Annotated in this window: 54 protein-coding genes, 1 tRNA gene and 1 pseudogene (1 of these 56 running past the window's edge); 28 read left to right on the forward strand and 28 right to left on the reverse strand. The window is 46.1% G+C overall.

The window, feature by feature from the left end:
- Positions 1–165 precede the first annotated feature (165 nt).
- Positions 166–738 carry a DUF2808 domain-containing protein gene (locus tag C7Y66_RS00005; RefSeq protein ID WP_106544018.1) on the forward strand — a complete coding sequence of 191 codons (573 nt, stop codon included), beginning with the start codon at positions 166–168 and terminating at the stop codon, positions 736–738.
- Between the two features lie 135 nt (positions 739–873).
- On the opposite strand, the gene C7Y66_RS00010 is transcribed toward C7Y66_RS00005, so the two are convergent.
- Positions 874–1,683 carry a metal ABC transporter ATP-binding protein gene (locus C7Y66_RS00010; protein ID WP_106544019.1) on the reverse strand — a complete coding sequence of 270 codons (810 nt, stop codon included), beginning with the start codon at positions 1,681–1,683 and terminating at the stop codon, positions 874–876.
- 6 nt (positions 1,684–1,689) lie between these two features.
- Positions 1,690–2,682: a metal ABC transporter substrate-binding protein gene (locus tag C7Y66_RS00015; protein ID WP_106544020.1), complete on the reverse strand. Its 993-nt coding sequence runs from the start codon at positions 2,680–2,682 to the stop codon at positions 1,690–1,692.
- 356 nt (positions 2,683–3,038) lie between these two features.
- Here C7Y66_RS00015 and C7Y66_RS00020 point away from each other — a divergent pair, with 356 nt between their 5' ends.
- Positions 3,039–4,664, forward strand: a complete 1,626-nt coding sequence (locus tag C7Y66_RS00020) for an iron uptake porin (RefSeq protein ID WP_106544021.1) — start codon at positions 3,039–3,041, stop codon at positions 4,662–4,664.
- 112 nt (positions 4,665–4,776) lie between these two features.
- On the opposite strand, the gene hemB is transcribed toward C7Y66_RS00020, so the two are convergent.
- The 3 genes from hemB to C7Y66_RS00035 all read right to left on the reverse strand — a co-directional run bounded on the left by hemB (position 4,777) and on the right by C7Y66_RS00035 (position 7,293).
- The gene (gene hemB / locus C7Y66_RS00025) at positions 4,777–5,757 is read right to left on the reverse strand and encodes a porphobilinogen synthase (protein ID WP_106544022.1); all 981 of its coding nucleotides are present in this window, start codon (positions 5,755–5,757) and stop codon (positions 4,777–4,779) included.
- A gap of 123 nt (positions 5,758–5,880) precedes the next feature.
- Complete coding sequence (locus C7Y66_RS00030) at positions 5,881–6,849, reverse strand: hypothetical protein (RefSeq protein ID WP_106544023.1); 969 nt, start codon at positions 6,847–6,849, stop codon at positions 5,881–5,883.
- A gap of 102 nt (positions 6,850–6,951) precedes the next feature.
- Positions 6,952–7,293 (reverse strand): DUF4870 domain-containing protein, encoded by a 342-nt coding sequence (locus tag C7Y66_RS00035; protein ID WP_015152510.1) that lies wholly within the window; start codon positions 7,291–7,293, stop codon positions 6,952–6,954.
- A gap of 104 nt (positions 7,294–7,397) precedes the next feature.
- Here C7Y66_RS00035 and prfC point away from each other — a divergent pair, with 104 nt between their 5' ends.
- Both prfC and C7Y66_RS30745 read left to right on the forward strand, forming a co-directional pair.
- Positions 7,398–9,026: a peptide chain release factor 3 gene (gene prfC / locus C7Y66_RS00040; protein WP_106544024.1), complete on the forward strand. Its 1,629-nt coding sequence runs from the start codon at positions 7,398–7,400 to the stop codon at positions 9,024–9,026.
- Positions 9,027–9,128: 102 nt separating this feature from the next.
- Positions 9,129–9,266: a hypothetical protein gene (locus C7Y66_RS30745; RefSeq protein WP_158265830.1), complete on the forward strand. Its 138-nt coding sequence runs from the start codon at positions 9,129–9,131 to the stop codon at positions 9,264–9,266.
- A gap of 52 nt (positions 9,267–9,318) precedes the next feature.
- On the opposite strand, the gene C7Y66_RS00045 is transcribed toward C7Y66_RS30745, so the two are convergent.
- On the reverse strand, positions 9,319–10,311 hold the full coding sequence (locus C7Y66_RS00045; RefSeq protein WP_106544025.1) for an aldo/keto reductase: 993 nt from the start codon (positions 10,309–10,311) through the stop codon (positions 9,319–9,321).
- A 114-nt stretch (positions 10,312–10,425) separates the two neighbouring features.
- Here C7Y66_RS00045 and mnmH point away from each other — a divergent pair, with 114 nt between their 5' ends.
- Positions 10,426–11,508 (forward strand): tRNA 2-selenouridine(34) synthase MnmH, encoded by a 1,083-nt coding sequence (gene mnmH / locus C7Y66_RS00050; RefSeq protein WP_106544026.1) that lies wholly within the window; start codon positions 10,426–10,428, stop codon positions 11,506–11,508.
- Between the two features lie 145 nt (positions 11,509–11,653).
- On the opposite strand, the gene C7Y66_RS00055 is transcribed toward mnmH, so the two are convergent.
- On the reverse strand, positions 11,654–14,806 hold the full coding sequence (locus C7Y66_RS00055) for a hypothetical protein (protein ID WP_106544027.1): 3,153 nt from the start codon (positions 14,804–14,806) through the stop codon (positions 11,654–11,656).
- Between the two features lie 416 nt (positions 14,807–15,222).
- Here C7Y66_RS00055 and C7Y66_RS00060 point away from each other — a divergent pair, with 416 nt between their 5' ends.
- A complete protein-coding gene (locus C7Y66_RS00060) occupies positions 15,223–15,435 on the forward strand; it encodes a chlorophyll a/b-binding protein (RefSeq protein ID WP_015152516.1) in 213 nt (70 codons plus the stop codon).
- A gap of 352 nt (positions 15,436–15,787) precedes the next feature.
- On the opposite strand, the gene C7Y66_RS00065 is transcribed toward C7Y66_RS00060, so the two are convergent.
- The 4 genes from C7Y66_RS00065 to C7Y66_RS00080 are packed head-to-tail and all read right to left on the reverse strand — an operon-like array spanning position 15,788 to position 20,338.
- A complete protein-coding gene (locus tag C7Y66_RS00065) occupies positions 15,788–16,894 on the reverse strand; it encodes a sensor histidine kinase KdpD (RefSeq protein WP_106544028.1) in 1,107 nt (368 codons plus the stop codon).
- Positions 16,891–17,910, reverse strand: coding sequence for an adenylate/guanylate cyclase domain-containing protein (locus C7Y66_RS00070; RefSeq protein WP_106544029.1), 1,020 nt, complete (start codon positions 17,908–17,910; stop codon positions 16,891–16,893). Before C7Y66_RS00070 ends, C7Y66_RS00065 begins: the two co-directional genes overlap by 4 nt.
- On the reverse strand, positions 17,894–18,409 hold the full coding sequence (locus tag C7Y66_RS00075) for a Rab family GTPase (protein WP_015152519.1): 516 nt from the start codon (positions 18,407–18,409) through the stop codon (positions 17,894–17,896). The genes C7Y66_RS00070 and C7Y66_RS00075 overlap by 17 nt, the downstream gene beginning before the upstream one ends.
- Positions 18,410–18,430: 21 nt before the next feature.
- Positions 18,431–20,338: an OmpA family protein gene (locus C7Y66_RS00080; protein ID WP_106544030.1), complete on the reverse strand. Its 1,908-nt coding sequence runs from the start codon at positions 20,336–20,338 to the stop codon at positions 18,431–18,433.
- Positions 20,339–20,461: 123 nt separating this feature from the next.
- Between C7Y66_RS00080 and C7Y66_RS00085 the strand changes: the two genes are divergently transcribed.
- Positions 20,462–20,788 (forward strand): heavy metal-binding domain-containing protein, encoded by a 327-nt coding sequence (locus C7Y66_RS00085; protein WP_106544031.1) that lies wholly within the window; start codon positions 20,462–20,464, stop codon positions 20,786–20,788.
- A 24-nt stretch (positions 20,789–20,812) separates the two neighbouring features.
- Here C7Y66_RS00085 and C7Y66_RS00090 read toward each other — a convergent pair.
- The 3 genes from C7Y66_RS00090 to hisF form a co-directional block, all read right to left on the reverse strand.
- A tRNA-Ala gene (locus C7Y66_RS00090) sits at positions 20,813–20,885 on the reverse strand.
- A gap of 73 nt (positions 20,886–20,958) precedes the next feature.
- Positions 20,959–21,150 (reverse strand): hypothetical protein, encoded by a 192-nt coding sequence (locus C7Y66_RS00095; RefSeq protein ID WP_106544032.1) that lies wholly within the window; start codon positions 21,148–21,150, stop codon positions 20,959–20,961.
- Between the two features lie 121 nt (positions 21,151–21,271).
- A complete protein-coding gene (hisF, locus tag C7Y66_RS00100; RefSeq protein WP_015152523.1) occupies positions 21,272–22,042 on the reverse strand; it encodes an imidazole glycerol phosphate synthase subunit HisF in 771 nt (256 codons plus the stop codon).
- Between the two features lie 190 nt (positions 22,043–22,232).
- On the opposite strand from hisF, the gene ruvB reads away from it, so the two are divergent.
- The 4 genes from ruvB to C7Y66_RS00120 all read left to right on the forward strand — a co-directional run bounded on the left by ruvB (position 22,233) and on the right by C7Y66_RS00120 (position 25,014).
- The gene (gene ruvB, locus C7Y66_RS00105; RefSeq protein WP_015152524.1) at positions 22,233–23,348 is read left to right on the forward strand and encodes a Holliday junction branch migration DNA helicase RuvB; all 1,116 of its coding nucleotides are present in this window, start codon (positions 22,233–22,235) and stop codon (positions 23,346–23,348) included.
- Positions 23,345–24,217: a tetratricopeptide repeat protein gene (locus C7Y66_RS00110; RefSeq protein ID WP_199197169.1), complete on the forward strand. Its 873-nt coding sequence runs from the start codon at positions 23,345–23,347 to the stop codon at positions 24,215–24,217. Before ruvB ends, C7Y66_RS00110 begins: the two co-directional genes overlap by 4 nt.
- A 219-nt stretch (positions 24,218–24,436) precedes the next feature.
- Entirely contained in the window at positions 24,437–24,691 is a 255-nt protein-coding gene (locus C7Y66_RS00115; RefSeq protein WP_015152526.1) for a hypothetical protein, read from the forward strand.
- The gene (locus C7Y66_RS00120) at positions 24,688–25,014 is read left to right on the forward strand and encodes a type II toxin-antitoxin system RelE/ParE family toxin (protein WP_106544033.1); all 327 of its coding nucleotides are present in this window, start codon (positions 24,688–24,690) and stop codon (positions 25,012–25,014) included. The genes C7Y66_RS00115 and C7Y66_RS00120 overlap by 4 nt, the downstream gene beginning before the upstream one ends.
- 55 nt (positions 25,015–25,069) lie before the next feature.
- Here the strand turns inward: C7Y66_RS00120 and C7Y66_RS00125 are convergent, their stop codons facing one another.
- Both C7Y66_RS00125 and C7Y66_RS00130 read right to left on the reverse strand, forming a co-directional pair.
- Positions 25,070–26,845 carry an ABC transporter permease gene (locus tag C7Y66_RS00125; protein WP_106544034.1) on the reverse strand — a complete coding sequence of 592 codons (1,776 nt, stop codon included), beginning with the start codon at positions 26,843–26,845 and terminating at the stop codon, positions 25,070–25,072.
- 66 nt (positions 26,846–26,911) lie between these two features.
- Positions 26,912–27,859, reverse strand: coding sequence for an ABC transporter ATP-binding protein (locus tag C7Y66_RS00130; RefSeq protein ID WP_015152528.1), 948 nt, complete (start codon positions 27,857–27,859; stop codon positions 26,912–26,914).
- Between the two features lie 353 nt (positions 27,860–28,212).
- Here C7Y66_RS00130 and C7Y66_RS32750 point away from each other — a divergent pair, with 353 nt between their 5' ends.
- The gene (locus C7Y66_RS32750; RefSeq protein ID WP_015152529.1) at positions 28,213–28,347 is read left to right on the forward strand and encodes a hypothetical protein; all 135 of its coding nucleotides are present in this window, start codon (positions 28,213–28,215) and stop codon (positions 28,345–28,347) included.
- A 148-nt stretch (positions 28,348–28,495) separates the two neighbouring features.
- On the opposite strand, the gene C7Y66_RS00135 is transcribed toward C7Y66_RS32750, so the two are convergent.
- The 5 genes and pseudogenes from C7Y66_RS00135 to C7Y66_RS00155 all read right to left on the reverse strand — a co-directional run bounded on the left by C7Y66_RS00135 (position 28,496) and on the right by C7Y66_RS00155 (position 34,100).
- Positions 28,496–28,915, reverse strand: coding sequence for a type II toxin-antitoxin system VapC family toxin (locus C7Y66_RS00135; protein WP_015152530.1), 420 nt, complete (start codon positions 28,913–28,915; stop codon positions 28,496–28,498).
- Positions 28,903–29,123: pseudogene (locus C7Y66_RS00140) on the reverse strand (hypothetical protein). The gene C7Y66_RS00135 and the pseudogene C7Y66_RS00140 overlap by 13 nt, the downstream one beginning before the upstream one ends.
- A 306-nt stretch (positions 29,124–29,429) precedes the next feature.
- Positions 29,430–30,422 carry an ABC transporter substrate-binding protein gene (locus C7Y66_RS00145; protein ID WP_106544036.1) on the reverse strand — a complete coding sequence of 331 codons (993 nt, stop codon included), beginning with the start codon at positions 30,420–30,422 and terminating at the stop codon, positions 29,430–29,432.
- A 12-nt stretch (positions 30,423–30,434) separates the two neighbouring features.
- A complete protein-coding gene (locus C7Y66_RS00150; protein WP_106544037.1) occupies positions 30,435–33,005 on the reverse strand; it encodes a TonB-dependent siderophore receptor in 2,571 nt (856 codons plus the stop codon).
- A gap of 105 nt (positions 33,006–33,110) precedes the next feature.
- Entirely contained in the window at positions 33,111–34,100 is a 990-nt protein-coding gene (locus C7Y66_RS00155) for a helix-turn-helix domain-containing protein (protein ID WP_106544038.1), read from the reverse strand.
- A 172-nt stretch (positions 34,101–34,272) separates the two neighbouring features.
- Here C7Y66_RS00155 and leuB point away from each other — a divergent pair, with 172 nt between their 5' ends.
- The 3 genes from leuB (at position 34,273) to C7Y66_RS00170 (ending at position 36,693) form a co-directional block, all read left to right on the forward strand.
- Positions 34,273–35,364, forward strand: coding sequence for a 3-isopropylmalate dehydrogenase (leuB, locus tag C7Y66_RS00160; RefSeq protein WP_106544039.1), 1,092 nt, complete (start codon positions 34,273–34,275; stop codon positions 35,362–35,364).
- 160 nt (positions 35,365–35,524) lie between these two features.
- Entirely contained in the window at positions 35,525–35,788 is a 264-nt protein-coding gene (locus C7Y66_RS00165) for a hypothetical protein (protein ID WP_015152535.1), read from the forward strand.
- Positions 35,789–35,874: 86 nt separating this feature from the next.
- Positions 35,875–36,693: an A24 family peptidase gene (locus tag C7Y66_RS00170; RefSeq protein ID WP_015152536.1), complete on the forward strand. Its 819-nt coding sequence runs from the start codon at positions 35,875–35,877 to the stop codon at positions 36,691–36,693.
- Here C7Y66_RS00170 and C7Y66_RS30755 read toward each other — a convergent pair.
- Positions 36,663–36,824 carry a hypothetical protein gene (locus C7Y66_RS30755; RefSeq protein ID WP_158265832.1) on the reverse strand — a complete coding sequence of 54 codons (162 nt, stop codon included), beginning with the start codon at positions 36,822–36,824 and terminating at the stop codon, positions 36,663–36,665. The two genes, C7Y66_RS00170 and C7Y66_RS30755, sit on opposite strands and share 31 nt — an antisense overlap.
- A gap of 6 nt (positions 36,825–36,830) precedes the next feature.
- Between C7Y66_RS30755 and C7Y66_RS00175 the strand changes: the two genes are divergently transcribed.
- From C7Y66_RS00175 to psbV2, 5 genes are all read left to right on the forward strand, one after another.
- Positions 36,831–37,037 (forward strand): DUF2007 domain-containing protein, encoded by a 207-nt coding sequence (locus C7Y66_RS00175; protein WP_041462322.1) that lies wholly within the window; start codon positions 36,831–36,833, stop codon positions 37,035–37,037.
- A gap of 156 nt (positions 37,038–37,193) precedes the next feature.
- Positions 37,194–38,144, forward strand: a complete 951-nt coding sequence (accD, locus tag C7Y66_RS00180) for an acetyl-CoA carboxylase, carboxyltransferase subunit beta (RefSeq protein WP_106544040.1) — start codon at positions 37,194–37,196, stop codon at positions 38,142–38,144.
- A 296-nt stretch (positions 38,145–38,440) separates the two neighbouring features.
- Positions 38,441–38,638, forward strand: a complete 198-nt coding sequence (locus tag C7Y66_RS00185; RefSeq protein ID WP_015152539.1) for a hypothetical protein — start codon at positions 38,441–38,443, stop codon at positions 38,636–38,638.
- Positions 38,639–38,704: 66 nt separating this feature from the next.
- Positions 38,705–39,196: a photosystem II cytochrome c-550 gene (gene psbV / locus C7Y66_RS00190; protein WP_015152540.1), complete on the forward strand. Its 492-nt coding sequence runs from the start codon at positions 38,705–38,707 to the stop codon at positions 39,194–39,196.
- Positions 39,197–39,270: 74 nt separating this feature from the next.
- Positions 39,271–39,759 (forward strand): photosystem II cytochrome PsbV2, encoded by a 489-nt coding sequence (gene psbV2, locus C7Y66_RS00195; protein WP_106544041.1) that lies wholly within the window; start codon positions 39,271–39,273, stop codon positions 39,757–39,759.
- 132 nt (positions 39,760–39,891) lie between these two features.
- Here psbV2 and C7Y66_RS00200 read toward each other — a convergent pair whose 3' ends face one another.
- From C7Y66_RS00200 to hisD, 4 genes are all read right to left on the reverse strand, one after another.
- On the reverse strand, positions 39,892–40,935 hold the full coding sequence (locus C7Y66_RS00200; RefSeq protein ID WP_106544042.1) for a cyclase family protein: 1,044 nt from the start codon (positions 40,933–40,935) through the stop codon (positions 39,892–39,894).
- Between the two features lie 166 nt (positions 40,936–41,101).
- Positions 41,102–42,004, reverse strand: coding sequence for a tRNA pseudouridine(55) synthase TruB (gene truB / locus C7Y66_RS00205; protein WP_015152543.1), 903 nt, complete (start codon positions 42,002–42,004; stop codon positions 41,102–41,104).
- Positions 42,005–42,050: 46 nt separating this feature from the next.
- Complete coding sequence (locus tag C7Y66_RS00210; RefSeq protein WP_015152544.1) at positions 42,051–42,479, reverse strand: universal stress protein; 429 nt, start codon at positions 42,477–42,479, stop codon at positions 42,051–42,053.
- Between the two features lie 116 nt (positions 42,480–42,595).
- Positions 42,596–43,939, reverse strand: a complete 1,344-nt coding sequence (gene hisD / locus C7Y66_RS00215) for a histidinol dehydrogenase (protein ID WP_015152545.1) — start codon at positions 43,937–43,939, stop codon at positions 42,596–42,598.
- Between the two features lie 196 nt (positions 43,940–44,135).
- Here hisD and rpsT point away from each other — a divergent pair, with 196 nt between their 5' ends.
- The 7 genes from rpsT to C7Y66_RS00240 all read left to right on the forward strand — a co-directional run bounded on the left by rpsT (position 44,136) and on the right by C7Y66_RS00240 (position 55,532).
- Positions 44,136–44,438, forward strand: a complete 303-nt coding sequence (gene rpsT / locus C7Y66_RS00220) for a 30S ribosomal protein S20 (protein WP_015152546.1) — start codon at positions 44,136–44,138, stop codon at positions 44,436–44,438.
- A 69-nt stretch (positions 44,439–44,507) separates the two neighbouring features.
- Entirely contained in the window at positions 44,508–45,293 is a 786-nt protein-coding gene (locus tag C7Y66_RS00225; protein WP_106544043.1) for a TatD family hydrolase, read from the forward strand.
- A gap of 313 nt (positions 45,294–45,606) precedes the next feature.
- Positions 45,607–45,732 carry a hypothetical protein gene (locus tag C7Y66_RS32755; RefSeq protein WP_255409909.1) on the forward strand — a complete coding sequence of 42 codons (126 nt, stop codon included), beginning with the start codon at positions 45,607–45,609 and terminating at the stop codon, positions 45,730–45,732.
- A gap of 222 nt (positions 45,733–45,954) precedes the next feature.
- Positions 45,955–49,257, forward strand: a complete 3,303-nt coding sequence (gene rpoB / locus C7Y66_RS00230) for a DNA-directed RNA polymerase subunit beta (RefSeq protein ID WP_015152548.1) — start codon at positions 45,955–45,957, stop codon at positions 49,255–49,257.
- Between the two features lie 20 nt (positions 49,258–49,277).
- Entirely contained in the window at positions 49,278–49,430 is a 153-nt protein-coding gene (locus tag C7Y66_RS32240) for a hypothetical protein (protein ID WP_158265833.1), read from the forward strand.
- Complete coding sequence (locus tag C7Y66_RS00235) at positions 49,427–51,304, forward strand: DNA-directed RNA polymerase subunit gamma (RefSeq protein ID WP_041462323.1); 1,878 nt, start codon at positions 49,427–49,429, stop codon at positions 51,302–51,304. The genes C7Y66_RS32240 and C7Y66_RS00235 overlap by 4 nt, the downstream gene beginning before the upstream one ends.
- Positions 51,305–51,485: 181 nt before the next feature.
- Positions 51,486–55,532 (forward strand): DNA-directed RNA polymerase subunit beta', encoded by a 4,047-nt coding sequence (locus C7Y66_RS00240; protein WP_015152550.1) that lies wholly within the window; start codon positions 51,486–51,488, stop codon positions 55,530–55,532.
- Positions 55,533–55,612: 80 nt separating this feature from the next.
- Here C7Y66_RS00240 and C7Y66_RS00245 read toward each other — a convergent pair whose 3' ends face one another.
- The gene (locus C7Y66_RS00245) at positions 55,613–56,821 is read right to left on the reverse strand and encodes an HhoA/HhoB/HtrA family serine endopeptidase (protein ID WP_015152551.1); all 1,209 of its coding nucleotides are present in this window, start codon (positions 56,819–56,821) and stop codon (positions 55,613–55,615) included.
- A 265-nt stretch (positions 56,822–57,086) separates the two neighbouring features.
- Between C7Y66_RS00245 and C7Y66_RS00250 the strand changes: the two genes are divergently transcribed.
- Positions 57,087–57,488, forward strand: coding sequence for a metal-sensitive transcriptional regulator (locus C7Y66_RS00250; RefSeq protein WP_015152552.1), 402 nt, complete (start codon positions 57,087–57,089; stop codon positions 57,486–57,488).
- A gap of 106 nt (positions 57,489–57,594) precedes the next feature.
- Here the strand turns inward: C7Y66_RS00250 and C7Y66_RS00255 are convergent, their stop codons facing one another.
- Positions 57,595–57,671, reverse strand: the end of a protein-coding gene (locus C7Y66_RS00255; protein ID WP_015152553.1) for a class I SAM-dependent methyltransferase. The gene runs 658 nt beyond the window's last position; 77 of the gene's 735 nt are visible here — the last part of the coding sequence; its start codon lies off the right edge, out of view; the stop codon is at positions 57,595–57,597.

A 57,671-nucleotide genomic window follows, 5' to 3' on the forward strand; every position in this document is an offset into this window, starting at 1 on the left:
TGGTAATGGGTGATGGGTAATGGGTAACGGGTAATTGGTTGTTCACCCTCAGCTCTCTTCTCGCGACTTTTGTACGAGCGGGTTTTGAACGTGGATTTATTGCCATAACTCGTAAATCTGTTGCTAAACCCGCCCCTACGACTCCCCGATCTACAGGTAGATAATATGGTGAGACAAATTATCAGATTGTTGGGAACTGCGATCGCAGTAGGTTTGGGTTTAGGTGGAGTAATTCCCTCAACCGTACAAGCCGTGCAGCTAGGAGACGGTTCAGTTGCTTTCGTACAACCGCCAGATCTATTAGAAGCAACAACCACTTTTGATAGCGTCAGCGTCTGGGGCGCAACTTACTACTTCACGATCGCCATTCCCAAAGCAGCAAGCGAACCCTTACAACGGGTAACGATTCATCAAAAGGAAGGCGCAGACAATATTCGCTATAGGCTCGATGATACCCGCGCATTTGTTGGCACGCGCCGCGATCGCGGTGACAAAATTCAATTAGGCGAAGTTACCCACGATCGAGAAACGCGAACGGTGACAGTCAATTTCGATCCGCCAATTCCCCCAGGTAGAGCCATTACAATCGGGCTCAGACCGAGAGCGAATCCCACAACTTCTGGAGTTTATCTATTTGGTGTCACCGCTTTTCCGCCAGGGGAAAAAGTCCGCAGTCAATTCATGGGCTTCGGTCGGTTACATTTCTACAACAACGGTGGGAGTAGAGACATTTTTTGAATCAGTTATCAGTTATCAGTTATCAGTTATCAGCGAAGAGTGGTAGTTGGTAATTGGTAATTGGTAGTTGTTTTCTCTCTCAGCTCAAGAGTAACTCCCTCCATTTTGACTTCTGACTTTTGACTTTTGACTTTTCTAATGCCGATGATGGTAGCGGCTGAAGTTGGGACCGTAAGTTGCTAGTAAGTTTTGTGGAGATAGGGCAATTTCGGGCGTACCCGTGCAAATTAGGCTTTGGTTGAGACAGAGAACGCGATCGCAGTGATGGTTGACCATATCTAAATCGTGAGAGATCTGCAATACCGTCCAATTTTCCTGCTGTTTGAGTTCGTTTAATAAGTTGTAAAAATCGGCTGCCCCTTGCGCGTCAACACCTGCAAAAGCTTCATCCAAGATTAACAGCTGCCGTGGCATTACCAAACAATACGCTAGCAGCACCCGTTTTAATTCACCTCCACTGAGGCTACCAATTGCCTGTCGGCGCAGATGATAGCCGTTAACTCGTTTTAATGCTCGGTCGATCGCCTCTTTTTTTCTCTCCGGTCGAGGATGCATTGAATTTATTATAGGGACGCATAGCTGTGCGCCCCTACCCTGTTGTCTCTCCACGTATCCCAACCCAACTAATTCGCTGACAGAAATCGGAAAACTGCGATCGAAGATAAAATTTTGCGGCATGTAGCCGATCTGATGGCACAATCTCCCCAAGCGTTCTAGGGGGCGATCGAAAATTTCAATTTTGCCCGCAGCATAGGGAATTATTCCCAATAATGCTTGTACGAGGGTGCTTTTCCCCGCGCCGTTGGGACCGACAATCGCTGTATCCGTCCCTGAAATCAGTTCAAAGGAAACATCGCGGACAGCGAGATAGTTACCTTGATAAACTGTTAAGTCTTCTACCTTCAGAATCGGGTATTTGTTACTAGTTATTGCTGAATGATTCACAATTATTTACTGACAAGCCGATTCTAATGATTTGAGGTTGGCTTTCATTGCCGTGAAATAATATTGGGGATTCGTCTCTCCTGTTTCCAGAGGATCGAGAGGTCTGAAAGTCAAGTTTAAATCTTGCGAAAGATTTTTTAGTAACCTGTTATCTGTCCCTGGTTCGCCAAACACCGCTTTGACATTATATTTTTTCACCGCCGCGATCGCCCTTTGAATATCCTGGGGCGATAATTGGTCTTCGGGAATTTCTACTACTGCTACTTGTTTGAGTTTGTAACGTTGTGCCAAATAAGGATAGGCATCGTGGAAGGTGACAAACGTGCAGTTAGGATATTTTTGTAACCTTTGCCTAAACTCGCGATCGAGTGCCTGCAACTGTTGGATGTAGTTGGCGGCGTTAGTGGTGTAAGTCGCTTTATTTTGCGGATCGGCAGCAATTAAGCCATCTCGAATGTTATCGACTTGTTTTTGCGCCAAGACGGGATCGAGCCAGACATGGGGATTACCCTCAGCGTGTTCGTGTCCGTGTCCGTGTTCTTCTTCTGAAGTGGTTTCTTCCACTGGGGAGATTTCTGTTACAGGTTTTATTCCTTGACTTGCTTCGACTTGTTTCAACTTGGAGTTACCCGCATTTTTTACCGTATCTTCCAGAAATTCCTCCAAGCCCAAACCGTTTTTGACTAAAACATCAGCCGTGGCGATCGCCTGCACGTTAGCTGGTGTTGCTTGGTATTCGTGGACTTCCGTACCAGGCGGGACTAAAATTTCTACTTGCGCCGCCTCTCCTGCTACTGCTTTGGTAAACCAGTACATCGGTAAAAATGTCGTCACTACCTTTGACCGATCCGACGGCGAAGCAACTGTCTCAACTTGAGGCGCAGGTGGCGGCGAACTCGCTTGGTTATTGCAGCCTGTAACAATTGATGACAGTAGGAGTGACATCAAGGGTAGGCTGAGTTGCCATCCAGCCCAATATCTCAAGTAGCAGCGGCTCACAATTTTTCTCCTGGCATTAGTTAAAGGGTTGCGTTTGAACCAGAAGTCTATTTTACAACTACAATGAGAATCAATATCACCTTATTCTCCAATCGCAGGAATGAGTCACTACCTTTGGTATATGTTGCGACTACGTATCAATTATGAGTAGTAATGGCAACCCCCCTAAGATAGGAAATTTAAATAAAAAATTGTTGAAAAAATACAGCTAAAGTCGCTTGTTTTCTGTCAAACTATTGAGAAAAGTTGCACGCTCTTGCTATCAGATGTAGTCACGACTTCATAGTTGCTACAACACAGTTGCTATGACTTCATAGAAGCGAGAGAGCAACATCTTGGTGTGAGGAAAGTAAATCATGAATAAAAGCTTGTGGCGATCGCTTTTGGCTAGTCCGGTAGTTTTTGCAACTATATTAGCTTGCAGCCCGTGGTTCCCTGCCGCAGCGAATCCAAAGACTAGCAATACTATGGCGCAGGTGACTTCAGTTTCCCAGTTATCAGACGTGCAACCAACTGACTGGGCTTTTCAGGCATTGCAATCTTTGGTCGAACGTTACGGTTGTATCGCAGGTTATCCTGATGGTACGTATCGCGGTAATCGAGCCTTAACAAGATATGAGTTCGCGGCGGGATTAAATGCTTGTTTGGATCGAGTCAACGAGTTGATTGCTACGGCAACAACAGACTTAGTGACCAAAGAAGACTTGGCTACCCTACAAAAGTTACAAGAAGAGTTTGGCACAGAACTTGCTACCTTGCGCGGTCGAGTTGATAGCTTAGAAGCAGCAACCGCTGAGTTAGAAGCAAATCAGTTTTCTACCACCACGAAACTAAGTGGAGTTGTTGTTGCCGCAGTCTCGGATGTTTTCGGCGGCGACAATGCCGAAACTGGTGAGGAAGTAGAAGACAATACTATTTTTACAGACAGAGCCAGACTAGAATTCAGTACTAGCTTTACCGGAAAAGATTTACTGTACACGCTCATCTCGGCGGGCAACTTTAGGGGGTATGCTGGGATTACAGGCACGGCAGAAGGAGATTTAGCTTTCACCCGCGCCCAAGATGAAGAAGAACCAGATAACGATGTTGGTCTAGAAACTCTAGAGTACACTTTCCCCCTTGGTGAGAGTACAGAAGTTACCCTAGCTGCGGCTGGTGCGGCGTTCTATGATTTTACTGATACAGTAACGCTATTCGATGGGGATGGTGATTCAGGCGCATTATCTCTGTATGGCACGCGCAACCCCATCTACAACTTAGGCGATGGTGCGGGCTTAGGCATTAAACATCAATTAGGCGATCTAATTGAGATCAGTTTAGGTTACTTAGCAGCAGAGGGGAGCGATCCAGCTGATAGTAGTGGCTTATTTAACGGTCCCTATGCGGCGATCGGACAAGTCTTATTTAAGCCAAGCGATCGCATAAAGTTAGGCTTGACTTACGTTCATTCATACCGCGCTGACGATACAGGTACGGGTAGCAGAAATGCCACTTTTAATCAGTTCGATGCCGATTACTTTGCTAGCAGACAAATCATCGGACAAGGGGACGACGCACCAGATGTTCCGACTTCCAGCAATGCTTATGGCGTACAACTATCTTGGCAATTGAGTGACGGCATTGTCGTTGGTGGTTGGGCTGGCTACACGAGAACGACTTTGCTTTCTACAGTGAATGGCGCATTCGATCGCGGCGATTTAGAAATCTGGAACTACGCCGTTACTTTAGGCTTTCCAGATTTCGGTAAAGAGGGCAGTCTCCTTGGTTTTGTCTTTGGTATGGAACCAAAAGTGGAAGATTCTACTGTTGCTGAAGTTACGGAGGACGAAGATACTTCCTTCCATATTGAAGGATTCTATCAATATCAACTCACGGATAACATTGCCATTACTCCAGGCGTAATTTGGATTACTGCACCTGGATTTAATAACGACAACGATGATGCCATCATCGGCGCACTGCGGACGACATTTAGTTTCTAAACATGTAGGGACAAAATGTAGGGGCGCACAGCTGTGCGCCCCTACAAATGTGTTGCAAACATTCGATCGCAAAATGTAGAGACGTTACATGTAACGTCTCTACAAACGAAAATTAATCAATCCAACGCGCAGCATCTTTCGCGTGATATGTCAATATCATATCTGACCCCGCCCGTTTAAAGCTTGTCAGAGTCTCCATGACGACCCGCTGTTCGTCGATCCAGCCATTGAGGGCAGCGGCTTTCACCATCGAATACTCGCCAGAGACATTGTAGGCAGCTACAGGTAAATTGGTCGCTTCCTTCACCCGCCAGATAATGTCCATATATGCCAAAGCAGGTTTCACCATCAGCATATCTGCGCCTTCAGCAATATCGAGTTCGACTTCTTTAATTGCTTCACGGGCGTTCCCCGGGTCCATTTGATACGTGCGGCGATCGCCAAATTGGGGTGTAGAATCGGCAGCATCGCGGAAGGGTCCGTAATAAGCTGAAGCGTACTTCGCCGCATAAGATAAAATCGGCGTATCTTGGAATCCTGCTGCATCTAACCCTTCGCGGATCGCTTGCACGAATCCGTCCATCATTCCCGAAGGTGCGATGATATCTGCCCCAGCTTTCGCTTGAGACACTGCTGTTTTCTTGAGTAATTCTAAAGTCGGATCGTTCAGAACTCGACCCATCAGATCGCCTGTTTGCAAATAGCCGCAGTGACCGTGACTGGTATACTCGCACAAGCAAGTGTCGGCAATGACAATTAAATCTGGTACTGCTTCTTTGACAGCAGTTGCAGCTTTCTGGACGATCCCGCAATCGTGCCAAGCTCCGGTTGCATCGGTATCTTTATCTTCAGGAATGCCAAATAGAATAATCGACGGGATACCCAGATCGTAAACTTCTTTGGCTTCCTCCACAATTTTGTCTACCGATAACTGGTAGACTCCTGGCATCGATTTAACTTCTTTGGCAAATGCTTCACCAGGGACGGCAAATAGAGGATAAATTAAATCGTTTTTAGATAAAACCGTTTCCCGCACCATCCGGCGCAGTTGGGGATGAGTTCTTAAGCGGCGAGGGCGATGAATTGGAAACATGACGTTGTATTATGACAGCTTGAGAAGATGTAGCGCTCAGATCTTGAAGTATATTACGCGGCGATCGCCCTACTGACAGAACGGGCAACTGTTGTTAAAAATATTAAGGATATTAAACGAACTCTAAGCGATCGCACATTGTTTTACCCGATTAGAAGCGATCGCGCTACTCATTTTTTGCACCACATCTCGACAGCGCCAATAACTAGCATGAGCATCGCCACCATTAATTAACAAAGATACAGGAGTTTGGCGAAAAGGTAACATCAGCAAATCAGTAAAATCGGTATCTCTGGTAATGACATCTTCAATTTCAACTAAACCGCTACCTACCACCTCCTGCATCACCTCTTTCAGCGTCCAAGCAAACGGATCGCTGGGGTGAATGAAATTGTACCAAGGTAAAGGCTGCTGTCTGCGCTCTCGATACAAGGTTTGCAGTAGCTCTTGTAAATTCTTGGCAATATCGTAAGTATCACCGAGTCCCGTCGTCGCATCAGGTACGAGATCGATCAGATTGAATAAAGCAATGGGAGAACCCAGCGTGTGAATGCTAGCAAGGCGGATACCCCGTTCGCGTTCCGGTGCTACACCAAAAATTCGCTGGCGAATCGTGCGGACGCGATCGCCACCTGGTACATTAGGAAGATCCCAACGTCCTGCAAACAGAATATCGAATAAAATTACCGTCCCCCAACTATGACCTACTATATGCAAGCGATCGTCTGGCTGGGGTTGTGAGGGTAAATTTACTTCTATTTGCCGTGCCAATTCCTCAACAACTTTAGCACCAACATGACGGTTGATATACAATGTTGCATCCCCAATAAACTGCATCAGTTGTGTGGAGCGGAAATTGCGAAACCACAGACGCTTCCACTGGCTAGAGGCGCGGAACTTATCCAGACGTTTTTGTTGTTCGTCAAATAGAGTGTCACCCCAGTAAAGCGGAATGTATTTAGGATTGAGCGTCGGTGCATGGGACGCGATCGCCCGATCGAGCAATTTAATCAAATCGTTGGCATAGCTTGGCTGTGCCTGCTGTTCGCGAGTATTAACGCCATGAATGAACAGAATATAGTCAGTAGCCATTGACGCACCTATTTTACTTGAAGCTCTCTGACTATTGCTTCAGGCGCTGTGCTGCAAATTCAGGAAAAGAAAGATTTTTGGCAATTAATCTTTGTCAAAAATTTATAACAATCGCACGATAAAAGGGTAGCGGAAAGACTCGTCAGGATGACTCAAGACTTTGACGATCGCCAGAATAGTTAATCCCCAGTGAATTAAAAATCCCAGTCCAGCTAAAGGAAATAATAAACCAAAGCTGATCGTCACCAGCACGCCAATAACTAATGCCCAAAACCAGACATTTAAGTGAAAATTAATCGCTTCTTTGGCGTTTTCCTTGACGATTGGATCGTCGGAGACAAATAAAACCGCGATGGGGATACCAACAGATACCAGAGTGGTACTGAAAAAGATTGCTCCGTGGCTAATCGCCGATAGCAGTTTCCGCTTGTCAGGGTCGTACATACAAACACATTCCTCAGTTGCAGATTGTTATCCTAAATAAAGGTAAATTAGATTCTGCTAGACTCTGGTTTTTACTTCCTGTTACATCCTACAGCTAAGCTTCAATGATCTCCAACGACCTACAAGCAGATTTACAAACAGAGGTGGAGCGGCGACGCAATTTCGCCATCATCTCCCACCCAGACGCAGGTAAAACTACACTAACAGAAAAGTTATTGCTGTACGGGGGAGCAATTCACGAAGCAGGAGCTGTCAAAGCGAGACGAGCGCAGCGCAAGGCAACTTCTGACTGGATGGCAATGGAACAGCAGCGGGGAATTTCCATTACCTCAACAGTCTTGCAGTTTGAATATCACAACGCTCAGATCAACTTGCTAGATACGCCAGGACACCAAGATTTTAGCGAAGACACCTATCGTACCCTAGCAGCGGCAGATAATGCGGTGATGTTGATTGACGCTGCAAAAGGCTTGGAACCGCAGACGCGCAAATTATTTGAAGTCTGTAAACTGCGATCGCTGCCCATTTTTACATTTGTGAATAAACTCGACCGTCCTGGGAGAGAACCGCTATCGCTGTTGGATGAAATTGAGAAAGAATTAGGGTTGCAGACTTACGCGGTCAATTGGCCGATCGGTATGGGCGATCGCTTTAAGGGAGTTTTCGACCGTCGTACGCAGGAGATCCACTTATTTGAACGGACGGCTCACGGTAGCAAAGCAGCGGCGGATACGATCGTTAATTTGGGCGATCCGCGCATCGAGCAGTTGTTGGAACAAGACCTTTACTACCAACTGAAAGAGGATATAGAACTTTTAGAAGAAGCGGGATCGGAACTAGATTTAGATCTCGTCCACCAAGGCAAAATGACTCCGGTATTCTTTGGTAGCGCCATGACAAATTTTGGCGTGGAGTTGTTTTTAAATGCCTTTTTGGACTACGCCCTCAAACCCTATGCCCGTGTTAGCAGTATGGGTGAAATCGCTCCTTCCTATCCAGAATTTTCGGGTTTCGTGTTCAAACTTCAGGCAAATATGGACCCGAAACACCGCGATCGCGTCGCATTTATTCGCGTCTGTACGGGTAAATTTGAAAAAGACATGACGGTGAACCATGCCCGCACTGGTAAAACGATCCGTTTGTCAAGACCCCAAAAATTATTTGCTCAAGACCGCGAATCAATTGATGTAGCCTATCCCGGCGATGTAATTGGTTTAAATAATCCAGGCATGTTTGCGATCGGCGACACGATTTATACAGGACAAAAGCTAGAGTACGAAGGTATTCCTTCTTTCTCTCCCGAACTGTATGCCGTGATGAGAAACCCCAACCCTTCTAAATTTAAGCAATTTCAAAAAGGCGTGTCCGAGTTGCGAGAAGAAGGCGCAGTCCAGATTATGTATTCAGTGGATGAATCCAAGCGCGACCCAATTTTAGCAGCAGTAGGACAATTACAATTTGAAGTGGTACAGTTCCGCTTGCAAAACGAATATGGAGTCGAGACGCTACTAGATTTATTGCCTTACACTGTCACTCGTTGGGTAGTTGATGGTTGGGAAGCTTTAGAAAAAGTGGGGCGGATCTTTAACACCATGACAGTGAAAGATTCTTTAAATCGTCCCGTGTTGTTATTCCGTAACGAGTGGAATTGTCAGCAACTCGAAGCAGACCACCCAGATTTGAAGTTGAGTAAAATTGCTCCCTTAACTTCTGTGAGTGCAAATAGCATTTAATGTAGAGACGTTACATGTAACGTCTCGACTGCATAGCGATCGCCTATCCTCCCTATAGAAAGATTGTTGTCCAATTCAATCTTTTTTTAAGGAAGTTTAACTATGAAAGCGATCGCAACTTTCCAAACCGCAGTTCAACCAACCCAACGACAATTCAATCCTACTCAACAGAAAGGTAAATTAGTCGCTCAATGGTTTCCCATCGATGGCAAATTAGTTTGTAAATGGTGCAAAATTTAACAATTACAACTTTCTTCTTAATTCCGAATTCCGAACTCCGAATTCCGAATTCTTACGTCCATGCTCGAAAGAAGGTATTATCTTCCCAAATAGCAGCAGTGCGTTGCTCGATCGCTGCTAATTCTTGCTGAGATAGAGGTTGAAAAGCTTGAGCTACGTTAACATTCTCTTCTAATTGCGCGATCGTTTCTGCTGCCACAACACAACAATGCACTCCTGGTTGAGACATAGCATATCCTAATGCTTGATTCATCCCATCTAACCCACCAGGTTTGAATAAGCGACCGTAAGCCGGAACTTTCATGGCAATTACACCAACATTTTTCTCCCTTGCAACTGGTAGAACCACAGGAAGAAAGGGACGTGGATGGTGTTTATCTGCTGCGTTGACGGGAATTAGAGTCGCGTCAAATGAATAGCGGCGCAAACCTTCAGCAATAATATTAGGATCGTGGTGTCCGGTAATTCCCGCAAAGCGAATGAGTTTTTGGGCTTTTGCTTCTTCGACAGCTTGAATTGCTCCATTTTTGCCGAAAATAGTCTCTAAATCTTCAGTAAAAGAGACATGGTGCATTTGCCATAAATCTAATCGATCTGTATTGAGACGTTTGAGCGATCGCTCCAATTCACGCCATGCACCATCTCGATCTCTGGCATCAGTTTTACTAGCAAGAAATATATTTTTTCGGTGAGATGGCAAGACTTTACCAAAATAATCTTCACTCGGACCGTAATTTGCCGCAGTATCAAAATAACGAATACCTAATGCGATCGCTTTTTCAATTATTGCGACTGCATCCCCTTCTTTTCCCTGCCAAGATAGAGGCGTTTGTCCTGCTCCGCCTAAGCCGAAAATTGGAACTTTAACCTCTGTGCGTCCCAGTACCCTTTCTGGCATCTTTCCCGTCGATTTAGCCGCTGTATTTTGTGCCGTAGACTGAGCGCTATCAGTTTGATTTTGTTGTAGCGCCGTGCTACCAATAATTCCACCTGCTACAGCCGCACCAGTAAGCAAAAAATTGCGCCGAGTGGTCTTATCTGTCATTATTAGCTCCTTAAATTTTCAGCAAGACACTGAGGGCAACGAATATCTCTTCGTATGGTAGCAAAGTAAAACTTCTAAAAATGGCACAATCAAAATAGATAAAATTTGACTGGAATGCCACCTTCTCCGATTTATACCCAGCAACCCTGGACAGAAACCTACAGCGAAATTATTGATGTTCGTTCCCCGAGCGAATATGCAGAAGATCGCATCCCTGGTGCTATTAATCTTCCAGTACTAGATGATACCGAACGTGCTGAAGTGGGGACGATTTATAAACAAATCAATCCTTTCAAGGCGCGTAAAATTGGTGCAGCACTAGTAGCTAAAAATATTTCTCAGCATCTCCAACAGCATTTTGCAGATAAAGGCAAAGATTACCGTCCGTTAGTCTATTGCTGGCGCGGCGGACAACGTTCTAATAGTATGGCTGCGGTGCTAGCACAAATTGGTTGGCGAGTTACCGTCTTGGAAGGTGGGTATAAAACTTATCGCGCCTACGTGCGGCAACAGTTAGAGCAACTCCCAACTCAATTTACCTATAAAGTTTTATGCGGTTTTACAGGTAGCGGTAAAACGCTGATTTTACGTAGGTTACAACAGCGCGGCATCCAGGTTTTAGATTTAGAGGCGATCGCCAACCATCGCGGTTCTTTACTCGGTGAAGAATGGCAACTACAACCGACTCCTCAACCCTCACAGAAGTACTTTGAATCATTGCTCTTACAGCAATTATATAAATTCAATCGCGATCGAGTTGTATGGATAGAATCAGAAAGTAACAAAATTGGAAAAATTTATTTACCTCTACCTCTATGGCAAAAAATGAAGCAATCTCAGTGTATAGAAATTCAGCTGCCTATAGATAGTAGAGTTGCATTTCTTTTAAGAGAATACCCATATTTAGAAACTCACTCTGAGTTCTTAAAAACTAAACTAGCAAAATTGAAGTCTAGATATGGGAAACAAAAATTAAACTATTGGTTTCAGCTAATCGATGCTGGAAAAAGAGAAGATATCGTTAAAGAACTACTCCTTTTTCACTACGATCCAACCTATTCTTGCTCTATACAAAGAGACTATGCCAATGTAGAAAAGTCTTTGTTTATGTCAGATGTATCCGATCTCAATATTGAGCATGTTCTAAATAAGTTGCTCTCACTGTCTGAAGACTCATCTTTTTACTCCATTTCATAGCAATTCTCGATTGCGTGCGTGACATTTGTAGGGGCGCTTTCTCTGTGCGCCCCTACAGATCTGTGGTTTACTCAAGATGCGCGCTTTCAGCACTGATAAAAAAACCCCTCACCGGAGTGAGAGGCTCAACCATAACCTAAACAATTTAAATCGCTACAGCGATCGCACCCGCTAAAGCAGCAAAGAATGCCGAAACTGTTGCCGTACCAAACAACCACCAAGCAGCTGAAGCCGCCGCCTTGCGCGTCTCTTCCGCTTGCTTTTCTGCCTGTTCTTTTACTTGCTCCAATCGCTTCTGTGCTTCGTGCTGAATGCGTTCTGCTCTTTGCAGCACGTTGTTACGCGCCGACTCAATTCGATCGATAATTCGATTCGCATCCGCCTCCGAAATATCCTCGCGAGAACTCAAAATCGCTACATAAGTATCTCGATTAAACGAAGATAGCCGTCCGCGCAAAGCATCAAACCCAGCTTGCGGGTCGTCAAATAACTTGCGCATATCCCGCTGAATGCTGTCGTAATTCAACTCTGGGCGATCGAGCGAATTGAGATAGCTGCGAATGCGCTCGAATACGCTGTCGATCGCATCTTGAATCCGCCGTTGAATGGCTCGTACCTGATCGACAAAATTATCGCGTACAGCTAATACCTGATCGACAGTTCTAGCTGCTTCCGCATCGGACATATCACCCCGCATCTTCAACAAGTCAATTAACGTCTCGCGATCGAAGTGAGACAAGCGATCGCTCAAACTCTCAATTCCCACTTTCGGATCGCGTAACAACAAAGACAAATCCCGCTTAATGCCTTCTGGATTGAGTTCGTCTTTACCTGTATGACGTAAATACTCTTCCAAATAAGTTTGGAAACTCTGAACTCTTTGTTGCGTGCGAGTTGCCAGACGACGGGGCGCTTTGATAATATCCCGAATCGAAGTTTGCATTTGATCGACAATTTGGTTGACTTGCTCCTCGCTCAAATCGCGCCGCTGGCTCAATAACTTCACCAGGGTTTCTCGATCTACGTGAGACAAGCGCCTTCTGAGGGCTGCCGATCCCTCTTTCGGATTGGCAAACAAGCGCTGAAAGTCGCGCTGAATTCCTTCTGGATTCAACTCTTCTCTACCAGTGTTGCGCAGGTAATCGGCGATCGCATTCGTCACCGAGTCGTATTGTTCCTTTGCTTTACCCACCAAAACTTGCGGTGCAACCCGCACGTTGTGCCAAGACCCCTCAACTTGGTTAATAACTTGGTTGATCTGTTCTTCGCTCAAGTCTTGGCGCTGATTTAACAGTTGTACCAGGGTTTCGCGATCGAAGCGAGACAACCGCGCCCTTAGTGCTGCCATCCCCGCTTGCGGATCTTCTAGTAAAGTCTTCAGTTCAGCCTCAATTGCGTAGGGATTCAATTCATCTCTGCCAGTGTTGCGCAGGTAAGATTCCAAGTTCAGCCACAGGGTTTCAGCTTGATATTTTGCCTGGTCTGCCAGTCCTTTAGACTCAACTAAGACTTTTTCGCGCTGTGCCTCCAACCGATCTAAAATTGGCTCTATCTCTTCTGGGGTAATATCGTTACGTTGCAATAGGACTTGTCGCAACGAGTCCCGATCCCACCTAGCTAGACGCAAACCAAGAGTTTCGTAATCGACATCCGAGTCTTCTAATAAAGGTTTGAAGTTACGCTCAATTCCTTCTGGAGTTAAGTCTGCTTTACTCGTTGTCAGTAGATAACTCTCTACACGGTGCTGGAGTTCTTGGACGGCTTCCCTTTCTTCAATACCTCTTACTGTGGTCAAGACATCTTGACGAATCAGTTCCAAGCGATCGGCTATAGTTTGAATTTGAGCTTGGGTCAGCATTCCCTTTTGTTGCAACAAGCGGGCAAAATCGTTGCGAGACAGTTGCTCGATCTGTTGCCTGACTGCTTGTGGATCGGCTGCCGGATCGTAGAGAATGTCGCGAAATTCCCGATCCATCCTGTCTTGACTTAATTGCCAAGTATAAGTGTTGAGCAGGTAGTTTTCTACATCCGCCCTAATGGTCGTGTAGGGAACTTCAGCAGATTTCATTCCTGTTTGAGTGGCAACCTTGTCTACTCCCTCGGTGACTTTATCTCTAGCCGTGAGGAGCGATCGCAAGATCTTCTCCACATCTAAATCTGATAGATCGGCACGTCCCATCACCATTCCCATCAGGGTGTTGATTCCCGTTTGCAGCGTTTGCTGTACTGGACCTGCGGTGGCTTTGTCGGCTTGGTCTGCTTGTCTTTGGTCAGTTTGCTTAGACGATCGCATTTCTTCTGTGAGTCGATCGATCTTGGCGTTCAACTCGTCCGTCCTAGTTTGTCCCGGCTGCACGGACTTGAGGTATTCGATCAACTCATCCATGCGATCGCGTTTGGGTTGTTGGTTCGCCACCACATCCCGCCAGACGCTTTCTAACTGATCGGCAATTTTATTGACTTCACGTTTTGATAAATCGGTACGGCTGCTGACGAGATCGATAAACTTTTGGCGATCGATATTCCGCAAGTCATCGGTTCCGGCAAGATCTGCCAGTTGCGGATCGCGTAAAATTGTCTCAAATTCTCTTCTAATTTTTGTCGTGTCCATCTCTGGCGGACGCAGCATGTCTATATAATCTTCCAGGTTCTCGCGAATTGTGGTCGGGTCGATCGCGCTACCTAATTCTCGCCGCACCGCCGCAGCTGCCGCTTCTGCTGTCTGTACGACTTGCTGATTGACAGCTTTTGCTCCGATCGCAGCAGTAGCCGTTCCCATAATTGCTTGAAAACCCGAGGTTGCCGTATTCACGACAGAACCAACCAAGGAACCGACTGTGGTGGAACTAACCCACACCAGCAGTAAAAAGTAAGCTCCCCAAATCACTAGACCGAGAACTGCTCCCAGTCCTACATCTACGCTCAGCAGGCTTAAACTAACGGCAAGAAAGCTAGCGATGAATAAAGCAATGCTGACAGTTATTAACGTCCAAATACCTACTGCCGTACCAATTTTACGGATCGTTCCCCCCACACTCCCAGATTCGCTGCTACCTGAATCTGAGTCTGATTGCCGTCCTAAATAGGAAATCCCAGCAGCCACAGAGAGGTTTGTTAATACAAGTTGTACGGCAAAGGCAAGAATCACTCCTGATATTAAAGCAACAAAAAATCTCGGACCCGAAAATACAAACGCTGCCTCTGCTGGTGTCGTCACACCCCCATCTGGTGGAGTTAACTGTGCCAGCCAGGAGAAAGGTTTATATAGTCCCAGTAAAATTTCTGGATTCTGAAACATGGTTTTTCCTTCTTTTGTGCTGTGCTGAGCGTCTAAATACAATGTGAGGAGGAAATATAGGAGCTAAAAATACTATTTAACCCCGTAGCTTAAAAATGCTGCATTTAACAGCGTCAAACATCCACCCCAAGTCTGAAAGCTCTGCCTGTAGTGGGATGAATTCAGATTTACTTCTGAGGCGAGTAAATGTATTCAGCAGCGTTTATGTACGTCAAGATACTAATTACAAGTTGTTAACAATACCAAGCGATCGCTTCATCGCGATTTACACCGTCTATTGATAGAATTCCTCCTGAAAAATTCACTTTATATTAGTCCTAGAGAAGTGCTGCTAGTTTGTACCTCTAGACAGAAAGCAAGAATTAAATTCCCCTTTAAATTAAAGATATGTGAAGCGGATTTATTAGGAGCAAAAAATGGAAACTCGTGAAACTCGTCCAGCTACAGATGTACCACCAGTTGCTAAAGCGTACAATGGCGTAGACAGAAACGCATTCATCTTTGGGTTGAATCCTCAAGCCGAGTTATGGAACGGACGTTTGGCAATGATTGGATTTCTCGCCTATTTGATTTGGGACTTAGCAGGCTTTAGCGTTCTGCGCGACGTATTACATCTGATCGGTTACTAGATAAATCAAACCTCCCTTTTACAGGGGGTTTGGTCTAGAAATCTTACATTTTTTCAAAGATTCAATCTAACAGTCTCTCTTGAAACGTATTTAGGTGAGACTGTTATGTTTTTTACAAAACACTTTTAGTACCAAAATTGAGCGAATAGAATTCGCGTATACATAGACAAAGTTCACCTGTGCGGACTGATGAATAATTAATAGTAATAATTCTCGATTGTGTGCGTGACATTTGTAGGGGCGCACAGCTGTGCGCCCCTACAGAGCATGTATTTTACCCAATTGAAACCGCTATAAATTTAATGCTATCGAGCCTGTGTCGGCAGATTTCGTTTGTGTAGTTCCACGAATTCTATTTGCCAACTACTTTTGGTAAGCGAAACCAGAACTGCGCTCCCCCTTGAGAATTGGTTTTATAGCCGATACTTCCACCCCACTGCTCTACTGTAATTCTACAGAAATATAGCCCTAAGCCAATTCTTCCCGGTCTATTTTTGCCTTGGGAAAACTTTTGAAATAAAGTTGTAGCGATTTCTGGTTCTATGCCAGAACCCATATCGTCAACTGCGATCGTCATGAAATCTCCCTCTTCTGCGATCTCAATTGTCACCGCAGAGTTTGGTGGACTGTGCCTGTAGGCGTTTTCTACCAAGTTCGTTATCGTTCGCTCCAGACGTGACTTTTCTCCTACAACTTTCCATTCTCTGGTTTTATCAACATCGATTTGTAGCCGTAAATCGATCTGATTGAGAAAGAAAACTGGTGATAAAGCATTCACAACTTCTAAAACGCAAGCTAACGCATCTGGTGCTTGTTGTGGATCGTTTCCCACCCCTTCCAAAATCTCAATTTCAGCTGCAAAAGCATCTAAAATTTCTCGAATTAATGTCTCTTGTTTTTGACACTGCTTTTTACCAATATTTAAGTATTCTTGCGCTTTAGAATTAAGGTTTTGGAGGGAGAGTAGCTCGAAACAATACTTGATTCCCGTTAACTGTCCGGCTAGATCGTGAACGATACAATGAATTAATACTTCTTTTTTTTGAATTTCTTTTAACAAATTGTAGTAATTTAAACTGTTTTCTCTAGCTTTTTGGAGTAAAAACTGATGCTCTTTATAATTAGAAGCAATTAATAATATTTTTTTCTCATTTAGACAAACTGCTGAAGCCTCTAAATAAAATTCTTGTCCTGATAAGTCCGTTTCCGTCCACAGTCCAGATTTAATTCTTCCCGATTGATGTTTCTGCCAAAAGGCTTCTGCATCGATCAAAAAATTATCGAGTACGGGAAATTTATGTCCCGGCATCAACTGTTGTTGTAAGTCAGTATCTCCATAAAATTGTACGAACCAAATAGGTGCAGTACCGATGAGCTTGAATGAACCATACTCCAATCGTTCTAGAACAACGACATTTAGTGCCGCAAATAGCTCATCTATGATGCTTTCCTCGCTCATGCTACTAAAAACGTAAAGATAGGGATTGGTTCGCTAGCAATGTCTTTAGATATAGTATGACTTCTCCTGAAGCGAGTTTGCATCTCACCGATGCGATCGTATGTGTTGCGATCGATCGCGATCGCGTTAGGAGTTGCTTGAAATCCTAGCTGTTCTATAATTGCCATGCGATCGCCAACAGCAATCAAAGTTTTTTGATTCTGACTACCAGTAATACCCACAATCAGGGAACCAGAAACAATACTGATGCCGACACTAAATGCAATGCATTTATCGACTTGCCGCACCTGACTCATCTCTCGTACTATTTCTACAACTCGGATCGCTGCTTCAATCGCACGCACCGCAGGCGAACCAGTCACTGGAAGTATGCCAAACAAACTTGTCACAGCATCCCCAAAACCTTTACTTACTATCCCACCTCGATCTAGTAACGGTTGCACGATCGTGGAAATATATGAGTTGAGAGTGGCGATCGTTTCTGCTGGTGGGTAATCTTCAATCGAGGAGTTGAGGCTGCAAATCTTAGCTAATAAAACAGTCACATCTCGGCGATCGCCTTTCTCTAATACCGCTACTAATTCCTCAGATAAGTTGGCTGCAACGCGATCGTGTAGGCTTTGTTCTAACAAGCGAGAGTGATGTTGGCGAATTAAACTCAAATCGTTGCCTTGTTGCTGAAGGATGCTGTATTGATGTTCGTATCGACTTGCATCCAGTAATAGTATCCAGTCACCTTCATCTGTAGAGAAAATGTGAACCTCGGCAGCAACTCCCGACTCCATTTTTATGCAAGGTAAGATAATTGGCAAGTTCCGAAAGGGTAGCAATCCCGCTAAAAATAAAATCTTTTTTTCAACAATTTCTCCTCGTTCGAGATGATGCAATCCATACAATGATAATTGACCTCCCCAGCTCACTAAACAGCCATCCTGCACTAAAAAGTAAGCCGGACAACGACTTTCAAAAATTGACTCTTGAAAGTACTTGGCTATGGATCTAGGGAGGTGAGACATCCATTGCCTCCAGCATTTGTTGTGTGAGTTTGGCGAAGGCTTCTTCTACACCTGTAGCCGTTTTAGCACTAGTCTCGATCGCCGTCCAGTTTTTCTGTATAAGACTATCCACTACTGAATCCTCTATTTCCCAATCACCTGTTAAATCTGATTTATTCAATACCAATATAAAAGGAACTTTACCAATAGTTTCTTCTACCCTTTGTTGTAAAGATAAGGCTTTATCTAAAGTATAACGACGGGTTCCATCCACGACTAAAAAATAACCAGATGCACCTCTTAAATAAGACATTTGCAATTTCTGAAACTCGTCTTCGCCGTGGATATCCCACAAAATTAGATTGACCTCCCTATCGCCAATTTTAACTAGTTTCTTATCAATTTTCACTCCTACGGTAGAATGGTATACTTCTGAGTAAATACTTTTAACGAATTGCGCTACTAAACTCGTTTTTCCCGTAGCAAACGCACCGACCATACATATTTTTTTTTGAATCATATCTCAAACAGCAAATTTTTTCTAGGGTGCATCCGTTAAAAATACCTTAAAAGAAACGCGACGATTCATTTCTCGATTGTTTTGGCTAGCTTTTTGTTGCCAAGGTTCTTGCGCTCCCACGCCAATTGTCGTTAAATCAGAAGCTCTGATTCCTTGCGAAACCAAGGTTGATAAAATTTGCTTTGCTCTAGCTTGACTGAGAGACATATTATGCTCGGTCGAACCATCGCTATCTGCGTGTCCTTTAATTTCAATGCGTACATCCTTATTCACAATTGGAGCTATCTTTGTGAGTTTTTGAATAGCTGCAACGACCTTTTCTAATTTCTGTTGCTGATTTGGTAAAAGCTGCGGGCGATCGTTAACAAATAAGAGAATTTCTCGTTCTAATTCAGTTTTAGTTTTGAGCAATTCTTGAAGTTCAGCTTCAGTCAGATGCTCTGTCTGTAACTGCGTCACTCCAGGGAGATTAGGCGCAACTTTTTTTGCTTGCGCAATCCACTGTCGCGGTGCAATACCAGTCATATAAAGAACGCCATTGCGATCGACTTTCAAACTCGTGGTTTTTGGTGGCTGTAATAATTTTTCCGCTCTTTTCGTAACAAATTGCGGCTCTAGAGAGATGTAAGGTTGCCAACGACTGACAACATTTTTAGGATCGATCTCTGCATCTGAGATTAATTGAATGGGGTCAGCAGCCAACGGATCGCGCAATCCCGATATATAGTATTTGCCAAAATGACTGTCAGCACTGACGACAACTATTCCTGCTTGCAAGTTTAATGTATTTAAATATGCCTGCCACTTTTGTCGAGCTTGAAAAGACATAAAACTCCACCATCCCAGCGTACACAAGAGTCCGCCGATCAATAATAATAAAAGCGGTGAAGGTTTATCTGAATTTGTTTGATACTGGGATTGAAGACAATTTTCTAAATAAGATTTACTGGCTTCAAATGGAGTATCGTCGCCGCGAAAATTCAAAAGTGGCTGGTAAAATTTCTTATGAATTGTTTCTAGGGTAGCTTGAAAGTTTTCTCTTAATTCTTTAGGCGCATGACCGCGAATTATGCCTGCTAAAATTGCTTGGGGACCTTGCTCGATCCAAATCGTCAATTCACCAAATTCTAGTGCGTCTAACCGATCTTGTTGCTTAACCTTAAACGAGTCTTGCACGAAATCTTGAATTGCTTTTAACATAGCTGCAACCAGATCTGCATCTTGTGTAGCAGTCGGATCTACTGCCAAGCTATGTAACAACAGTCCAGTCTGACGATGAATCAAAAAAACTTCTTCTACCCGATAAACTAGCGTTCGCAGCAAGACAACTTCGGCAAAAGACTTACCAGTTTGCATTGCTTCTAAGCGCCAGCGAAAACTCCTTGGGGTTAAGCTATGATCGAGTGCTTGATTAAAGGTGGCAACAAAAGTTTTCAGTGCTGCCATTGCAGCTTTGCGGCTAGCAGGTCCGATGATGGGAAACAAAGCATCGGACAGCGTATTCAAGTCTCTTCTAACAGAGGTTTGAATTGCTTGTTCTACAGTTGGGACGGCGGCTTGAGTCAGTTGGTCGTCCTGTAATGACCTGAGAATAATCGCCTCTGGCAAAACCCGACTCACATCTTCGACTCGGAGTTGCGATTTATCGAGTTTTGCTTGGAGTTCGGGACCGAAAAGTAAATCCCGTAATTCGGCGATCGCTTCCTCTTCGGTAGTAAAATTCTTTTGGGGCGGTGGTTGCGATCGCGCTGTTGGTGTCTGTGGCTGTTGCTCCAACACTATCTGACGCAATTGAGCTAAGACTTCTACTTCAGCAGCAGTGAGATGGGTGTCTTGCGATCGATCCAACAGACTTTCTAGCTCAGTCAGTGCCTCAGCTTCAGAGCTTGAAGTTCTGTCAGTAGATTGGCGACGAGAAGAGTCAGTCATTTGCCGAGCGTTTCCTAATATCCCCCATACTCACATTGAATTGTATAGCCACCTGTAGTCAAGAGGACACGAAACACCGACAAATCTTATACAACTATTTAAAGCAAGTATTAAAGGAGTCATATGATTTTAACCACAGCCAGCTTAGTTGGCGACAAGCGCGTCGTCCAGCATCTCGGTATTGTTAGTGGCGAAGCGATCCTCGGGGCAAATATTTTTCGCGATTTCTTTGCCGGAATTCGGGATATTGTCGGTGGTCGCTCGGCTGGTTACGAGCGATCGCTCAGAGAAGCAAAAGATACTGCCATGCGCGAGATGATTCAGCAAGCGACAGCTCTCGGTGCTAATGCGGTAATTGGCATTGACATTGATTACGAAACCATTGGTGTTGGCAATGGCGGTAGTATGTTGATGGTGGCAGTCAGCGGTACTGCTGTCGTGTGCCAGTAATCATGTCGATCCCTCTACTTCAAATGGAGCTAAGCGGATTCGAACCGCTGACCCCCTCAATGCCATTGAGGTGCTCTACCAACTGAGCTATAACCCCGCACAAACGCGTTTTTTATTATGCCTTAAATCTCTCTTTGCTGTCAATGCGCACTATTCAATCATTTTAAGCATTAATATCCGCGTGCTAAGTAGCTCATGCAGTTTCCCATCAAAAAGTAGACAACTAACATGGCTGCGGCACTAGCTGCCACTAACACCCCTGCCAGCATCATCGAAAATTCCTTACTCGCAAACGCCTCTTCCATCAGGTGCAGCGACCAAGCTACTAAAGCTACGTCAAAAATGAGAATAACTGTCAGCATTTTTTAAGAGATTTTAAAACATATTTCATATATCTTAACTAATTCTCAGGAACCTGGTCTTAATTAGAGGTTAAGTTTTTCTTGCTACAGAAATTTGGCAAATTTATAATACCAATTAGATCTAATTAAGACGTATGGGACAATTGCGATCGCTCAAATAAGATTTGATTTGTCCTACACTCAGTTGACCGTAATGCAGCAACGAAGCTAATAAAGCAGCTTCAGCTCTTCCCTCAGTCAAAGCAGTGTAAATATGCTCGCAGTTCCCCGCACCACCAGAGGCGATAACTGGGATTTCTACAGATGAGGCGATCGCGCCTGTTAATTCTATGTCATACCCTGCTTGAGTGCCATCGGCATCCATGCTCGTTACCAACAACTCCCCAGCACCCCGTTGGGCGACTTCCTGCGCCCATTGCAGAGCATCTATACCAGTGTTCTCCCGCCCACCACGAACGTAAACGTCCCAGCCAGGATTATTGACATCCTGCCGTCGCCGTGCATCAATAGCCACTACTATACACTGATTGCCAAAGCGATCGCTGGCACGATTAATTAGGTCTGGGTCTTTAACTGCGGCGGAGTTGATGCTAACCTTATCTGCTCCCGCTCTTAACAAATTTTTAATTTGTTCTAAGGATTGGATGCCCCCGCCGACAGTGAGAGGAATAAACACTTGCTCGGCAGTGCGATAAACTACATCAAAAATAATGTCACGGTCTTCGTGGGTGGCAGTAATATCCAGAAATACCAACTCATCCGCCCCAGCTTCGTTATAAACTTTAGCCAACTCCACCGGATCGCCTGCATCTTGGAGATTGACAAAGTTTACCCCCTTCACAACCCGCCCCGCCTTCACATCCAAGCAAGGCAAAATTCTTTTAGCTAACATAGTTCGCCCTTCCAATGACTCCAGAGATTATACATATATAAATGGTGATGGGTAATTGGTCATTGGTAATTAGTGGTTGTTGGTTGATAGTAGACGTTACACTGACCAGTGACTAGTTATCAGTTATCAGTAGCTTCGCGACTCTCTCTTCTTCCCCTAGCCTCTAGCCCCTAGCCTCTAGCCCCTAGTTATGGCAATTATCTCCTCTAAACAACCGTCAGAACCTTCTAAGCCTGCAAAAAAGCAACAGAAGAAACCTCAACCTCAGCCTGTCATAGAGGATTTGTTGCAACCGCAGGCAACTGTGGAGGAACAAGGCAAACAAGAACAAAGCTTGCGCCCCCATACCTTTGCCGATTACATCGGGCAGAAAGACTTGAAGGAGGTGCTATCAATTGCGATTCAAGCCGCTAAAGCAAGAGGAGAAACTCTAGATCATTTATTGTTATATGGTCCGCCTGGATTGGGTAAAACTACGATGGCGCTAATTTTGGCGGGAGAAATGGGAGTAGACTGCAAGATTACCAGCGCCCCAGCTTTAGAAAGACCTAGAGATATTATGGGTTTGCTGGTGAGTCTCAAACCAGGAGATATTCTATTTATTGATGAGATTCATCGCCTGTCGCGGATGGCAGAGGAAATTTTGTATCCGGCGATGGAAGATTATCGTTTGGATATTACGATCGGTAAAGGAGCGAGTGCCAAGACTCGCAGTATTACGCTACCTAAATATACCTTAGTAGGAGCGACAACCCGCGCTGGGGCGCTATCTTCGCCATTACGCGATCGCTTCGGTTCGGTGCAGCGGTTGCGGTTCTACGAACCAGAGGAGTTACGTAAAATTGTCTTGCGGACGGCTGAGTTATTGCAAACACCAATTAGCGATGACGGGGCGTTGGAACTTGCCAAGCGATCGCGAGGTACGCCACGTATTGCCAACCGCCTGCTAAAACGAGTGCGAGACTATGCCGAAGTCAAGGCAGCAGGTACAATTACGCAAAATGTAGCCGCAACAGCTCTAGAATTATATCAGGTAGACCCTTGCGGTCTAGATTGGACAGACCGAAAAATGCTTAGCGTGACGATCGAACAATTTAATGGTGGACCCGTGGGTATAGAAACCCTAGCGGCGGCGACGGGCGAAGACATCCAAACAATTGAGGAAGTCTACGAACCTTATCTGATGCAAATTGGTTACTTACAACGGACTCCTAGAGGTCGCGTCGCCACTCCTGCGGCGTACAAGCATTTAGGTTTGAAACTACCCAACGAACAACTATCGTTACTGTCGCGGTCAGATTTATGATTTACAACCCCAGTTGGACGCGCTTCAATACGGACAAGATTGAATTTGTCAGTGCCAATCTGCGCGTCTGCGTGCTGACACTTTTACTCAGTGCGCTATTCATAGTAGGGTGGGTAGAACCAGCTGTTGCCCAATCACCACCGCCAAATCTGAGTGCAGAACAGTTACAAAATCTAGAGAAATTAGCGAACGAGGCTTTTACTCTGACTGAAAAAGGTAACTTTCCCCAAGCTGAAACTTATTGGACGCAAATTATCGAAGAATTTCCCACCAATGCGGCAGCTTGGAGTAACAGAGGCAATTCTAGAGTTAGTCAAAATAAATTAAATGAAGCGATCGCCGATTATAACAAAGCAATCGAACTTGCCCCAGGCGTGACCGATCCTTTCTTAAATCGGGGTGCGGCTTTGGAAGGTTTGGGAAAATGGGAAGATGCGATCGTCGATTATAATCATATTTTAGAAATCGATCCTAACGATGCAATGGCATATAACAATCGCGGGAATGCTGAAGCAGGTTTGGGACAATGGGAAAAGGCGATCGCCGATTACAAAAAATCTGCCGATACTGCCCCGAATTTTGCTTTTGCCCGTGCCAATTATGCCCTAGCTTTATATCAAGATGGTCAAAAAGATAAAGCCCTGCGCGAACTGCGAAATATAATTCGCAAATATCCTCAATTTGCCGATGTTCGTGCTGCTTTGACTGCTGTACTTTGGGAACAGGGAAATAAGGGAGAAGCAGAAAGTAACTGGGTTGCTGCTGTAGGCTTAGACCCTCGTTATAAAGACATTAACTGGGTCACAAAGATTCGCCGTTGGCCCCCCACTATGGTTGCAGCTTTAGAAAAGTTTCAACAGCTTAAGTAATAATATAGGTTGTCTTTTTCTTGACCTGTTTTTTGTTTATGTCTAAAAGCTTTAGAGACTATATACTTCTTGAAGTGTGCAACAAAAACTAAAGCTTTACCTGAGTTTGCACGATAGCAGCCTTTAGCACGTAAATAATGACATGACTCTAATTGCGCGAAAACTTAGCTAATTTGTTAAAATGACACGTAGAGGCTCGATATTCAAAAAACAGAGTTTATGTCAATTGTCATTTCTCTGAGTCCAGAAGTAGAAGCGCAACTGCGGGAAAAAGCAGCACAACAAGGACAAGATGTAAGTATTGTTGCGGCTGAATTGATAACTGACATTTTAAAGTGGGAGTTGCAAGACTCTGAGGAAGCTATTGCAGGTATTCAGCGTGGATTAGATGATTTTGAAGCGGGACGTTCCCGTTCGTTTCAAGAATTTGCTGAGGAACAGCGCCTTAAATACAACCTGTCAACTGATTTGTGAGTTATCGTATCGAAATTTCTAGTGTGGCAGAGGGAGAAGTAGATAGTGCATTTCTACGAATATCTCAAATAGCATCATTTGAGAAAGCAAGACAGTGGTATGAAGGGTTACTAAGGGCAATTGAATCTTTGTCACAAATGCCCAAGCGTTGTCCGCTTGCAAGAGAAGATCGATATTTTAGTCAAGAAATTCGTCAACTTATCTACGGTAAAGGTCGTAATTCGTACCGTATTCTTTTCACTATTATTGAGAATAATGAAGTGGCTACAGTTCGCATTCTCCACATCCGACATGCTGCACAACAGACTTTAGGAGAAGGTTAAAAATATATAAGGGCGCACAGATGTACGCCCCTACGAATGTATTGTAGATCGATGCTTATCCTACAGGTAAAGAAGGGCGATCGCTCATTAAAGCTTTAGTACTCGATTCACCCGCACGTTGGATCTGGCGCGTCATGCGAATCGTACAGAGAGTGACTGCACTCCACTGTCCTAATAGCGCCAAAAAGATAGTTGTATTGCTGGCTTTTTCCAATGCAAACCAAGCAAAAGGTGTAAACAACCACAAACCAGGAATTTGGTATGGCGAGATTGATAGTACGGTAAGAATGGCTGTGGGTAATAAAATGACCGCACCCAAAGCCCCAGCAATCCACAAACCTTGCTTTTGCGCCCGCATAAATGTTAAAAGTTGGGCGATCGCAGCACAGAGCAGTAACAAATTACCACCAATAACCATACTCAAGAAAGCAGGCTGTTTGTCAATCGGTTGTAAGACAAAGGTAATCCAAAGAGTTAAAGTCGTAGCAGCAATAGCTAAGTTTAGTGCGATCGCGACTATAGCTGGGCTTTTTTCTCCCCACGTCAAATCTTTGACTAGCAAAGAACTCAAGAACTTTTGACGATTGCTAACTCTTTCCCGTCGATATCTTGCCCAATCTTGTAAGGTTTGACGCTGCGGCGTGAGAGTTACAATCAAACAGATAAACAATACCAAGTTGTAGACAAGCAATTCTTGAAAGTTATGCCCGAGATTGGTTGAATATCGATATTTAGGTGTTGTAGCAGCAAATGCAACCAAGATTGCCTCCAAACTTGCCACCATCAAATAACTTTGGCTCTTGCTAAAAATGGTTTTACTAGGATTATGGAACCGACGCTGCAAAGCTTGCCAAATCCAGTACGTCCCAACCCCAAAGTTGAGAACTGCCAAACCCAATGTTGCCCACAATGCATCGCCTATAGGCAGATAGAATAGTTCTAAATCTGCCGTGCTAAGCAGCGACAAACTATAGTTTTCTAGTTCAGTTGCCTTAGCGATTTGCTCAAAAATCAAAAATGGTGAAAACAAATTTAGCCAGTCTGACGGTGTATGAAGTACAGGTTTGGCAGTGGCAATAAATAGACACACAAATGCTGCACCGCTACCTAACCAAGCTTGAAATCCACCTAGCCAAGCACTCACTAAACCAAATAGTAAAGCAGCACTGAAAAAGAAAATACAGCTAGCAACTACTAGTCCGTAAAAGCTGAAAATTAAACTTAGAGGAACGTGCGCCCCAATCCCGGCGATTAAATGCAGTGGTACAGCTAGAGCTACTACAATGTACAGTAAACTTGGTACACCCAATAGTTTGCCAATTAAAATACTTTTAGCCGATTGAGGGCTGAGGCGAATAAAATTGAGCGTGTCTCGACGTTCTTCATTAGCTAAGTCACTAATCAGCGTGTAAGTGCCTGCTAAAATGAGGGCAAAAACACCAAACTTACTGACAGTGTAAAATACATCCCACCACCACATCTGCCAATTAATCAAAAGATTTCCCGCAGCATCTGTGAGACATTCAGGTATGGAATATTCCCACTGGTCGCCAGTACATAAAGGATGACGAGTTGGCATTGACCAACCTTGACTAGCAGATGGTAATTTTGCTTGAAATATGCGAAATAAGAAAAATTGTCCCAGTAAAGAAATAACTGTCGAAATAACTAAATTGCGCGGTTTAAATCTCCCTTTAATCTCCCGCAACAACTGAGGGTTTTTATCCCCCAATTTGTCTATCCAACTTAATCTCATAAGAATAAATCTCCCGTTCTGGTAATTGGTAATTGGTAGTTGGTAATTGGTAGTTGGTCCTTTATTAGCTGTCACTTCTGAGTTTTAGCTTTTGACTTTTGACTTACCCCTAACCCCTACCCCCTAACTCCTAACCCATAGTTAAGACGCTTGCTGGTGTCCTAGTTTGAGGAAAATTGTTTCTAAGTCTTCCTGAGTACAATGAAATTCAGATAAAGGAACGCCAGCTGCAATTAGCGATCGCAATAAATCCGCACAGTCTTCCTGATTTCCAGTAAAATCTATCTGCACCCGTCCTCCTGGTAACACCTCCCATCCCGCTACGAGGGCGTGATTATTCAATTCTGCTGTTAATCTGTCGATTTCTCCCAAGGTTGTTAAGAAAATTTGCTGGCGAGCCAGCCGTTGGTATAACTGACTTAATGTTGTACTCTCCACTAGAAAGCCCAACTCCATAATTCCCACAGAAGTGCATAACTCTGCTAAGTCGCTTAAAACGTGGGATGAAATCAAAATGGTCATTCCCGCTTCTTGCAAAACCCTAATAATTTCCCGAAATTGCCTTCGGGCGATTGGGTCAAGTCCCGAAACGGGTTCGTCTAATAGTAATACAATCGGTTCGTGGATGATTGTTCTTGCCAAACTCAGGCGTTGCTTCATCCCCCGCGACAGGGTAGCAATTAAGCTGCGACGTTTTTGACTCAATTGGACGAGTTCTAAGACTTCTCGCAAGCGTTGACTGCGGCGCGGTTCTTTCAACTTGTACAGCCGCGCAAAATAGTCTAGGTAGTCCCAAACGGTGAGATCGTCGTAGAGGGGAAAATCGTCGGGTAAATAACCCAGGCGTTGTTTGAGAGTAGAATTGTCGCGATCGCCTACCAAGCGATCGCCATTGATGTATATTTCTCCCTTAGTTGGTTCCTCGGCTGCTGCTAACATCCGAATTAGCGTTGTTTTACCTGCACCGTTCGGTCCAATTAAGCCGTAGACTTCCCCAGCCTGAACTTGTAAATCGACGTCGTTCACCGCAATGTGGCGATCGAATTGTTTCGTCAGCCCACAAGTGCGAATTGCCAGTTCGTTGAGCATGGGTGCTAAGTTTGGGAGACAAAAGGGTGAGTCAGCGTCATGAACGCAACTTCACTATCGGATAGCTTAGCTTGCTTGGATCTATTTTGTCAGTAGGGTTAAATGCCGATTGTGACAAAAAAAGCCGGAAGTCGTAAGGGCGGTTTTTTTGAAGATCCCTGAAACAACAAATAATTATTCTGATAAACCCGCCCGTATAGAAGTCGAAAGTCGGAGGGTGCTGGAATTTTACATATCTAGTACAACTGCTGTATCGGATTTATCGCAGATTGCAAGAAATAGATTAACTCAGAATTTTTCATGCGACGAGATTCGATATTCAACAAACTTTTTCAACAATCTCCTACTTTGCTATGGCATTTTACTACGACCATCGAGAAGAAATCGATCTGCGGATCGCTGAAGCAGAAGCTATAGCAAAAGCAGAACGAAGTAAAAATCCTTCGCTGTTGCAAGCAAAGCTTGATGCGGCGAGAAATTATGTCTGAGTGCATTTGGTTCCATCTGGATGAAAATGTCGCTTGATTTACTACCAACCGATCGAGCCAATAATTGTAAAAGGTTCACCCCTTTGAAGTCTTAATCTTCCATCGTCGCATCAACTTCATGCTATTGAGATTGGGATGCTATTTGTGCTCAGGTCAATCTTTCAGTCGATCTCATCAATTGTGTATCGAGTTCTGAATACTGAGAAAACAAGCTGTCAATACTGGCTAGCTTCGCTTTATAAACTAGTGCTGTAGCAATAATTAAACGATCGAAGGGGTCTTTGTGAACAGGCGATCGGCTAACAGCTTGGTAAGCGATTTCGGCAGTCAGTGGAAACAAGGTAATACCTGTTGGTTCCAAAGCATCCTCAAGCCAGCGATCGACGCTACAAGGCAATTCTAGCCGCCTCCTTTGCTGTGCTAAAGCGACCTCATAGCAGGATACAGGTGAAACACCTACTTGGTCAGCAGTTTCGATCGCCTCTCGCCAGTGAGATGGAAATAGCTCGAATTCCTGGGTGACAAACCAAATCCAAATATGAGTATCTAGAACAATTACTTGAGACATTCCCAGTCTTGTTCTTCAATCACAGGACTAATCAAATCACCCAAGGTTTTACCTTTACCTGCGATTGAAGCAGGAGGAGTCCGACGCTTTACTGATGGCGTGGTATCTTCTAAAATCGTCACAATTACACGGGCAGATGATGGTTTCGGCTCGTCTGTTAACCATTTTAGTTGACCATTTTCAATCATCGCTAGTAACTTTTAAGCATTGTTATGTCAATATCTTACAAAAATTATTTTATGACCTTACGATTGAGTCTACTGACTTTATGAACTATGCTTAATATGCAAACTATCTGGTAGTTTTTCTGGTAGCGATCGCCAACGAAAAGTCAAAAGTTAAAAGTTAAAAGTCAAAACGTCTTCGATTCGCAATGGCGATCGCTGTTTGAGCGAAGCAGAAGCGGAACGGCAACGGGCAGAACAGCTAGCCCAACGACTGCGGCAGCTAGGAGAGGAGTTGTAGGGGCGATCGGCTAGATCGAGCTAGTTGAATTTGTTGTTTAGGTGTGCAGTTAAGGTTTCTTAACTAAGTACTTCTCGATATCATCCAATACGGCATGAGATGCAAAAAAATCAAAGCCGTACCAAGTATGGAAATCAACAAGATACACTCGATCGCGTTGAACAGCCTTAATCTTTGACCATAGGGGTTTGCGTTGAAAATACTCAAGGGTAGAGCGATCGTTTTCTCTGTATGTTCCAATAAAAAGAACATCGCTATCAATTTCGGCTAAACTTTCCTCAGAAATTGGTAATGCTAGCTGATTAGACACTTTAGGAGACAATAACCCAATATCGTTCAATATTGTGCCAGAAAAAGAATCTTTAAGATTAAGATATAATCCATTACTAACATGGACAAATGATGCATGAAATGGCTGACTGTAGTTTTTTTGTGGAGCGTCGTGCAAAGTCCCTAATGCCTGTTTCAGTTTTTCCACTCTTTGGTAGTAGCCTTTCAAGAGTTTGTCAGCTACTTCTGCTTTCCCAAAAACCTTTGCAGTTTCTTTCAAGTGTTGTTTCCAATCTCGTGAAATTTCTGCCCAGGGAACTAATACAGTAGGAGCAATTTGTGACAGTTGCTGGTAAATTCCTCGCATTGAAGGATCGGAAACACTAATAATAAAGTCGGGCTTAATCAGCAGAATTTTCTCTAAATTGGGCTGGCTAGAAAAACTATGTAAAGCAATGCCTTCGATTTTGTCTGCTAAATGCGGAGTAGGTTCTAGAATACCCTCTCTAGGGGACCATATTCCTGCGGCGATCGGCTCGATCCCTAAAGCAACGGTGTTAGCAAGACTCAGAACATCTAAAGCAAAAATTCGTTGAGGATTGAGCGGAACGCAGGTTTCTCCCATTGGATGTTGTACAATGCGACAATTTTCTGCTGAAGATGTTGGAGATGTGGCATCTTGGTAGCTACTTTGACTACAGGCGCAAATCAGCACAAATGTCACAATTCCCAAACATAGTAGATAGGTAAGATGGTATAGAAACCTCTTCATGAAAACCCTAACTCAAAACTCCCAGGAAATTGTTCCTTGCACGGTGAACGGCACACCAGGATGAACGCGCAAGTCATTGAAAGCACTTTCAAAATAATCAATGTCGAAGAGGTTGTTGAAATTGAGGGCAGCACGGAATACGTTTCGCTTGTAGAAGATGGCAGCATTTGTGATTAAGTAGCTAGGGACTTCAAATGTATTCTCTCTATCTCCGGCGCGATCGCCTACATAGAAAAGTCCTAAACCAAAACCCAAACCTTGCAAGTCTCCTTGTTGAATTTCATAAGTTGTCCACAAGCTAGCAGCATGAGGAGTTGATTGTTCTACACGGTTGCCTACTGGAATGACGTTATCTTCTGTGACTTCTGCATCGTTGTAAGCATAACCAGCAAAAATCTTCCACCCTGGTAAAATTTCACCTGCAAGATTAAGTTCGACGCCTCGGCTGCGCTGTTCCCCTGTTTGAACCTCGAAGCCTATATTATCGGGATCTTCGGTTGTAACGTTCGATTGGGTGATGTTATACAACGCCAATGTAGTCGAAAGCCTGTCGTTTAAATCTGCTTTAACTCCGATTTCAAACTGAGTCCCTCTAGTCGGCTCAAATTCGCTACCATCAAAGGCTTGACCGATGGATGGCTCGAACGAGCGACTGTAGTTAGCGTAGAGGGAAATAGGCGGAATTGGCTGATATAAAATACCCAAACGGGGACTAAAAGCATCTCCCGATTGATTTGTTTCTGTATCGGCGATCGAGTCTGTGTCAGTTTGCTCAAAGATATCGAATCGACCGCCTAAGAGTAGCTTTAAATTGTTTGCGATCGTCACCTGGTCTTGCAATATTAAACCAAGTTCTTCTGTCTCGTTCTTGTTATCATATTCAGACCCAGGTATGACTGCTCCAGGTGGTTGTCCGTAAATTGGATCGAATAGATCGAGGGGAGCGATTTCTCTACTTTGACCGCGAAACTCGCCACTTATTCTACCCAAATCCAAGCTAAACAATAACTGATGTTGGATTGAACCCGTTGCGAAATTACCAACAACATCGGTCGAAAGCCTATAATCGCTCTGCTCAGAACGTTCATAGAAATATTCTCTTTCCAATGTCCGATTATCAGGTAAAAGCGCAGTTTGGATAGTTCCTGCATCATCACCGAAGTAACCAGAAAAGTATCTAGTATATTGAAAAGCATTTCTGAACGACCAATTCCGATTAAATTTATGCTCTAACGTGTATCCAATTCTGGTACTTTCAGCATCAAGAGTACCTTCATTGACGTTGCGATCGCGGGGTATTTCTCCATTGGGATTAGAACGTATAGTTCCAATCAGAGGCAAACCAAAGGTGATTGAGTCAAATTTGACATCTGCGTAGCGACCTTCAAGGGTTAATTTTGTATTTTCTGTGAACGCAAAACTCACTGCCGGAGCAATTACTAGACTTGTGGTGTTGGTCAAGTCAGTGAAAAAGCCTTGATCTCGGTAAGACGCATTCAATCGATACAGGACATTCTTAGATTCGTCTAATGGTCCAGATAAATCCACTTCACCACGATAAAAATCAAAATTACCAATAGTTGCCTCGACGAAGTAGTAAGGATCGCGCAGTGGCTGTTTTGTCACCAAGTTGACTGTACCCCCTGGCGCTGATGAACCAAATAAAATCGAGTTGGGACCCAGAAGGACTTCGATTCTGTCATATCCTGTCAGGTCAGAGCCAATGCTAGAAGAATTTAATGAGTCCTTGAAACCATTCACCGTTAATGAGGGAAAAAATCCCCGAACTTGCAACCGCAATGAGTCAAAGTTAGTAGGTGCTGAGTTACGGACGCTTGGGGCATTGAGGAGCGCACTAGTAAGGTCGGCGCGTTGGTCGCGTAGCACTTCTTGGGGAATGACTTGAATCGACTGGGGAATCTCCCGCAAGGGTGTGTCGGTTCGAGTTGCAGTTGATGTATTAGGTACGTTGTACCCTGTTTCTTGTTCCCCTGTAACAACAATTTCTTTTTCCTCGTCTTCCCCTACCACTGGTTTATCAGTTTCGCCCGACGGTGCTTGAGGTTTTTGCCGCTGTGGTGTAGGAGATGCTGCACTGGCAACGCCGAAAATTAAACCCTCCGTCGGACTGTCATACAACTGAATTGCTGGTAAACCCGTCGCACCTGTCACTGTCACCCGAATATTGTTACCAGCAGTCTGAGTTACGCTGACACGAGTAATCCCACTAGCTGGGTTATCTTGACGAAACTCTTGTTTCTGGGGTAGAGCTAATACGGCATCGGGAATGTTAGCAATATATGACTTTCCTAAAGCGATCGCCCTTGGCTGGAGTGCTTTACCTTGCGGAGTCTCTAATATTACCTCAATTCCAGTTTCAGTAGGGTTGAGTCTCACACCCGTGACTTGAATCGGAGACTGGGCGAGTTGTCGATCCCCCCAACCCCCCTTAATAAGGGGGGCAATAGATCTCTCTTTTTCTTCTTTTATCCCACTGCCTATCTCTTCTGCCCCAGCAGGCTGAGCAACTAAGCATAAAACTACACTAGCCATCAACAGCGATCGCCACAGATGATTTAACATCACACCACACTAAAATTAAGAATCTTTTGCAATAGTAAGAGACTACCGAAGTCGTGGCGATCGCAAAAGATACATTGGTGGGATAGCGGGAACTTTTTTGGTGGGCTATACGGAGCATTTATGTCGCATGAGAAACTCTCTAGGGCTCACTCCAAACTGCTTGCGGAAAGCAGCAGCAAAGTGGTGGCGATCGCTAAATCCCACCGCTTTCATCACTTCTGATACTGCCATTTGTCCTGTTGTTAGCAATTGACGCGCCTGCTCCAATCTATATTTATGCAGATAGGCAAATACAGTTGTACCAAAAACCTGCCGAAATCCGCGCTTGAGCGTGTATTCATTCAGCTGTGCCTGCCTCGCTAAATCAGGTAGGGAAGGCGGCTGGTGTAGGTTTTGTAACAGCAGCGTTCTGGCGTAGTGAATCCGCTCCAAAGTTCCTGCATTTAGTGGCTTAATAGTTCGTTCTCCCTGCTGAATTTCGCTTTCTTGCCCCAAAACTAGACTGACTAACTCTAGTGCTTTGCTCTCCAGATACATTCGCTTCATAATTCCCTGAAACGGACACTGCAAGATTTGCCACATTACGCTTTCCATTGAGGGGGTAATCTTAGCAACACGGGTGTAGCGTTCGCGCTCATTAGGTCTAATGAGTTGCTGAAGTCCCACAGGCAATTGTCCGTTGGAATTACCAACAAACGATCGCAGCGTTTCGGGCTGCATGTAAACCGTCACCTCCAACGCCTTTTGCCTTGGACCATCGTTCAATTCTTTCGGCGCAAGTCCGCTACCGTAAAGCGCAAATTCTCTGTCACCAACGCTTGTCAGTTTGTCCTCATGCTGTCCAGACAGATGACAGTGAAATTTTAATCGGCTTGGGAGTTCGGGGCAATCGAGAATCAGGCGATCGCACAAACGGAAATTTGTAATTTCTAACTCTAACCCTTGACGCAGCTCGATCCACCGCATGTATCCATATCCGACTAGTTGAGGAAGTTGCCAAGTAACATCTAACGGGTCGAAAGGATCGTATTGGACAGTTTCGTTTACTTCTTGTTGCAGATCTTCCCATGCTTGCAGCGAGATGGTGATGGTCATTATATTGCTTGAGCAAGTGATATTTGCAAATCAATAGCAGATTTTTCTTAATAAGAAACTTTATTATTTAATGAGTCAGAATAGCAAGTGGAGCAGAGTATAATCCAGAATTTGCGCTCCGTTTCCCTGCTACGATAGTTAACCCGATAAGTCTTTATCCAAATCACCCAATATGTCACAGCAGCAATACCGAATCGCGCTTTTACCTGGGGATGGCATTGGTCCCGAAATCATCCAAGTAGCGGTAGAGGTGCTAAAGCTGGTGGGAGAACAACTAAATATTGGATTTACGTTTCAAGAAGCCTTAATTGGTGGTGCAGCCATTGACGCTACAGGCGAACCCTTACCAGAGAAAACATTGGAGATTTGTCGTAACAGCGATGCGGTATTATTAGCCGCGATCGGCGGTTACAAATGGGATAACTTACCGCGCCACCAGCGCCCTGAAACGGGGTTATTAGGACTGCGGGCGGGTTTAGGTCTATTTGCCAATTTGCGCCCCGCCAAGATTCTGCCACAGCTAATTGATGCCTCTTCCCTGAAACGAGAAGTCGTAGAAGGGGTAGATATTATGGTGGTGCGAGAACTGACAGGGGGAATTTACTTCGGACAACCCAAGGGCATTTTTTCCAGCGAAACGGGAGAAAAGCGGGGAGTCAATACGATGGCTTACGCCGAGTCAGAAATCGATCGCATTGGACGAGTTGCATTTGAAACAGCTCAAAAACGCAGGAACAAACTCTGTTCTGTCGATAAAGCGAACGTGTTGGAAGTTTCTCAACTGTGGCGCGATCGCATCACTGCCCTTGCCTCAGAATATCCCGATGTCGAACTCACCCACATGTATGTCGATAACGCTGCCATGCAGCTAGTTCGCAACCCGAAACAATTCGACACAATAGTTACAGGCAACCTTTTCGGTGATATTCTCTCAGACGAAGCAGCTATGCTGACAGGTAGTATCGGGATGTTACCCTCCGCTAGTCTAGGTGCTAGTGGTGCAGGAGTTTACGAACCCGTCCACGGTTCCGCCCCCGATATTGCCGGACAAGACAAAGCAAATCCTCTAGCACAAGTTCTCAGTGCTGCTATGATGTTACGCTACGGCTTAAACCAACCAGAGGCAGCCGATCGCATCGAGCAAGCAGTATTAAGAGTTTTAGACAGAGGCGATCGCACGGGCGATATCATGTCCCCTGGTATGAATTTACTGGGCTGTCGGGCAATGGGTAAAGCACTGATTGAGGAATTAACCAAAGGATGATAGGTAATTGGTTATTTGTCATTGGTCATTGGTCATTGGTCATTAGTCATTGGTAGTGATTCTTCATTGATAACTGACAACTGACAACCAAAAAGGGTGACAAACCTAGATGCACCAGCTATAACTTAAGAATAATTTTAGATAGAGATGGAGCAATTTTGTGGTATATGCTGGATCGCGGAGAACTGAAGACCCCTCTCATCCCCTAAATTACCCTGTGTTGATCGACCCTACAATCTTGAAAGTAGCTCGTCAAATTTACCGCGACTACTGCGAAACTCACGCCTCAAATGCCAAGCGCCCATCAGGAGTTGTTGTCAATCAATTAACTTATCAGGGTAAGGTTCTCTTTTCCACTCAACCGATCTTGTTACCCCAAGAACGCTTCATCCCCATCGCCCAAATCGAAGCAGAAAACCCATAAGTTAAGTCGTAAGTTGTAAGTCGTAAGTCGTAAGTCAGAACTTACTGCACTCTTACCCCTTACCCTTGATTCCTTACCCCTCATAAATGGATACTCTCCTTGCCATACCAGTTGCAGTTATAGTTTTTGCTCTTGGAGCGTCTATTGGTAGCTTCATCAATGTTGTAGTTTATCGCGTACCAGCAGGGTTATCCGTTCTCTATCCGCCTTCTCGCTGCCCTCATTGCTTGCATCGGCTAGGAAAAGAAAATTTACCAGTGCTAGGGTGGCTGTTACTGCAAGGGCGCTGTAAGTACTGTAGAAATCCAATTTCCATTCGCTATCCACTTATTGAAGCAGTCACGGGACTGCTATTTCTATCAATTTTTTGGACGTTTGATATTTCAGCTCAAACCCTCGGTTATTGGGCTTTTGCCAGTTGGTTGCTGGCACTATCGCTGATCGATCTAGATACGATGACATTGCCCAACCCCCTAACACAATCGGGATTAGTTCTGGGTTTGATATTTCAACTAGCTATGGGTTATTTAGTTCAAGGCACTTGGGCAGGAGCAATTCATCAACTCATGGCTGGTGCGATTGGAACTGTATTGGGAATTTGGTTGTTTGATGCCATTATCATCGTGAGTTCCATCTGTCTCGGACAAACCGCAATGGGTGGAGGGGATGCGAAATTAGCCGCCATGATGGGTGCTTGGTTGGGCTGGAAATACTTACTCTTATCGGGTTTTCTGGCTTGTGCTTTGGGTGCATTTGTCGGCGGAGGCGCGATCGCCCTTGGGATACTCCATCGCCGCCAACCAATGCCTTTCGGTCCCTTTCTCGCCCTCGGCGCAGTCATCACCGTGTTTGCTGGTGAAGCCATTCTTTCGACTTACTTCCGGTTGATGTTTCCTACTATGTAGGGAGTTGGTAATGGGTAATTGGTAATTGGTAATTGGTAATCGCTCACCTGCACGCAAAGCTCACTTGCCCCTAGCCTCCTCAGCTGCCGATCGTGAGAGCGATCGCTCCTAGCCCCTGATTCTGGTAACATGATCTTGTGAACTGGATGACGCTAAGGACGACGAGTTGGCGCTGGGAAGCAGAACTGATGCAACAGCTCTTAGAGGCGCATGGCATTCCAACACGGATATTAGATTTGGGTAGTACAAGCTATTTTGGTGCAGGCAGTCCTGCCGCTTTGCAAGTCTATGCAAAGGATCGGTGGACTGCCTTACTGCTATTGAGTCCAATTGAAGAGGAGTAAAGTAGCACTAAAAAATGTCAGAATATCTAAGTTTAAGTTTAATAACACGAGAGTAACTAAAGTAACCAAAATAAGGTATCGAAGTTACAGAAACTAGAAGTGTAGGGCATAAACGCTGTTTACAAATTTCATAACTGGTAGAAGATCGAGATAAACATGGCTACTAACGACGAATCTCGCGGTTTAATGTCTTTACTTGACTGGTTTGCCAATCGCCGCAAATCTGGTTCTATTAGTCAAGAACGGCACGAGCGTGACATTGCTGATGGATTGTGGAATAAATGCCCTGAATGCGGGGTTCTGGCTTACAACAAGGATTTGATGGCAAATCAAATGGTTTGTTTGGAATGTGGGCATCATATGCGGGTAGATAGCAACGAACGTATCCGCCAGTTGATCGATGCCAACACCTGGAAGCCAATTGATGAGAATTTGCGTCCCGCCGATCCACTACAATTTCGCGATCGCAAAGCCTATAGCGATCGCCTGCGGGAATATCAAGAAAAAACTGGTTTAAATGATGCCGTGCAAACAGGTTTCGGTAAAATTGACGGTTTACCAGCAGCCCTTGGCGTGATGGATTTTCGCTTTCTCGGCGGTAGTATGGGTTCGGTGGTAGGTGAAAAACTCACCCGTTTAATTGAACAAGCAACCCAGAAGCGATATCCTGTAGTAATTGTCTGTGCCTCTGGTGGTGCGAGAATGCAAGAGGCAATGCTCAGCTTGATGCAGATGGCAAAAATTTCCGCCGCCTTAGAACGTCATCGCGCTGCCCAATTGCTATATATTCCAGTATTAACCAATCCAACGACTGGCGGCGTCACAGCGAGTTTTGCCATGTTAGGCGACATCATCTTGGCAGAACCAAAAGCAACAATCGGTTTTGCCGGACGACGGGTGATCGAGCAAACCCTGCGTCAAAAACTCCCAGATAATTTCCAAACGGCTGAAGACGTACTAGAACACGGTTTCGTCGATGCGATCGTTCCCCGCACCCAACTTAAGAAAACTTTGGCTCAGTCGATCGCCCTACATCAACCACTTACTACTGCTCCAAATCTGGTACATCTAGAAGGCATAGCTCTTAGTTCGAGTATTTCTGGCTGAAATAGGAGCGAGGAGCGAGGAGTGAGGGCAGGGGAAATCGCTCCTCTCTATCTCTTCAATACCAATCGTTGCCATACTGAATGTGGCATGAGTGTATACTGCAACCCAGTAAGTTTACAATTTTTTACATAAAATTCATAAACTAGCCCTTTCCTTCGTCCCTCGCTCCTCACTCCTCGCTCCTCGCCCCTCCTATCTCTTCAAGGTTTAGGAAACAAATTGTGCAGTGACATGGTATTCATACATAATTAGAGCGTCTGTCTCAATCTCTAATTGTTTCTAAACAATCGTTCATTATGGGTTTTGCCGATTTGTCCATTGCAGAAATCGCAGCGGACTATAACCTTCCCGCAGTGGAGGTCATGGTTTTGTGCGATCGCTTGGGAATAGCTTATAAAAATCCTCAGACCCGTCTAGCTTTGGAAGATGCTAAGGCAGTTATCAGTCAAATTTTGTCTCAAAGGCAAAGCTCTGAGGCTAGCGATCGTCAGTGAAATCGAACTAGAGATTGAGCAAACCGGAACAAGTGCTGTGTTGAGCGTCCAAATTTTAGGAGAACCATGTTCAAAAGATTAATCGGGCTAGTAATGGCGACTGTGATGTTAGCATTTGGGCTAGTTGTTGGCAGCGCCGCCGCAGTTGAGATGAGCGAAGCTATCCGTACAGTGCCACTGAATGACAGTGGTGACACTACAGTACTGAGCCTCAAACAGGTGCAGGAAGGCAAACGCCTATTTAACTACGCCTGCGCTCAGTGTCACGTTGGTGGTGTAACCAAGACTAACCAAAACGTCGGGCTAGACCCGGAAAGTCTAGCCGGAGCTTCTCCATCCCGCAACAACATTGAAGGGTTGGTGGATTATATGAAAAATCCTACTACCTATGACGGAGAGGAGGAAATCGCCGAAATCCATCCCAGTATCAAGAGTGCGGATATTTACCCAGCGATGAGAAATTTACGGGATGAGGACTTAACAGCGATCGCCGGACATGTTCTGCTTCAACCAAAGATTTTGGGTGACAAGTGGGGAGGCGGCAAAATTTATTATTAAGTTGTTTGTCATTTGTCGCGTGTTGTTTGCCATAAACTGGTGACTCATGACTGTTAACCATTGACTATGAACCAATGACCTATCGTTTGTTTGGCTGTCTGTTTTTTTCTCTCATAGTTTGCCTGGGAGTGCTACTGCTGCCAAGTACTCCTGCTCAAGCTGCGATTGACTCCTACGTGGCTCGGTATTTACATGTCACTGAGCCAATCGATTTGGAAGTGAGCGATCGCGAGACTCGTTCGTTTTCACCAGAAGAAATATCCCAAGGGAAGCAGTCTTTTTCACAAAGCTGCCAGACTTGTCACGTCGGTGGTAGCACCATATCATTTCCAGAAGTTTCACTCTCTTTGGAAAAGCTGAAAGGAGCCATGCCATCGCGGGACAAGATTAACGGTTTAGTTGCTTATATGCGTAAACCAATGACTTACGACGGCAGCGAGGAAACTTACTGGTGTCGCGAAGTCCCTGAAAGCTGGTTGACACAAGCACAAGTGGAAAATCTAGCAGCTTTTATTTTGACAGCAGCCAAAAAAGCTCCTGGCTGGGGTACAGAAACCTTCTAATTTTGTAGAAGTCAGGAGACAGAAGACAGGAAAAATTTAAACATAGGCAGTATAAGGGGTGTTGTGTCCGCTTTACAGTAGCGGTGCAATGCCCCTTATTGTTGGAATCAGCAGATTGTCAATATAAACTGCTTAACGCGGTAGTATTGCAAACGAATTAACTGCAGCTCCTGTCGCACCTCTGATTCTAGGTGGATTCAGGACTAAAGGAAACTCGTAAACGCCCTCTTGAGCCAATGCTTGTGATAACTCTTCTAGATTTAAATTTTCTACAATGTAGATTCCGTTATCTGCAATTAGCGTGCGATGCACTGGAAAGACCGTTCCTGTGGCGGGAAGCACCTCAAAGACTAACTGATCGTCCCCTACCAGAAAAACTTTCTTCTTCGCCAGCCAACGAGCCGCTGCTTCGCCTGGACCTGGAAGAGGTTCTGAAAACTTTGTCGGTTCGGTGTTGAAAAACTTCCCATAGCCAGTCCTAATTAATACTGAGTCACCCGATTGAATTTCAACTCCTTCCGCTCGCGCCGTTGCTTCTAGGTCTGCGACAGTAATCTCCTGTCCCGCTGCAAGTGTCTCCACTCCTTTGAAACGGGCAACATCCAGTAAAACTGCTCGGTTGACAAACTGCTCTTTCGGGTAGGCTTCGACTCCTAGCTTTGTCAGTCCTAGATCGCTTTCGCTAGTTACAGCATCTATGTCCCCAAATAGCTTGAGATTATTTGAAATATGACCGATCGCATCGATAGTGGGTGCGCCATGTTGTCCGCTAAAATCCATCTTATCTGTGGCAAAGCCAATCCCACCCGAAACCGTACCAAAAGTCTGAGTGTGTCTCGCTAATAGACTAATTGAGTAAGGGGTATTTGTCGGAAACAACGGCGAATTAGTATCCCAAGTGAAATTCAGTTCAATTATTCTAGCTGCACTCACCGATTCAATCAGTCTATCGAAAGCTTTTCGACGATTTTTCGCCCGACTCTCTTGTTTTGTCAAAACAGGCAGAGAGGCAAAAAAGTTGTTTTCATTGTTTACCCCTTCATCAAGGGCAATGCGATCGCTTGTCACAGAACTGACTCGTTGTGGCTGAGTTGTAGCGGCTACCACGAACGAGTGAGTCAGAATTACGCCAGCAGAAAGAATCAATATCCCAATCAAAAACAGATATCGCTTCATAAAAATTAGCTGATTTAGATAACGCAGTAACTCTGTATTAGAGTAGCTAGATTATTCCATATATCTTGAAAAAATACCGTGTTTCTAAAAGTAGTTCTCAATCTCCTCATAGAGATATCTAAAGTTTAAGCCCAGGGTAGACTGATAACTGATAATCGATCGCCGACTATGAGGGAACAAAAACTATTTGGGGAGCTAACAAACATACATCATCCGTTTGAACTAAACGCCCGATACCCAAAAAGCGATCGCCCTCATCTTCAACTCGTAAACAAGTATCGTTTGTCATGGTAACGGGAACTTCTGGGTAGGGAATTTTTTGACCCAAGCACCACTTACGCGCAACTGGCTCAGATAAATTAACGCTAGGAAGATGCTGTAAAGCTTTAGCAGGAGGAATAGGCTCGAATGTGCCTTGCTCTATCTGTGTGGCTAATTCATCTAAACTGAGACTTGCAGCAATTTCAAAACCGCTGCTACGAGTACGAGTTAATGCTGCTAGCGTTCCACCAGTACCTAACGCCGCACCTAAGTCCCGCGCGATCGCCCGAATATACGTTCCCGCACCACAAGCGATCGCTACTTCTAATTTGGGAAAATCTCCGGCTTGCCAATCTAAAATTTCGATCTTATATACCTCTACCGTGCGCTCTGGCACGTCTACTTCCTCTCCTGCTCGTGCTAGGTCATACAACCGCTTTCCCCCTACCTGGATGGCGCTGTATTTGGGTGGTATTTGGACGATTTTGCCTTGAAATTGTTTTAATCTTGGAACGATCTGCTCTAGGCTTAGATCTGTTGCTGGCTGGGAAGTCAGGATCTCTCCTTCTAAATCGTCAGTTGTGGTTGTGATGCCAAGTTGAATCGTAGCTCGATAAGCTTTATCTTGAGGCAAAAACTGTAATAACCGCGTAGCTTTGCCAACTGCGATCGGCAAAACGCCACTAGCCGCAGGATCTAGCGTACCTCCATGCCCTACCCGCGACGTATGCAACAATCGCCTGACCCGCGCCACGCAATCATGAGAAGTCCATCCTAGCGGTTTGTTTAAATTAATAAATCCTTGCACGAATTAGTTGTCAGTTATTTTAGTGACTTACGACTTACGACTGCTCTTACCTAGCAGGTTTGACTACTAATACAGAACAAGGAGCATTTTCCACAACTTGACTGCTGACAGAACCTTGGATAATTCTCTTTACTCCAGTTAAGCCGCGACTGCCGATCGCAATTAGGTCAGCTTGATAAATGTTTGCTAACCGAATAATTTCTTCAGCCGGATCGCCCGTAACGATCTCGATGATGCTTTCTCCTGGTATTTTTGCTTGGTAAGATTGCAGTTGCTTTTCTATTTGTAAATAGGGTAGTCCTTCCGCTACGGCTTGGGGGCGATCGCTGACAACTTCTTGACTTAACTCGACCGCAGGGACGACATGCGCGAGAACCACCTTTGTCGTCTGCTGGAGTTGCAGTTCTTCCAAACTCTGAATCACTCGTTCCTGAATTTCCGAACCGTCAAGAGCCACTAAAATCGTCTTTAGCACCGCCAAACCTCCCATACTACAGTTACCAGTTATCAGGTATCAATTCTCAGTTCGCAGTTCTCAGTAAATCGTGGTGCGCGGTCACTGGTGACTGTTTACTGGTCACTGTTCGCTGGTCACTGTCCATCCTTTTCACCAGTTCCGATTTGCCAATCTCCCGCCTGCAAATCTTGCATTCGCAACCGCACAGAATCAGCGTGAGAAGGCAGTCCTTCGGTTGTTGCGAGGGTATCAATTGCCCCTGCAACTTTTTGGAGTGCTTCCGGCGTGTACTGAATCACACTAGAGTGTTTGAGGAAAGTTTCTACCCCCAAAGCGGAAGCATAACGAGCAGCACCAGAAGTAGGTAACGTGTGGTTGGGACCGGCTAAGTAGTCTCCTACAGCTTCAGGGGTAGAATTACCCAAGAAAATCGCTCCTGCATGGCGGATCTGCTCTAACAGCGCCCAAGGATCGGCTACTTCTAATTCTAGGTGTTCGGGGGCAAACTCGTTCGATAGTTGAGCCGCAGTATTGAGCGAGTCCACGACTGCGATCGAACCATAGTGGGCGATCGCTTTTTCCGTCAGCGTCCGGCGCGGGTGATTGACTAACTGGCGCTCGACTTCTGTTTGAACTTGCTTAGCCAAACTCGCATCTGTCGTTAACAATATTGCCGCTGCCATTGGGTCGTGTTCTGCCTGGGCTAACAAGTCGGCAGCAACGTGGACGGGGTTAGCCTGTTCGTCGGCAATAATTAGGACTTCCGAAGGTCCGGCTAAAGAATCGATTCCCACCGTACCGTAGACGAGTTTTTTCGCTAGCGTCACGTAAATATTACCAGGTCCCGTAATCACATCGACTTTCGGCAGTGTTTCCGTACCGTATGCCAAAGCCGCGATCGCCTGCGCTCCCCCGACGCGATAAATTTCTTCAATTCCTGCCTCCTGAGCCGCCACTAGCACCGCCGGATTCATGGTTTTTCCCATCCCTGGCGGAGTGACGATGACACAGCGCTTCACCCCAGCCACTTTTGCTGGAATTGCGTTCATCAACACCGTACTGGGGTAGGCAGCTCGCCCTCCAGGGACATACAGCCCCGCGCTATCCACTGGGGTGTATCGCTTACCTAATACCACCCCGTCCTCGTCGAAATGTACCCAAGATTTAGGGACGCGCTGGCGGTGAAATGCCTCGATCCGCCGACAGGCGAGCTGGATAGCGCTGAGTAATTCTTGAGACACCTGTTGGTAAGCCGCATCCAGTTCCGAGCCGCTCACGCGCAGGTCTTCTGGTTTCAGCGTTTGTTGGTCAAATTCTTCAGTGTAGTGAATTAAGGCGCGGTCTCCTTGGCGCTTCACGGTCTGAAGCACCTCCCGAACCGTCGCTTCCTTATGAGCCACTTGTTCGTCGTGGGTGCGATCGCAGATCCGCTGGAGTTCGGCTCTTACCTCAGCCTGCTGAGTGATGATTCGCAGCATGGAGTTCGGGATGCTAATCTAGGAATTGCCTGCTGGGGAACAAAACTATACTATATCCGCCTGACGGCGATTATGGTTTATTTGTTCTTGCTTCTCTAGCTTAACCTGGATTTTTAGTAGAATCGCAATCTTGTCAATCTAGGTGCTATATTAGTACATCTAGGATTTTGTCTAATTTACGTTCCCTAACTTAACTGTGGCTAATACAAAGTCTGCTATCAAGCGCGTTCAAATTGCCGAGCGTAATCGGCTGCGGAATAAAGCATATAGCTCAGCAGTCAAAACGCTGATGAAAAAGTATTTCAGTACTCTGGAAGCTTACGCCGCCAATCCTACTCCAGAGCTGAAGCAAGAAGTCCAACAACGGATGTCGGCAGCATACAGCAAAATCGACCGAGCCGTAAAGCGGGGCGTACTCCATCGTAATAATGGAGCTAGGAAAAAATCCCGTCTGGCTAAGCAACTCAAGCAGTACGAAATGGCTAAAACTAGTGGTTAGTGGCTAGTGGCTAGTGGCTGGTTTTAAGTACTTGCTACTCCCTACGACCCGAATCCCTACTCCCTAGTTATGCAATTGATCGACTCTCACGTACATCTCAACTTCGACGTGTTTGAACCGGATTTGGCAGCCGTGCGATCGCGATGGCAAGCAGCAGGAGTCGTACACTTGGTTCATTCCTGTGTCGAACCAGCAGAATTTGCCAGCATCAGCGCGATCGCGCAGCAATTTCCTGAAGTCAGCTTTGCCGTGGGGTTACATCCACTAGATGCCCACAAATGGACGGAGAGTATGTCAACAGAAATTTTGTCCTTGGCGTGTAGTAACGATCGAGTCGTGGCAATCGGCGAGATGGGACTGGATTTCTATAAAGCAGAAAACCAAGAGCAACAGCGAGAAGTATTTGAAGCGCAATTGGAGATCGCAGCTACCCTCAACTTACCTGTTATTATCCATTGTCGGGAAGCAGCCGCACAAGTTAGAGAGATATTACAGTTGATGAAGCAGCGTCACGGCGAGAAAATTCGCGGGGTCATGCATTGCTGGAGCGGAACTCCAGAGGAAACTGCCTGGTTTCTAGATTTGGGGTTTTATATAAGTTTCAGCGGCATTGTCACGTTTAAGAATGCTCGTACCGTTCAAACAGCAGCACAGATGGTAAGCAGCGATCGCCTGTTGATTGAAACTGATTGTCCGTTTTTGGCTCCAGTTCCCAAGCGAAAAGAGCGGCGCAACGAACCGGCTTTCGTCTGGCATGTTGCTGAGTTTCTGGCTCACCTGCGCGGGGTTGAACTAGAAGAGATTGCAGCTCAAACAACGGCTAATGCTTGTCAACTATTCGGTTTGTCGGCGTGAATTAGCGATGAGAACAACGGCTCGGATTCGCTACACCTGCTGTCATAGGTATATTAAAAACGCCATAATGGTTAAGGAGCATGTATGAAACAATTTTTTAGCCCACCGCACAAAAGTTGGGAATATACATCATTACGCCGCCTCAACGTAAATTTTTGCTCTTACCCCTTGACAAAACATAGGTGAGAAAATAAGAGAAATTATTCTTTCGCTGTAGCAACCGGAATCTGCCGTCCCTACGATCTAATGAGCCAGAATAGACTGCTGTTTTCTTGTAACTGTCAAGTATTTGGTTTCCTGACTCAGAACACTTTTGATTTTTGCTTACGCGATCGCCTCAACGGGAAATTCCGTCAACGGCGATCGTTTAGCTGTTGTCTGCTTGATGGCTCGAGAACAGTTTAGAAATACGACTCTCGTAAAAGAATTCGGAATTTAGAACTATATGGTATACGGTACAAGCCTCTAGATTCATTCACGGAAAACCAGAAGATGCATAGCATCGACAATCCCTCCCCCACATTTATAACTCCATTCCAGTCTTGGGATTACACCCAGTCGAGGAAATAGCGTGGGTGAGATAACAATTCCGAATTCCGAATTCACAATTCCGAATTCGAGACGATCCGCCAAACACTTTCACTAGCGAGCTTCAAGACGCATGACTACAGAGATATCTAAAGAATCTACCTCCTACTTGCTGCCCGACTTGATCGAAATTCAAAAAGCTAGTTTTCGGTGGTTTTTAGAAGAAGGCTTAATTGAAGAACTCAACAGCTTCTCACCAATTACCGACTACACGGGCAAATTAGAACTGCACTTACTAGGTCAAAATTATAAACTCAAACAGCCTAAATACGATGTAGACGAAGCCAAGCGTCGCGATGCTACATATGCCGTACAGATGTACGTACCGACACGCTTGATCAATAAAGAGACAGGCGAGATTAAAGAACAAGAGGTTTTTATTGGCGACCTGCCCCTCATGACCGATCGCGGTACGTTTATTATTAACGGCGCAGAACGGGTAATCGTCAATCAAATCGTGCGATCGCCTGGAGTCTACTACAAATCGGAACTCGACAAAAACGGTCGTCGCACCTACAGCGCCAGTTTGATTCCTAACCGAGGCGCGTGGCTGAAATTTGAAACCGACCGGAACGATTTAGTTTGGGTACGCATTGATAAAACTCGTAAACTGTCGGCGCAAATTTTGTTGAAAGCACTTGCCCTGACAGATAATGAAATTTTTGATGCCCTGCGTCACCCAGAATATTTCCAAAAAACGATCGAAAAAGAAGGGCAGTTTTCTGAAGAAGAAGCCCTGATGGAATTGTACAAAAAGCTACGTCCTGGCGAACCACCAACGGTATTGGGCGGTCAACAGCTCCTCGACTCGCGCTTTTTCGATCCCAAGCGCTACGATTTAGGGCGCGTCGGACGGTACAAACTGAATAAAAAGCTGCGCTTATCGATCCCCGATACGACGCGGGTACTGACACCAACAGATATTTTGGCAGCGATCGACTACCTGATCAACTTAGAGTTCGACATGGGTAACACCGACGATATCGATCACTTGGGCAACAGACGAGTCAGAAGCGTCGGCGAGTTGCTGCAAAACCAAGTCCGCGTCGGCTTAAACCGCTTAGAACGGATTATCCGCGAACGAATGACCGTCTCGGATACAGATAACCTCAGCCCGACTTCATTGGTCAACCCCAAACCCCTGGTCGCTGCGATTAAGGAGTTTTTTGGCTCCAGCCAACTGTCACAGTTTATGGATCAGACCAACCCCTTAGCAGAATTGACTCACAAGCGCCGCCTCTCAGCCCTCGGTCCTGGCGGATTGACGCGAGAACGGGCGGGTTTTGCCGTGCGAGATATTCACCCCTCGCACTACGGGCGTATCTGCCCGATTGAGACTCCAGAAGGTCCCAACGCGGGTCTGATTGGTTCTTTGGCAACCCACGCCAGAGTTAACCAATACGGCTTTTTAGAAACGCCTTACCGCGAAGTGAAAAACGGGCGAGTCTTGTACGATGGCGCTCCTATTTACATGACAGCCGACGAGGAAGACGATTTTCGCGTCGCACCTGGGGACGTGCCGATCGACGAACACGGTAACTTGCTGGGCGCTCAAGTCCCCGTGCGTTACCGCCAAGACTTCACCACCACCACCCCCGACCAAGTGGACTACGTGCAGGTGACACCAGTACAAATCGTCTCTGTTGCCACCAGCTTGATCCCGTTCTTGGAACACGACGACGCTAACCGCGCCCTGATGGGTTCTAACATGCAACGGCAAGCGGTTCCCTTACTCAAACCGGAGCGACCCTTAGTTGGGACGGGGCTAGAAGCACAAGCAGCGCGGGACTCTGGGATGGTAATCATCAGCCGTACTGATGGTGAAGTCAGTTATATCGATGCCACCCGCATTCGCGTCCGTGCTGCTAATGGGAGCGAAATTGAATACCAAATGTCCAAATACCAGCGCTCCAACCAGGATACCTGTCTCAACCAGCGCCCGCTCGTCCGTAAAGGCGATCGCGTTGCTGCCGGACAGGTAATTGCTGATGGTTCCTCAACTGAGGGCGGTGAAATTGCTCTGGGACAAAATATTTTAGTTGCCTATATGCCTTGGGAAGGCTACAACTACGAAGATGCAATTTTGATCTCGGAACGGTTGGTACAGGAAGACCTGTATACCTCAATTCACGTTGAAAAGTATGAAATTGAGGCACGACAGACCAAACTCGGACCCGAAGAAATTACCCGCGAAATTCCCAATGTTGGGGAAGATGCCCTGAGACAGTTAGACGAACAAGGAATTATCCGCGTTGGCGCTTGGGTAGAATCGGGCGATATCTTAGTTGGCAAAGTTACCCCCAAAGGTGAATCTGACCAACCACCAGAAGAAAAACTGCTACGGGCAATTTTCGGTGAAAAAGCGCGGGATGTACGCGATAACTCGCTGCGCGTACCCAACGGCGAAAAAGGTCGTGTAGTAGACGTGCGCGTGTTTACCCGCGAACAGGGGGACGAACTACCCCCTGGCGCTAACATGGTCGTCCGCGTGTATGTCGCTCAAAAGCGCAAGATCCAAGTTGGCGACAAAATGGCAGGACGACACGGCAATAAGGGAATTATTTCTCGCATTTTGCCTTTAGAAGATATGCCATATTTGCCAGACGGCAGACCCGTTGACATCGTGCTGAATCCATTGGGCGTACCTTCCCGCATGAATGTGGGACAAGTGTTTGAGTGCCTCTTAGGTTGGGCGGGGGCTAACTTGGGTCTGCGGTTTAAGCTAACTCCATTCGATGAAATGTTTGGTGAAGAAGCATCGCGATCGATCGTTCACGGCAAATTGACGCAAGCCAGAGAAGACACCGCTCAAGATTGGATGTACGACCCAGAAAATCCGGGGAAAATCCAAGTATTCGACGGCAGAACGGGAGAACCATTCGATCGCCCGATCACGATTGGGATGGCTTACATGCTGAAACTGGTACATTTGGTAGACGACAAGATTCACGCTCGTTCAACAGGTCCTTACTCCTTGGTGACGCAACAACCCTTGGGTGGAAAGGCGCAGCAAGGCGGTCAGCGATTTGGCGAAATGGAAGTGTGGGCGCTGGAAGCATTCGGCGCTGCCTATACCCTGCAAGAGCTGCTAACGGTGAAATCCGACGACATGCAAGGACGGAACGAAGCCTTAAACGCGATCGTCAAAGGCAAGGCTATCCCTCGACCTGGCACGCCCGAATCTTTCAAGGTATTGATGCGAGAGTTGCAATCTTTGGGGCTAGATATTGCCGTGCATAAGGTAGAAACTCAAACTGACGGCAGTACCTCTGATGTCGAAGTGGATCTGATGGCAGATCCGGCTGGTCGCCGCACTCCTTCCCGTCCTACCTACGAATCTCTCAGTCGCGAATCGTTGGAAGAAGAAGAAATTTAGTGGTGAGTGGTGAGTGATGAGTGGTGTTCCTACTCCTTACTCCTTACTCCCTACTACGCGGCTCCGATGGCGAACGCGGCTCCAATGCGGAGGGAACCTCCGCTTCCGCCCGCTTGGAAACCTCGCCATCTGCCCGCTTCCCTACTCCCTACTCCCTTACCCCTCAAATATGAGACCAGGATTATCAAATCAGTTCGACTACGTAAAAATTGCGATCGCCTCGCCTGACCGGATTCGGGTCTGGGGAGAAAGAACCTTGCCTAACGGTCAGTTGGTGGGCGAGGTGACAAAGCCAGAAACAATTAACTATAGAACGCTCAAGCCAGAAATGGACGGGCTATTTTGCGAGCGAATCTTCGGTCCGGCGAAAGATTGGGAGTGTCACTGCGGCAAGTATAAGCGCGTCCGGCATCGGGGCATTGTTTGCGAGCGTTGCGGTGTGGAAGTTACGGAATCCCGCGTCCGCCGCCACCGGATGGGTTTTATCAAACTCGCGGCTCCAGTTGCCCACGTTTGGTATCTCAAGGGTATTCCTAGTTATATTTCGATTTTGTTAGATATGCCCTTACGGGATGTCGAGCAAATTGTTTACTTTAACGCTTATGTCGTCCTCAAACCAGGCAACGCCGAGACTTTAACTTACAAACAATTGCTCAGCGAAGACCAGTGGATTGAGATTGAAGACCAACTTTACAGCGAAGATTCTACCCTAGAAGGTATAGAAGTAGGAATCGGAGCTGAGGCATTAGCGAATTTGCTCTCGGATATCAAACTGGAACCAGAAGCAGAAACGCTGCGGCAAGAAATTGGTACGGCAAAAGGACAGAAACGGGCAAAACTGATCAAACGGCTGCGGGTGATCGATAACTTTATCGCCACTGGCTCGAAACCAGAGTGGATGGTAATGAGTTATATTCCAGTAATTCCCCCAGACTTGCGCCCAATGGTACAGCTCGACGGCGGACGATTTGCTACGTCCGACTTAAACGATCTGTATCGTCGCGTAATCAACCGGAACAACCGTTTGGCGCGCTTGCAAGAGATTTTGGCTCCTGAAATCATCGTCCGTAACGAAAAACGGATGCTGCAAGAAGCCGTCGATGCTTTGATCGATAACGGTCGGCGGGGACGCACGGTGGTAGGCGCAAACAATCGTCCGTTGAAATCCTTATCGGATATTATCGAAGGGAAACAAGGTCGCTTCCGCCAAAACTTGCTCGGCAAACGGGTTGATTATTCAGGACGTTCGGTAATCGTCGTCGGACCCAAACTTAAAATTCACCAGTGCGGTTTGCCACGGGAAATGGCAATCGAGCTATTCCAGCCGTTTGTGATCCATCGTCTGATTCGCGGTGGAATTGTCAACAATATTAAAGCTGCGAAAAAACTGATTCAGCGCAATGACCCCAGCGTGTGGGACGTTTTAGAAGAGGTGATTGAAGGACACCCAGTCCTGCTCAACCGCGCTCCAACGCTTCACCGCTTGGGGATTCAATCTTTCGAGCCAATTTTGGTAGAAGGTCGTGCCATTCAGCTCCATCCTTTGGTCTGTCCGGCGTTCAACGCTGACTTTGATGGCGACCAGATGGCGGTTCACGTGCCTCTGTCCCTGGAATCGCAGTCAGAAGCAAGATTGTTGATGCTAGCTTCTAACAATATTCTGTCTCCAGCAACAGGCAGACCGATTATTACTCCCAGCCAAGATATGGTTTTGGGCTGTTACTACTTAACTGCCGAAAATCCCAACAACAATCGTGGCGCTGGCAGTTACTTTGCATCGCTCGATGACGCGATCGTAGCTTACGAGCAAGAGCGAGTAGACCTACACGCCAAAGTTTGGGTACGCTACGACGGCAAAGTAGAGACGGCGAAGCCAGACAGCGAGCCTTTAAAAGTAGAAAAGCAGGGTGACGGCACCGTGACCAAACACTTTCGCGAACGACGAGTCCGAGAGGATGGTAGCGGTAATTTGCTGTCGCAGTTCATCCTGACAACTCCTGGTCGGATTATTTACAACAAAGCAATTCAAGACTCGATTGTCAGCTAGGGATTAGGGGGCTGGGGACTAGGAAAATTTCAAAATTCGCAATTAACTCACTTCCCCTGTAAGGGCGGGTTCAACCGCAGAAGGATTTATTCCAGAACAGGTATCTTCAAAAAACCCGCCCCTACGATTCCCCACTCATCACGCGCTACGCACTACTCACTACTCACTACTCACTAAAAACATGGCAGACGGTAAGGAATTTATTTTTCGCAACCGCGTAGTTGGTAAAAGCCAGCTGAGAAATCTAATTGCTTGGTCGTTCACGACTTACGGCACTGCTCGCACGGCAGTTATGGCAGATAAGCTGAAAGATTTAGGATTTCGCTACGCGACGAAAGCAGGGATCTCAATTAGCGTTGACGATTTGATGGTTCCGCCTTCTAAGCGATCGCTCTTGGAAGCTGCCGAAGCCGAAATTAGAGCCACGGAAGCGCGTTACCAACGGGGAGAAATCACTGAGGTCGAGCGTTTCCAAAAAGTGATCGACACTTGGAACAGTACCAGCGAAGCCCTCAAAGATGAAGTAATGAGTCACTTCGAGCGGACGAATCCGCTGAACTCGGTACACATGATGTCTATTTCTGGGGCGCGGGGTTCGATCGCCCAGGTGCGGCAGTTGGTCGGAATGCGCGGGTTGATGGCAGACCCTCAAGGGGAAATTATCGACTTGCCAATTAAAACGAATTTCCGCGAAGGGCTGACCGTTACCGAATACATTATCTCGTCCTACGGGGCGAGAAAGGGTCTGGTAGATACGGCGCTGCGCACGGCAGACTCCGGTTACTTAACACGACGCTTGGTAGACGTATCCCAAGACGTGATCGTACGGGAATTTGACTGTGGTACGACCCGCGCCATTCCCGTGCGCCCGATGATGGATGGCGATCGCACTTTGATTCCGATCGGCAATCGTTTGCTGGGGCGAGTCGCGGCAGTTGATGTCATCCACCCAAAAACGAAAGAAGTTTTGGTGCAGAGAAACCAGCCCATTCATGATGAATTGGCGCAGGCAGTAGACAAAGCAGGCGTTGAAGAAGTGATGGTACGATCGCCCCTCACCTGCGAAGCAGCGCGGTCGGTCTGCCAGCACTGTTATGGCTGGAGCTTGGCACACGCCAAGATGGTGGATTTGGGTGAAGCGGTGGGGATCATTGCCGCTCAAAGTATTGGCGAACCAGGCACGCAGCTAACCATGCGTACCTTCCACACGGGCGGCGTATTTACCGGAGAAGTAGCGCGACAAGCACGGGCAGAACAAGACGGTACGATTCGGATGCCGCGCAATCTCCGCAATCGTCCGTTTAGAACCCGCCACGGGGAAGACGCGCTGATGGCGGAAAACAATGGGGCGCTGACTTTGGAGCTTGCCAATGGCAGCAAAGTGAATATTCCCGTCAACCAAGGTTCGATCGTGTATGTCAATGACGGTCAGACAGTAACAGTTGGACAACTAATCGCTGAAGTCCCCGTTGGCAACCGTACCACCAGAGTTAACACGGAAAAAGTTACGAAAGACGTGGCTTCGGACTTGGCAGGAGAAGTCAAATTTGCGGATGTCGTCGCCGAGGAAAAGACCGACCGTCAAGGTAACACGACGACGACTGCATCTAGAGGCGGCTTGATCTGGATCTTGTCGGGAGAAGTTTACAACTTGCCCCCAGGTGCAGAACCCAGCGTCAACAACGGCGATCGCGTCGAAGCGAATAGCGTCTTGGCGCAGATGAAACTGACCAGCGTGCATGGGGGTGTCGTGCGCTTACCCCAAGCTGCTGATGGGGCGCGGCAGCGAGAAATTGAAATCATTACTGCCTCTGTGGTTCTCGATACGGCTACCGTGCGATCGGAAAGCTTTCAAGGTCGCGAGCATTACACGATCGAAACAAATAACGGTCAACAATTTTCGCTCTTAGCAACCCCAGGCACAAAAGTGCAAAACGGTCAAGTTGTTGCAGAGCTAATTGACGATCGCTACCGCACTGCTACTGGTGGAATTGTCAAATTTGCTGGGGTAGAAATCGGGAAAAAAGGTAAGGCAAAGCAAGGTTACGAAGTCGTCAAGGGTGGAACTTTATTGTGGATTCCTGAAGAATCCCACGAAGTCAATAAGGATATCTCCCTGCTAATCGTCGAGGACGGCACGTATGTCGAAGCGGGTACGGAAGTCGTGAAGGATATCTTCTGCCAGAATAGCGGCGTTGTCACCGTGACTCAGAAGAATGACATTTTGCGCGAACTGGTGGTGAAGCCAGGGGAATTGCTGATGTTAGACGACCCAGAAGCAGCACTCGGCAGAGACGGAACTTTAGGTCAGCCTGGAGAAGAAATCGTCCCAGGACATACCCTATCCGAACTGCGTTATATCGAGTATGTCGAATCGCCTGAAGGTCCAGCCTTACTGCTACGTCCCGCAATCGAATATGCCGTACCAGATGTTCCACCCGTACCCAGCACGCAATCCGTTAACCAATCGGGTCGCCGGATTGAGTTGCGATCGATGCAGCGTATTGCTTTTAAAGATTCCGAGCGGGTGAAGTCGATTGAAGGAGTAGAACTGCTGCGGACGCAATTGGTCTTGGAAATCGAGCAAGACACGAGCGGAGAACACGGTAGTTCGCCAATGGTGGCAGATATCGAATTGATTCCCGATGCAGAAGATCCCGAACTCCAGCGCTTGCAGTTGGTAATTTTGGAGTCTCTAACAATCCGCCGCGACGTAGCCGCCGATGCTACCCAAGGCAGTACTTCAACCACATTACTCGTAGAAGACGGGCAGAATATTCCGCCTGGTGCAGTGGTGGCACGGACGGCAATTCAGTGCAAAGAAGCCGGAGAAATTCGCGGTATTCGCGAAGGTGCGGAAGCCATTCGCCGCATTCTGGTGTTGCGAGAAAGCGATCGCCTATCCATTCCAACCAAAGAACGTCCTCAAGTCAAAATTGGTGACTTGGTTGTAGCAGGTATGGAAATCGCTCCGGGAGCAGTTGTAGCTGAATCCGGGCAAGTACTAGAAATTAAGAAGGCAACGGGAGACAAAAAAGAGCAGGAACAACCAGGCGATGGTGCGTTGGTTAGCAATGCTTATGAAGTGGTTGTACGCACAGGTCGCCCTTATCGCGTCAGTAACGGTGCAGTATTGCAAGTCGAAGACGGCGAACTGGTTCAACGGGGCGATAACTTAGTGTTGTTGGTCTTTGAACGGGCAAAAACCGGAGACATCATTCAGGGTTTACCCAGAATTGAGGAACTACTGGAAGCACGCAAACCAAAAGAAGCGTGTATCCTTGCCCGTGCTGGCGGTACGGTAGAATACAATCGGATTGAGGATGAAACTGTTGCCATTAAGGTGATTGAAGATTCTGGCAATCTTACCGAGTATCCAATTGGACCTGGGCAAAATGCCATTGTCTCTGATGGAGCGCACATAGAGTTAGGTACGCCACTGACCGACGGTCCAGCAAACCCCCATGAAATTCTGGAGATTTTCTACAATCGCAATGCTGCCGAGGGTGTCTATGCTAGTGCGCTGGAAGCTTTACAGCGAGTTCAGACATTTCTAGTGAATGAAGTTCAGTCCGTCTACCAGTCTCAAGGCATTGATATTTCTGACAAGCACATCGAAGTGATCGTGCGTCAGATGACTTCCAAGGTGCGGATCGACGATGGTGGCGACACGACCATGTTGCCAGGGGAGTTGATCGAACTGCGGCAAGTCGAGCAGGTCAACGAAGCAATGAGCATCACTGGTGGGGCGAAAGCACAGTATACGCCGATGCTCTTGGGTATTACCAAGGCATCGCTGAATACAGATAGCTTCATTTCAGCAGCTTCGTTCCAAGAAACGACTAGGGTACTGACTGAAGCAGCGATCGAAGGTAAATCTGATTGGTTGCGGGGTCTGAAAGAAAACGTAATCATCGGACGCTTGATTCCAGCGGGAACTGGTTTTAACACCTACGAAGAAGTCAGTACGACCAGTACTGACGATTTCGACACCATGTCAACCAGCGTCTTTGATGATGGTGACGATGCCATGGATGTCGTCCTCGACGATCGCACGGCTCGTGCCTATAACCTAGAGGGTATGGGAGATAGCTTCGGTTTCGATCGCAACGCTGCCATCCTGGATGAAGATGACGATCTGATGATCGACGACTCTTCAGCTGGCGACATGGATGATGACGATGATGACGATGATGACGATGACGACTTCGACGACGACGATATCTAACTAAAAAATAGGGTGGGCATTGCCCACCCTTTCGTTTTCTGTCAAGAGACAAAATTTCGCCTCTCGATAAACAAAATCTCTTATTTGAGCGAAGCGCTTTGCAACTCGCCCGTGCGGACGGAAAGTTGTTGAGTTCGATCGCCCCGCCGGACTTTGACTTGGATCGCCTGCCCGACTTGAGTATCCTCAACTAAACTTTGTAGCTGTTCGGCTTTCGTAATCGTCTGCCCGTCTACTTGGACGATGACATCTCCCCGACGCAATCCAGCGGCAGCAGCAGGCGAGTTGGGTAAAACTCGCACTACCAATACGCCATTCACTTCGGGAATTTGAATTGCCGAATTAGGATCGCTGTTATTTTGCCTTGCCAATGAGGGGGTAAGGGTTTCCATTTGTACCCCAATATATGGATGGGCGACTTGCTCACCTCGAATTAACCGATCTTTAATCGCTTTGGCTTTGTCAATTGGAATTGCAAAACCGATCCCCATCCCGTCAGCGCGAATCGCCGTGTTGATGCCGATGACCTCACCGCGATCGTTCAATAGCGGACCCCCAGAATTACCAGGATTGATCGCCGCATCAGTTTGAATGAAATCTAGCCGTTTATCGGGAATGCCAACTTGGGCGCTAGAACGCTTGAGAGTGCTGACAATACCAAGGGTGACGGTGTTATCTAATCCCAAAGGATTTCCTACTGCGATCGCCCAATCTCCAACCTGGACGCTAGAAGAGTCTCCCAAAGGTGCTACGGGCAAATTTTTGCCGTTGACTTTAATCGCTGCCAAATCGGTAACTTCATCTACACCTTGCACCTGACCTTCCAAAACACGCCCATCTTTTAAAGTTACCGTCACCTTATCGGCTTGAGCGACAACGTGGGCATTGGTTAAAATCTCGCCGCTAGAATCGACAATGAACCCAGAACCCAATCCTTGTAAACGTTCGGGTGGCAATTGTTGGGGAAAGTTTTCGCCAAAAAAACGGCGGAAAAATGGGTCGTCTGAAAAAGGATCGGGTAGGCGGCGCGTAATCGTGCGTTCTGTATCGATGCGTACCACCGCTTGTCCGACGCGATTAACTGCCGCAGTTACAAAGCTGTTGGGCTGGATGGCAGCTTTTTGAGTTGGGGCTGCTGGTGTGGCAGCTTGGGAAATAGTTGCTTGAGGTACTGGGTCTGCTTGTGATGGTAGTACCCACAGACAACCGCTTAGAAATACACCTATAACAATCGCCAACACATAAGTACTGAGTTGGCGGATATACTGCATAACTTTTCCTAATTGCATAGAATCAATTGCTCAGTCAGTTGAAATGTCATTGGTCAATTGGTCATTGGTCAATTTGTGAATTCCCGATCTCAGTTCTCAGTTGTCAGGGAACAAAGTACGGGAAGCTATAATTTCTGACTTACGACTTACGACTTACCAATGACTCATGACCAATGACAAGTTATATCTAATATTTTGGCAAAGCTTGCAGCAGATAGCGGAAACTGACTCAATTGCTCTAGGCTAGAATTTGAACTAACTCTATTAGCGGGTGCGATCGCGCATGAACGGCACAGATAAACTGACAAAAAGCTCCTCGTCAATTGCTAGGACTGAAAAACTCTCCCCATCTACTGACTTAGACCTCAGCCACAGTCACGTTCACGAGCAGGGGTCGGCTCACGCTCACGTTCACGTCCATAGTGAAGAATCTCTACGCGCCGTAATCAATCGACTTTCTCGCATTGAAGGACACATTCGCGGGATTAAAACTATGGTGCAAGAAAACCGAGATTGTCCCGAGGTATTGACGCAGATTGCAGCCGTGCGCGGAGCGCTCGATCGCGTTGCTCGCATGATTTTAGACGAGCATCTGACTGAATGTATTGCTAGAGCTGCTCGAGTAGGAAATTTGGAAGACGAAATCGATGAATTGAAAAAAGCTCTGGATCGATTTTTGCATTAGTCCAGCATTGCAAAAACAAAGTGCCAGTGAATCACAGCGCTAAATGCTCGTAGATATTGAATTTTTTGACTTCTGACTTTTGACTTTTGACTTCTCACTTCTCGTACTAAAACCGTACTTTATACAATTGAAATAATTCCCCTGCTTGCCGTGCCACAATTTTAGCACCAGTAGCTTTTATCG

The organism is Chroococcidiopsis sp. CCALA 051, from assembly GCF_003015105.1.
GTDB lineage: Bacteria > Cyanobacteriota > Cyanobacteriia > Cyanobacteriales > Chroococcidiopsidaceae > Chroococcidiopsis > Chroococcidiopsis thermalis.

What these genes read in the sequence shown, in the direction of transcription:
- C7Y66_RS00005 (WP_106544018.1), top strand. Translation starts at nt 166, where the DNA reads ATGGTGAGACAAATTATCAGATTGTTGGGAACTGCGATCGCAGTAGGT.
- C7Y66_RS00020 (WP_106544021.1), top strand. Translation starts at nt 3,039, where the DNA reads ATGAATAAAAGCTTGTGGCGATCGCTTTTGGCTAGTCCGGTAGTTTTT.
- hemB (WP_106544022.1), bottom strand. Translation starts at nt 5,757, where the DNA reads ATGTTTCCAATTCATCGCCCTCGCCGCTTAAGAACTCATCCCCAACTG.
- C7Y66_RS00030 (WP_106544023.1), bottom strand. Translation starts at nt 6,849, where the DNA reads ATGGCTACTGACTATATTCTGTTCATTCATGGCGTTAATACTCGCGAA.
- C7Y66_RS00035 (WP_015152510.1), bottom strand. Translation starts at nt 7,293, where the DNA reads ATGTACGACCCTGACAAGCGGAAACTGCTATCGGCGATTAGCCACGGA.
- prfC (WP_106544024.1), top strand. Translation starts at nt 7,398, where the DNA reads ATGATCTCCAACGACCTACAAGCAGATTTACAAACAGAGGTGGAGCGG.
- C7Y66_RS30745 (WP_158265830.1), top strand. Translation starts at nt 9,129, where the DNA reads ATGAAAGCGATCGCAACTTTCCAAACCGCAGTTCAACCAACCCAACGA.
- C7Y66_RS00045 (WP_106544025.1), bottom strand. Translation starts at nt 10,311, where the DNA reads ATGACAGATAAGACCACTCGGCGCAATTTTTTGCTTACTGGTGCGGCT.
- mnmH (WP_106544026.1), top strand. Translation starts at nt 10,426, where the DNA reads ATGCCACCTTCTCCGATTTATACCCAGCAACCCTGGACAGAAACCTAC.
- C7Y66_RS00055 (WP_106544027.1), bottom strand. Translation starts at nt 14,806, where the DNA reads ATGTTTCAGAATCCAGAAATTTTACTGGGACTATATAAACCTTTCTCC.
- C7Y66_RS00060 (WP_015152516.1), top strand. Translation starts at nt 15,223, where the DNA reads ATGGAAACTCGTGAAACTCGTCCAGCTACAGATGTACCACCAGTTGCT.
- C7Y66_RS00065 (WP_106544028.1), bottom strand. Translation starts at nt 16,894, where the DNA reads ATGAGCGAGGAAAGCATCATAGATGAGCTATTTGCGGCACTAAATGTC.
- C7Y66_RS00070 (WP_106544029.1), bottom strand. Translation starts at nt 17,910, where the DNA reads ATGTCTCACCTCCCTAGATCCATAGCCAAGTACTTTCAAGAGTCAATT.
- C7Y66_RS00075 (WP_015152519.1), bottom strand. Translation starts at nt 18,409, where the DNA reads ATGATTCAAAAAAAAATATGTATGGTCGGTGCGTTTGCTACGGGAAAA.
- C7Y66_RS00080 (WP_106544030.1), bottom strand. Translation starts at nt 20,338, where the DNA reads ATGACTGACTCTTCTCGTCGCCAATCTACTGACAGAACTTCAAGCTCT.
- C7Y66_RS00085 (WP_106544031.1), top strand. Translation starts at nt 20,462, where the DNA reads ATGATTTTAACCACAGCCAGCTTAGTTGGCGACAAGCGCGTCGTCCAG.
- C7Y66_RS00095 (WP_106544032.1), bottom strand. Translation starts at nt 21,150, where the DNA reads ATGCTGACAGTTATTCTCATTTTTGACGTAGCTTTAGTAGCTTGGTCG.
- hisF (WP_015152523.1), bottom strand. Translation starts at nt 22,042, where the DNA reads ATGTTAGCTAAAAGAATTTTGCCTTGCTTGGATGTGAAGGCGGGGCGG.
- ruvB (WP_015152524.1), top strand. Translation starts at nt 22,233, where the DNA reads ATGGCAATTATCTCCTCTAAACAACCGTCAGAACCTTCTAAGCCTGCA.
- C7Y66_RS00110 (WP_199197169.1), top strand. Translation starts at nt 23,345, where the DNA reads ATGATTTACAACCCCAGTTGGACGCGCTTCAATACGGACAAGATTGAA.
- C7Y66_RS00115 (WP_015152526.1), top strand. Translation starts at nt 24,437, where the DNA reads ATGTCAATTGTCATTTCTCTGAGTCCAGAAGTAGAAGCGCAACTGCGG.
- C7Y66_RS00130 (WP_015152528.1), bottom strand. Translation starts at nt 27,859, where the DNA reads ATGCTCAACGAACTGGCAATTCGCACTTGTGGGCTGACGAAACAATTC.
- C7Y66_RS32750 (WP_015152529.1), top strand. Translation starts at nt 28,213, where the DNA reads ATGGCATTTTACTACGACCATCGAGAAGAAATCGATCTGCGGATCGCT.
- C7Y66_RS00135 (WP_015152530.1), bottom strand. Translation starts at nt 28,915, where the DNA reads ATGTCTCAAGTAATTGTTCTAGATACTCATATTTGGATTTGGTTTGTC.
- C7Y66_RS00145 (WP_106544036.1), bottom strand. Translation starts at nt 30,422, where the DNA reads ATGAAGAGGTTTCTATACCATCTTACCTATCTACTATGTTTGGGAATT.
- C7Y66_RS00150 (WP_106544037.1), bottom strand. Translation starts at nt 33,005, where the DNA reads ATGTTAAATCATCTGTGGCGATCGCTGTTGATGGCTAGTGTAGTTTTA.
- C7Y66_RS00155 (WP_106544038.1), bottom strand. Translation starts at nt 34,100, where the DNA reads ATGACCATCACCATCTCGCTGCAAGCATGGGAAGATCTGCAACAAGAA.
- leuB (WP_106544039.1), top strand. Translation starts at nt 34,273, where the DNA reads ATGTCACAGCAGCAATACCGAATCGCGCTTTTACCTGGGGATGGCATT.
- C7Y66_RS00170 (WP_015152536.1), top strand. Translation starts at nt 35,875, where the DNA reads ATGGATACTCTCCTTGCCATACCAGTTGCAGTTATAGTTTTTGCTCTT.
- C7Y66_RS30755 (WP_158265832.1), bottom strand. Translation starts at nt 36,824, where the DNA reads ATGTTACCAGAATCAGGGGCTAGGAGCGATCGCTCTCACGATCGGCAG.
- accD (WP_106544040.1), top strand. Translation starts at nt 37,194, where the DNA reads ATGGCTACTAACGACGAATCTCGCGGTTTAATGTCTTTACTTGACTGG.
- C7Y66_RS00185 (WP_015152539.1), top strand. Translation starts at nt 38,441, where the DNA reads ATGGGTTTTGCCGATTTGTCCATTGCAGAAATCGCAGCGGACTATAAC.
- psbV (WP_015152540.1), top strand. Translation starts at nt 38,705, where the DNA reads ATGTTCAAAAGATTAATCGGGCTAGTAATGGCGACTGTGATGTTAGCA.
- psbV2 (WP_106544041.1), top strand. Translation starts at nt 39,271, where the DNA reads ATGACCTATCGTTTGTTTGGCTGTCTGTTTTTTTCTCTCATAGTTTGC.
- C7Y66_RS00200 (WP_106544042.1), bottom strand. Translation starts at nt 40,935, where the DNA reads ATGAAGCGATATCTGTTTTTGATTGGGATATTGATTCTTTCTGCTGGC.
- hisD (WP_015152545.1), bottom strand. Translation starts at nt 43,939, where the DNA reads ATGCTGCGAATCATCACTCAGCAGGCTGAGGTAAGAGCCGAACTCCAG.
- C7Y66_RS00225 (WP_106544043.1), top strand. Translation starts at nt 44,508, where the DNA reads ATGCAATTGATCGACTCTCACGTACATCTCAACTTCGACGTGTTTGAA.
- rpoB (WP_015152548.1), top strand. Translation starts at nt 45,955, where the DNA reads ATGACTACAGAGATATCTAAAGAATCTACCTCCTACTTGCTGCCCGAC.
- C7Y66_RS00235 (WP_041462323.1), top strand. Translation starts at nt 49,427, where the DNA reads ATGAGACCAGGATTATCAAATCAGTTCGACTACGTAAAAATTGCGATC.
- C7Y66_RS00240 (WP_015152550.1), top strand. Translation starts at nt 51,486, where the DNA reads ATGGCAGACGGTAAGGAATTTATTTTTCGCAACCGCGTAGTTGGTAAA.
- C7Y66_RS00245 (WP_015152551.1), bottom strand. Translation starts at nt 56,821, where the DNA reads ATGCAATTAGGAAAAGTTATGCAGTATATCCGCCAACTCAGTACTTAT.
- C7Y66_RS00250 (WP_015152552.1), top strand. Translation starts at nt 57,087, where the DNA reads ATGAACGGCACAGATAAACTGACAAAAAGCTCCTCGTCAATTGCTAGG.